We start from the raw sequence: 57,671 nt of genomic DNA, 5'->3' as shown, positions 1-57,671 counted from the left end.
GGGTTTACTGTTACAACAATAGCTGCTCTTGGGCTTTCGCCGCAGCTTTGGGTCTGGCTCACATAATATGTGGTATTACCTGCTGTTGTTGTGAGTGGAGTAGGCGCTGTTGCTGAACCTGTACCACCAGTTGGGCCGGTATACCACAGCAAGGCTGTGCCTGTTGCGGTCAGCGGAACTGCCGTAGCATTCAGGCAATAATTTACCGGAGTAGTTACAGTTGGTGCAGGCGTACCTGCAGTGATGGTAACGGTAATGGCTGTACGCGGACTTTCACAAGTGCCGGGAGTCTGGCTTACATAATAGAGGGTATTACCGATGGTGGTGGTAGATGGAGTGGGCGCTGTTGCAGAACCCGTTCCGCCTGTTGATCCTGTGTACCACAAAAGGTTGGTACCCGTTGCGGTCAGCGGTGCTGCTGTAGCATTGAGGCAATAACTTACCGGCGTGGTAGCTGTTGGTGCTGCAGGCAATGCGGTGATGTTTACCACGATGGCGGCTCTTGGGCCTTCGCAGCCTGCCGTCTGGCTCACATAATAAGTGGTGCTTCCAACTGTTCCTGTTGCAGGAGTCGGGGCTGTTGCAGACCCGGTTCCGCCTGTGGAGCTGGTGTACCAAAGCAACCCTGTTCCTGTGGCAGTCAGCGGGATAGCCGTTGCATTCTGGCAAATATTTACCGGTGTGGTCACTGTCGGAGCCGCTGTATTACAAGGTACGGCCGACATATAAATGTGGTATTCGCCTGGTTGTAAAGTGATCGATTGTGTTGTGGATGAAAGGTTGAAAGTTGTACTGGTAGTGCCGTTGATGGCTGTACCCGTACCATTGCTGATGTAATTTACCCAATCACCTGTGGATTGAAATGTAACAGATTTTGTTTGTGGCACCACATCCATATTGGCCACCACAGTCACTTTTCTTCCCGTTGCCGAAGGATCGGCTATCTGGAAAACTTTTACAAGTCCGCTGCCAAAATCATACGTGAAAGAAGTGTTGTTGAAGATTGCAGGATTATTCAACCGGAGATCGATGATGCTTTTGTAAGTATCATACAAATGCCTGCGGTTTGCATCATTCATATATTCCCAATGAGGGGGTTTGTTGGCCACATTCGATCCGCCGAATGTGAGCGGGATATCATATCCTCTTTCTTCAAACTGCCAGATCATTTTAGGGCCTGGTACAGTGAAGAAAACCGTTGCGGCAGCTTCTTCCCTTGCCAACGCGGTAGCGAGATTTTTTACATTGTAGGAGCCGCTTACGTTTCCGAACTGGAGATTTTTATACATCGTCCTTTCTTCATCGTGGCTTTCCATATAACCTACTGATGCAGGATTGTTATAAGCTCTCGATGGGCTGCTATATGCGATCGGTGAAATGTCTGAGTTGTCTGCAAAGCCCATCGTTACCTGGTTGTAACGGAAATTGTTATTTCCCCAAAGCATGAATCCATGGGCAGCATATTCCTGTTCTTCCTGGCTAGGTAATGTTCCCAAAAATTCGAGGATCATGTATGCATCCGGGTGAGCGGCGATGGTGGCGTCATAGTACCTGTTGAGATTTGCAACACGGGATGCATCGTAATTTTCTACTGTAGTTGTGTTGGTGGCGGTTTGTGTAAATCCTTTGGCAAGGTCCATCCTGTAACCATCAATTTTGTATTCGGTTATCCAGAAATCCAGCGCACGTTTTACAAGGTATTGCGTAGCGGTAGATGTATGGTTGAGGTCGTTGAAAACGCTGTAGGGATGCGGTGCCGAAATGTTCATCCATGGGTTGTTGGCAGCAGGCCTGTTGTTGGCAGCATCCCAATATAATTTCGCCTGCGGTGCACCGTTATCCAGTTGGTTGTATACCACATCAAGTAATACGGCTATACCATTGGCGTGGCATTTATCAACGAATTCTTTCAGCTTGTTTTTTGTACCGTAATATTTATCCGGCGCAAAATAATAAGTTGGGTTATACCCCCAGCTTTCATTGCCTGTAAATTCGTTCACCGGCATCAGCTCGATGGCATTGATACCAAGATTTTTGAAATACTGAAATGAATCTATCAGCGATTGATAACTATGTTCCGCAGTAAAATCCCTGATCAGCAATTCATAGATCATCAGGTTCTTTTTATCGGGCTTCGTGTACGTGGTCGTCTGCCAGGTATACTGTGGTTCTGCAGTCTGAAGTATACCCACCACATCTGTTGTAAGCCCGGTTGGATAAGGCTTCAGGTTAGGGTAGGTAACGGCGTTGATGAACTGGTCGTTGTTGGGGTCAAGTACTTTTTGTGTATATGGGTCTGCAATCCTTATGGTATTATCCACCAGGTATTGGAAGCCGTATTCCGTTCCCGGAGTAAGGCCTGTAACGGTTGCCCACCAATAATTTCCATCCGGTGTTTTATTCATCTGGCTGGTGCAGGATGCTGACCAGTTGTTGAAATCGCCGATGAGGGAAACGGTTGTTTTTCCAGGGGCAAATAAAACAAGTGTAGCAGATGTATTTCCGGAAAGATAATTTATACCCTCCTGAACACCTGCGGGCAATGCCGCTACGTTCACGGGATTTGCTACATTGAATACGGTCGAATCTTTTGCTGTATTGGAACCTGCCGTGCCCGTCACGATCATCTTTTGTTCGCAGGCCACCGTGATAGTCTGCTGAACGCCGATGGTATCTTTTGGAGGAACGGCAGTCGCTACCTGGGTACCGTTGAAATTCAAGGAAAGATTTGATGGCTGGGAAGCCGCGGCTTTGAACGCGATGGTAGAACCAACACTTGCTGTGATAGGCTCCAGCCATGGAACGAACCGTGGTTCCGACGGAGGAAGTATCATTTTGATGGCATATTGCCCGGCCGGGTAAACAGGTACATACATATCGCTGCCATCAGAATTTACCTGTTTTAAAGAACCATCTCCATTCCGGAAAATGATGGTGATCTTCTGGATCGTTTCGCCTACGGGTACTCCGAAAAATGTACGCGGGTTGGCAATTGTGTACGAATAAAGGTTCGCGCCGTCTACCGTAGCTTTTGCAGCGGCATCGGTGGAACCCCAGGTAAACCTGGTGTATTTCCAGTCTGTAGGGCCTGTGCTCAGGTTGGTGATAACCCCCACATGTACAAAAACGTTGTTGGAACTTCCGCCCTGGTAATTCAGCAATCCTTTGTTGCCTTTATTACAATCCACACTTATAGTAACAGAAGCGGCATCGGTTGGAAATTCTGGTGTGGTTACCAGCAGGCGTTGCGCATGAGCTACGAAGGATACTAGCACGCATGCGATAGCAATCGAAAGACTTTTCATCAGCAAGTTAATTTAATGTGTAAATCTAACACATTATTTTAATTGCGGGGTAATAAAATATCCACTTTTTAAAATACAGATTGCACGAATTTTCGCGAATTACACGAATTAGCGAAGGGTAAAGGAAAAAGCATATAATAATCCAATGAAAGGTAATATGAAAGACCTTATCTATATATTACCTGCCCTTTTATGGTCTATCTTAGCTGATTCGTGTAATTCGTTTCAATTCGTGTAATCATCACTTTTTCAATTCCAGTACATACATCTGCTTCGCCGGAATATTGAATTTCTTCCCTCTCAGTTCTCCGTTCAATACATCGATAGCGGTTCTGAAACCATCGGTTCTTTCAGCATATTTATTAAGATCGACTTCTTTTTCCTTTTCAGCGGTGTTCATTACACACATGACCGTCTGTTTGTCGTCGTACCTGAAGTATACGTACAGCCCATCATCCGGAGAATATTGCATCAGCTTTCCGGTTTGGATGGCCGATGAATTTTTTCTGAAGTTGGCGAGTGTGCGGATGTGATTGAAAATGCTGTTCTCTTTATTTGTCCTGCCGGCCGCCGTAAATTTATTGAGCTTGTCGTTTTTCCAGCCGCCCATGAAATCGGAGCGTACCAGCCCATCAGGATTGGTGAAACCGGTCATGAGGTTTTCCATACCATAATACATCTGTGGTACCCCGCGGAAAGTGAGCAACCAGGAGAGTGCTATTTTGTATTTGGTAGTGTCTTCGCCTACCACCGAATAAAATCTAGGCAGATCGTGGTTGTCTAAGAAAATCACCTGGCGCATCGGGTCCTTGTACACGAAATCCTGTGCAGCCACAGTGTAGAGCTTATTTACACCATCTGTCCAGCCAAACTTATCGTTTACCGTAGGGGTGATGCCATAGAACAACAACTGAAAATCGGTGGTTGCCTGCAGGTTGCTTTTGAAAGGGATGTTGTAATTATTCTGGCAGAAATAACTCTGGTTGGGCACGCCGTGTACCCATGTTTCCCCAAACAATGTGATGGATGGGTATTCATCATACAGTGCTTTGTTGCAGCGGTTCATAAAAGGCAGGTCGTTGTAAGGGTAGGTATCGATCCTCCATCCGTCCACACCAAATTCTTCTACGCTCCAGATAGCATTTTGTATGAGAAAGTTGGCTACGAAGGGATTGCGCTCGTTCATATCCGGCATTTCGTTGGTGAACCATCCGTCGCTCATTTGTTTTACCTGCGAAGGCGCCGCATGCGGATCAAACAGTACCTGGTCTTTATAAGTCGTCTGCGTAAACTTCGGCCATTCGTTCAACCAATCTTTCATTGGTTTGTCTACTACCGTAAAATGGTACAAGCCCACATGATTATACACCGCATCCTGCATGAGTTTCATACCCTTTGCATGCAATGCATCACTCAGTTTTTTATAAGCAGCGTTGCCGCCCAATCTTGGTTCTACTTTATAATGATCGGTGATCGCGTAGCCATGTTCTGTTCTTCTTGGCATATCATTTTCCAGCACTGGTGTCATCCATACAGTGGTCACGCCAAGATCCTGCAAATAATCCAGGTGATTGATCACGCCCTGTAAGTCGCCGCCATGGCGGTGATACATCGAATCCCTGTCGAGCGACTGATCTTTCATGCCGGCGACCCTGTCGTTGCTTTCGTCGCCATTGCTGAAGCGGTCGGGCATCAGCAGGTAAACCAGGTCGGCGGAAGTAACGCCTTGCGCAAATTTTTTGCCCGGGCCTTCGCGGCGTTTTTCCAGCGGCCAGTCGAGCGTGGTATTTTTTCCGCTGCCGCTGAAATTTATTTTCACGATCCCGGGTTTTGCCGCAGTCGAAATGGTTACATCCAATGCGTAATAATTAGGGTTTTCGAGCCTGTTTATTTTTGTAAGTGTAACGCCCGGGTAATTCAGCGTCACATTTTGTGCGTTGAATTTTTCGCCGCTGCCATGCACGAGTATCTGCACTTTATTCCATTTCATCCCGGTCCACCAGTTGGTAGGGTAGAGGGAGATGTTTTGTGCGAAAAGATTATTTGCAAGCAATGAAAGGATGGGCAGTAATAAATATTTTTTCATGAATATTTTTTTGGTCAGTTAAGTTGTTGTTACCGCTAAAGCGTGCTCTTTTTAAACCGGCCTTTCGTTTTCAATCTCGAGTTTTGCGGCCAGTAAAGCATCTTCTGCATTGTCTTTTTTCTCGTTGATAAATAAATAGCAGATGATGGCCGCGATGACCATCAATACACCACCGATCTGCACCGCCAGCAGTCGGTCGTTATTCAACACATTTCTCATTAGCCAGCCAAAACCAAGCGAGGCAATGATCTCAGGCAATACGATAAAGAAATTGAAAATGCCCATATAAATCCCAACCTTGTCTCTCGGCAATACTCCGCTCAGCATTGCATAAGGCATCGAAAGTATGCTCGACCAGGCTATGCCAATCCCGGTCATACACACATAAAGCATATACTTATCGTGTACGAATGCAACACTGATAAGGCCTGCAGCGCCACAAAGCAGACAAAGGGCATGTGTAAGCTTACGGCCAAGGTTATCAGCGATAGTAGGCAAAATGAAAGCGAATACGAAAGTGACCACACTATAATATGCCAGTGTAAGGCTGCCAAAATCTGCTCCTTCCGCATAAACCGGATCGCTGGCATCTTTTCCACCAAAAACGTTTACGGCCACGGCTGTAGAATAATAAAACCACATCAGGAAAAGTCCGGGCCAGGTAAAAAATTGTACCAACGAAATGATCTTCATTCGTTTTGGCATATTGGATAAAGCGTGAAATATTTCTTTTACACCACCACCAAAACCTTTATTGGATTCTTTTACTTTTTCTTTGAAACCTGTATCGGCAGGTGGATATTCTTTGGTAGTAAATACTGTGTAAAGAACTGCGGAAAGAAAGAAGAAAGCACCTAAATAAAAGGAGACCTTCACATTCTCAGGTATTTCTCCTGCTGCAGCGGTATTCGTAAAATGAAAAACATTTTTCATGAGCCAGGGCAGCGATGATGCCACGCTTCCCCCGAGGCCGATCATGAGGCTTTGCATCACAAACCCACGGTTCACCTGCGAATCCGGTAATTTATCGGTAACAAATGCCCTAAAGGGTTCCATGGCTATATTGCCGAATACATCCAATATCCAAAGCAATCCTGCTGCCATCCAGATGGTGCCGCTATGTGGCATAAATAACAATGCTATGGAACTCACTATGGCGCCGATCATAAAATATGGCCTGCGCCGTCCCCATTTTGGGTGCCATGTGCGATCGCTGAGGTAACCGATGATCGGCTGAACCAGCAGGCCTGTCAAAGGTGCCGCTAAAAAAAGAATAGGGATTTCATCAGGGTTAGCACCGAGATTTTCGTAGATGCGCCCCATGTTGGCCCTTTGCAGATCCCAGCCAAACTGGATCCCGAAGAAGCCTACGCTCATGTTGATGATCTGTGCAATGGAAAGTTTCGGTTTGTTACCAAACAGGTTTGTTGACATAGCAATCGTTTAAAGTAATTAGTTGTGTATTTTGTACACAATGCTAATGTACAATAAAATTCCGAATCCATAGTTTGCGTGGATAATTCTCTAATATATAGGAGCATTCCGCCTGATATGATACTGACTTCTTATGCGACAATTTTGCGAACGTTCATCACGTTCCTGTAGTTGTGATTTGCTTTCAAAACTTTTACTAACTTAGTTCTTACACAACTTATGGCCAGATAACCTTTTATAAGGCCGAGTTGTGATTTGCTTTCAAAACTTTTACTAACTTAGTTCTTACACAACCTTCTTTGGATGGTCAATCATTATGCTACGGTTGTGATTTGCTTTCAAAACTTTTACTAACTTAGTTCTTACACAACACCATCGGAATAGTTTGGAGCAGGGTTGATGTTGTGATTTGCTTTCAAAACTTTTACTAACTTAGTTCTTACACAACTTCGCTTCGTCTATTGAATGGCTCGACGAAGTTGTGATTTGCTTTCAAAACTTTTACTAACTTAGTTCTTACACAACATACCTGCCTTTTGAGCCGATCTTCACCGCGTTGTGATTTGCTTTCAAAACTTTTACTAACTTAGTTCTTACACAACGCGGGCACGGGATGAACTGTTGAAGGAACTGTTGTGATTTGCTTTCAAAACTTTTACTAACTTAGTTCTTACACAACGAATGACTTTTTTATAGTAACCATCTTCACGTTGTGATTTGCTTTCAAAACTTTTACTAACTTAGTTCTTACACAACACACGCCAGAAAGGTTGCTATTTAAATAATGTTGTGATTTGCTTTCAAAACTTTTACTAACTTAGTTCTTACACAACGAATGATCGAGGGCGCGACGACCGGCTTGGGTTGTGATTTGCTTTCAAAACTTTTACTAACTTAGTTCTTACACAACAAACCGGTTGCATATTGGGTAAGGCCTGTGTTGTGATTTGCTTTCAAAACTTTTACTAACTTAGTTCTTACACAACGATTCCAGGATACTTAACGTTAATGATCTCGTTGTGATTTGCTTTCAAAACTTTTACTAACTTAGTTCTTACACAACACATTCGAGTCGTTACCAACAACACCGGAGTTGTGATTTGCTTTCAAAACTTTTACTAACTTAGTTCTTACACAACGCTAACCAGGTACCAAAAAGGGTGTCGGGTGTTGTGATTTGCTTTCAAAACTTTTACTAACTTAGTTCTTACACAACAGAAGTACAGGGAGCGACTGGTACTTCAGGGTTGTGATTTGCTTTCAAAACTTTTACTAACTTAGTTCTTACACAACAATTAAATTATAAAGGTTCGATGGCAGCGTGTTGTGATTTGCTTTCAAAACTTTTACTAACTTAGTTCTTACACAACCTCACATCTTTAAGGACGGTGAGAAATGGTGTTGTGATTTGCTTTCAAAACTTTTACTAACTTAGTTCTTACACAACAGAAACCGCCCCTTTCACCACCCTGGTACTGTTGTGATTTGCTTTCAAAACTTTTACTAACTTAGTTCTTACACAACAATCCAACCATCATGAGTAGCTACTCAAACGTTGTGATTTGCTTTCAAAACTTTTACTAACTTAGTTCTTACACAACGAGCTGATATGGCAAAGAAGCTCGGCTATAGTTGTGATTTGCTTTCAAAACTTTTACTAACTTAGTTCTTACACAACACAGCAGTCCTTTGCGATGATGTTACCGCAGTTGTGATTTGCTTTCAAAACTTTTACTAACTTAGTTCTTACACAACTTAACTGACCTTCCGCACGATTCCGACCCCGTTGTGATTTGCTTTCAAAACTTTTACTAACTTAGTTCTTACACAACGCATCGAAAGCGGAAAAACAGGATGTTGTTGTTGTGATTTGCTTTCAAAACTTTTACTAACTTAGTTCTTACACAACGTTAACGGTAGCTGATTGAATTGCCATTTTGTTGTGATTTGCTTTCAAAACTTTTACTAACTTAGTTCTTACACAACTAATGCGTAAAGCCTGGTCCTGGTCTGTCAGTTGTGATTTGCTTTCAAAACTTTTACTAACTTAGTTCTTACACAACTTTGGCGGTGGCGGGGCTTCAGGTGAATGGGTTGTGATTTGCTTTCAAAACTTTTACTAACTTAGTTCTTACACAACACTGGCACCGGCTTTCTCAAAGTGAAAGATGTTGTGATTTGCTTTCAAAACTTTTACTAACTTAGTTCTTACACAACCCCTTCTTCCTGAACATAAGCGATGATCTGGTTGTGATTTGCTTTCAAAACTTTTACTAACTTAGTTCTTACACAACGCCATCCAGCGGGCGGCTATCAGTGCGGTAGTTGTGATTTGCTTTCAAAACTTTTACTAACTTAGTTCTTACACAACGTTCAGTTCGGCACGTACGTAGCAGCCGCTGTTGTGATTTGCTTTCAAAACTTTTACTAACTTAGTTCTTACACAACCCAAAGCGAATTATCTTGCGTTCTTATGCTGTTGTGATTTGCTTTCAAAACTTTTACTAACTTAGTTCTTACACAACACAGGCGAATGGCGATATTAACCCTTCGGCGTTGTGATTTGCTTTCAAAACTTTTACTAACTTAGTTCTTACACAACTCCGGTTGGCATTTTTCAAAAGAAGATCTAGTTGTGATTTGCTTTCAAAACTTTTACTAACTTAGTTCTTACACAACGTGATAAGTACCTGACCGCGTGGAAGATTGTTGTGATTTGCTTTCAAAACTTTTACTAACTTAGTTCTTACACAACACTATCCTGCGCGCCCTCCACGTCCATCGGTTGTGATTTGCTTTCAAAACTTTTACTAACTTAGTTCTTACACAACTGAACCCCTGGCAAGGACTGCCGCCTATCAGTTGTGATTTGCTTTCAAAACTTTTACTAACTTAGTTCTTACACAACATAGTAGGTGCAGGGTTCACAAGATCTGCAGTTGTGATTTGCTTTCAAAACTTTTACTAACTTAGTTCTTACACAACAGATGCTACAGGGAAGATATGGAAAGCGCCGTTGTGATTTGCTTTCAAAACTTTTACTAACTTAGTTCTTACACAACTTCTTCTTCTGCCATAACTATTCATTTTCTGTTGTGATTTGCTTTCAAAACTTTTACTAACTTAGTTCTTACACAACAAATTTTGTTATTTGTTTTGCTTTGATAGAGTTGTGATTTGCTTTCAAAACTTTTACTAACTTAGTTCTTACACAACTAATACCTCTTGCCGCTGCTGCCGCTACCTGTTGTGATTTGCTTTCAAAACTTTTACTAACTTAGTTCTTACACAACCCCTGTCCCCTGAAACGTCAACGCTCATATGTTGTGATTTGCTTTCAAAACTTTTACTAACTTAGTTCTTACACAACCGTGAAAAATTTCTCATGCCACGGAGTAGGTTGTGATTTGCTTTCAAAACTTTTACTAACTTAGTTCTTACACAACCCTGGGCGGTAAGCCCGCCGACGCCCTCTTGTTGTGATTTGCTTTCAAAACTTTTACTAACTTAGTTCTTACACAACCATAACAATCAACTTTGCCGCTGGTGCCCGTTGTGATTTGCTTTCAAAACTTTTACTAACTTAGTTCTTACACAACTGGTTAATTGCGTCGCTGGCATCGTACATCGTTGTGATTTGCTTTCAAAACTTTTACTAACTTAGTTCTTACACAACAGAAATCTTGCTGGCATTGGCAACATCCTGTTGTGATTTGCTTTCAAAACTTTTACTAACTTAGTTCTTACACAACGTTAAAGTTACTGTATTGGCGTCAGTTCTCGTTGTGATTTGCTTTCAAAACTTTTACTAACTTAGTTCTTACACAACCAGTGTCTTTTGTGCTGCCTATTACTATGGGTTGTGATTTGCTTTCAAAACTTTTACTAACTTAGTTCTTACACAACAGTTATATATATAACGCTTGCAAGCGTAAGTTGTGATTTGCTTTCAAAACTTTTACTAACTTAGTTCTTACACAACAAAAGCTATTTGCTTAATAATGCTATCCGTGTTGTGATTTGCTTTCAAAACTTTTACTAACTTAGTTCTTACACAACAATGATCGAGGGCGCGACGACCGGCTTGGAGTTGTGATTTGCTTTCAAAACTTTTACTAACTTAGTTCTTACACAACAAGATGAAACTTAAGGAATTTTTATTCGATGTTGTGATTTGCTTTCAAAACTTTTACTAACTTAGTTCTTACACAACATACTGATTTCTTAGCCATTCGCTTTTTGTGTTGTGATTTGCTTTCAAAACTTTTACTAACTTAGTTCTTACACAACCTATTTTACGAACGATGCTGGCACGGCCTTGTTGTGATTTGCTTTCAAAACTTTTACTAACTTAGTTCTTACACAACACCACCGGCGATTGCCATTTGAACCACGTAGTTGTGATTTGCTTTCAAAACTTTTACTAACTTAGTTCTTACACAACAACAACGGCGACAACAGCAACACCGGCGGTGTTGTGATTTGCTTTCAAAACTTTTACTAACTTAGTTCTTACACAACACGAATCGCTGAAAGTATTGCTGGTATTGATTCTAAGTTAGTTCACAGGATTAAAAAATGGGGGTTTCTCCCAGTTTTTTAATCCTGTTTTTATTATTTAAAACATTTCTAATTGCTGAATGGGGGCATTGGCCGACACTGTTTTATGCCCATGAAAGATCTCCATCATGCCAAATTGCTTGTCGGTAATGCACATGATACCTACATGCCCCTTCTCAGGAAGTATCTTTTTTACCCTTTTTATATGAACTTCAGCATTTTCACGGCTGGCACAATGACGCATGTAAATACTGAATTGAAACATATTGAAGCCGTCCTTCAGTATATTTTTACGGAAAAGCGCATAAATCTTACGCTCTTTTGCCGTTTCGGTCGGAAGATCGAAAAATACAAGTACCCACATAATTCTATATGCGTTTAGGCGGTTTTGCATTAAACCTTGTTAAGGAGTGTTCTATATAAATTCCGGATAAAGTATCTTTCGTTGTTTCCCTTCAAAGCATTTTGCCAGAGAAGCTGTCGTTTTTTGTACGGCTACCATCAGCGGGCTTTTCTCCTCATTGATCCTGACATCCATGGCAGGAACGCTCAACAGTTGTTTTTTCATGTCCGGAGTAAGTTCGAGGTATCGTCCATTCATGCGCACAATGTTCCAGACCACTTTGTCAACGAATGGCCTGTAAGGTTCCATGATATCATCGGCCAGGCAATAAGCATTGTATTGATTTTTATGAAAAATCCCCAATGTGGGCAACAAGCCACTTGATACCAGGCTCCTCGCTACTATTGCACGTAAGATAGCGTAGCCATAATTCAGTAAATTATTCGGAGGTTCTCCTTCAGGATCACGCCTGAACTCTGGAAATATCGGAAAGAAATTCTTCCAGTAATAGGCTGCGGCCATCGCTTCGTGATTATCCGCATCGCCGCTTTTTACCTCCACCGACCAGTTGCGTAAGTTCTTCGCCCCAATCTGTACGCTTTCAAGCATACATGCCTGGTTTTCTATTTTTGCGCTGATTGTTTGTTGCCATAACTGTTTCTTCAAGGGACGAGATGCTTCTAGTTGCGCCTGAAACTTTCTGCTTTGCAAGCTATTGCCATCCAGGTTCAGCAGCATACCGGTAGGGTGGTGCCGGTTGTCGCAGGTAATGAGGGCTACATTGTTTTCCAAAAGCTTTGCGATCAACGCCTGCGTGATGGTGAGTTGCTGATGATCCAGAATCAATACACCTATATCTTCTATGGGCAAAGTTTTTAGCTCGCCGGTATCTTCACTTTGAAAAACGAGTTGTTCGTCTTTTGTTTTGAGGTAAGCGGGATTGCCGAAGTATAGGGTACGTTTGATCATGTTAAAGCAGATTTAATATTTCCTATACGATCTACCTTTATCTTAATACAAAATTCTTTAATCATTAAATTATCAATTGACTTTTCCATTTTATTTAATGCTGAAAATTCAAACTTATTAACTATCGATGCAGCAATATCAAAACGAATAAAAAAACACTGGTTTCCTGATGAACTTACCATTTTGTAAATCCTTTTTTTCTGTTCTTTGTTTAGGCTTTCAAAATCTATTTTCACATTTTGTTCACTTTCTCCTGCTGATGGAACATACACTAAATCATTTGGGGACAGTTGCATTACTAGTTTATTGCCTGCCTCATTAATTTCAGGGACTGATAATAATCCTTGTTTTTGTCTCTCAATCGCAATATTTAAAGGGACAGTATCATAGTTTCTTTTTCCTTTTTCATCTGCGTAAATTGCAAAAAATAAATTAGTGCCTTTGGCCGCTTCTACAAATTTATCCTTCTTGTTTCCAGTATATCCTACATTAAATTTATTGCCTTTCGGTTCGTATGTTCTTGCCTTGTAAACAGGATAATGTGGTTTACCTCCATTTAATTCTTGTATAGATTTATTCATTTTGTCTAACCCATCCGAGTTAAAGGCCAATTCGGGGTGCTCTATAATTTTGTCATTTTTATTTTCATTAAATTTTTTAAGATGGTTTAGCATTATTGCCTGTATGCCGGTATCTGTAATGCTTTTAATTCTTATTGATGTAAAACTTTCATCAATATTCACTCTTGAAGCTACATTTTCCTTATCCCAATAAAATATTTCAACTTTGGATACATCTGAACCTAGCCACATGTTATTTATGTCTTTAAAGAACTTTAGCACTTTCTTTTTATCTTCCTCATGTTCCGTCAACTCTTTAATTTTTAATCGTAAACTTTTATCGACAATCATTTGCCAATTATTTACAGCTACCGATAGCAGAACAGTTTTCTTAAACCTAAGATTCACTAATCCTGATACTGTATCCTTATGCATTGGCTTTCTCACTGCCCAATTGTCTCCTTTTGTTTGTTTTATTAATTCTTTGATCAACACCCCTTCTGCATCTTTTTTCCAGGCTTGATAATAATTAATCGTTTTGTTAATTACTCTTAGATTTTGCTTAAAGCTTACCACAATCTCATTCAAGGTACTTTTTGCATCCTGCGTAAACGTATCCCAGGGTTTATTAAATACCCATTTGTAATTTTCCGTACTGCCAGAGTTGTATTTCTTAGTACATAGTTTGTGTTTCAGATCATAACGTTTTTTGTCTTTCTCTGCTTTTGTGGCTTTGCCTAAAGCGCTTTCATTATTGAGGTAATTAATATGGTTCCGGCTGGCACACGCAATGACAATAGCATCAAGCGCATGATGTCTATGGTCAATTCTTTTTTTACTAAATCCTTTTTGTAATTCGATAGGGACTTGAGTTTGAAAAACCTGCTTGCCTTCTTTATTAGTCCACTCGCCAAAGTTTTTACTGTTTGTCAATTGGTTTAGTCGCTCAAACCGGGGTGTTATCAATTCATTCCAAATATCATTTAATCCCCAGTCTTGTTTTAATATTGATGTTATTGCACCATTAGATGCTATTACTTTTTTTGATATGGCTTCCTGTTCGTCACGCTCTCTTACAATATTGCTCATGAGATTTTTAACTACTTTGCTTATATACCTGCTGTCATTTAATTGTCTTTGAATAAATGCTTCCGGTATCTCATCCATCAACAACTTTTTCATTTTACTCCTGCTTTTGCTGTAATGTTCCTTTATGAATTTTTCGTAAGCATCTACAGTAAGTATTTTAATACTCCTGCCATTGCTCAACTCAATTGTTTTACCGTAATTGCTTTTTATATATTCATAACCCAATAAATTAGCCTTATCTTTATTGACGGCTGTTTCACAAATAACTTTATTGCTTAGAGAATCGTCAAAATACCTTGATTGCGGTATAATATGTTCAATGTCATACTCTCTGGTAAATAACTTGTTTAAAGGAATAATTTCACCGGTATAGGGCGAACGATACTTTTGTTGAAGCCAAAGGATATATCTTTTTAGGTCGGAAGAAGATGGTTGAGGCTGTTTAGAAATTTTCAAAATATCGTCATCCACGGGCTCAGTACCGTTAAGTACCCCTTCTTCGTACAATTTCAATATTTCCTGTTGCATGGGTGAGTACGGGCGTACATTTTCTGCGTCACCTTCATTCAAAAGTTCCATCAACATAGCTTTCATGCGCAGGTTGGTGTTTTCATTTTCACTTATCTGGTTCGTCATTTGCCTGCGTTTGTCAGCAGGGTTCTTCATTTCCCGCCCAAGCTCAATATGGATCTCGTCAAAAAAATCTTCCTTGCCATTCCCATATTGTAACCATATTGATTTTACTACTTGCAGGGTTTCATTTATTACCTGCTCTACTATTGGATTTCTTAAACTATGCTGCTCCAGTTTTTCTATATCAGCCGGTATTTTCCACTTTTTTATTTCGCCATCTTCAGAGTGCCTGTCGTAAACTATGTAAGAGGCGAGCCATTGCGGCAATCCGCTAAAATCTTCAATTTTAGTAAGTTGTATAGATTTTTCTCTTACTCGGTCTCTAATGCTGTCGTCATATTCTCCCGACATTAATTTTTCAACTCGCTCTTTAGTTTGTCGGTGAAAATTCTTTTCATCCCAATATTTACCAATTCTTAATAACGGCAATATTTTTTTAATTGCTTTGCTAGAGTAAGCACCGTAATCTTTTTTGAAAGGTGGAAACTTTTTGAAATTTTCAACAAAGTCATCCCCTAAAGAATTTTTTTCTGCGAATGTCTTGAGGGCTTTCTCTATGTCAAATTTATCTTCTACAGAATACAGGATATGCCAAAGCGCTTCTTCTTTTTCTTTCGTTAAAAAGTCCGTTGGGATATTTTCACATTTTGCAAGTCGGGATTTTATTTGTGCTTTCGTTTCATTACAAGGGTATTTCTTCGTGTCATTTGTTTCATCATACACATAATTCCACCTGTAGTCACTTGCTTTTAATTTTAATGGTTTTGCCAAGTAGCTGATGAGTGCTTTGTTGTCAATTTCTTTTCTCTCATTTAGCCATTCAAATAAGTTTGCCCAATCTTCTTCGGTATTTAAAAATTGTGTTGTAACAATATTGTCAGTTTCTTTTTCAATAATTCTTAAATTTTGTAACCATTGCCAAAGCCGGTATTCCTGAAATAAAGGATGAGATGCTGCAATACATTTAAGAGGCTCTGTATATTTTATCCCATCTTTTATGTAAGTACGACTTTCAAATTTGCAATTGCTTATCAGCGATTTTTTACTTTTTAATGGCCGCTGATAAAAAATAATATCGTTCAGAAATAAATGAACAAAATCTTTAGTGCCAATACTATTGCGATGGCCTTCATTGTTTTCATACAATTCTTCCAGGCATAGTTGATATAAATTCTTGTCCTGTAATTCTATGTGATATTGCTGCTGTGTTTTTAAAATAATTTCCAGTTCTGCCTTGTAAAACTTTCTTTCAATTACTCTTACCAGTTTTCCTTTTACCTTTTGATTAGGCTTTTGAAGGAGTGTATCGTATATATATGTACCAACAGTTTTGTGGCTTTTGTCAATATCAAATTCGGTTTTCTTTTTTACTAATGTCCAATCATTTTCTGCAGGAGCACGAAAAGATCGTTTTTCTTTACCTTCTTTATCTGTCTTTATAGATCCATCATCGTTTATATCTGTAGTTACAATAAAATCTTTTGTTTTACCAATCCAATCTAAAAACACTTTACTGGTACGCCTGTATATCCAGGTATTTTCTAAATGTACATTGTACCAAACCTCGTCGCCTTTTTTATCATCAGTGGCTACTACATCAACAACTTTTAAAGAATAAAATTCAACTAATTTATTAGGAGTTTCTTCCTCATCTTCACCCCGCAACTGATAATAGCCTCTTTTTTGATTAAAATGCAACAACAGCCATGCTAACTCTTCCTTTTCTATTTTATCGGTAAGGGCTTTTTTACGCAAGTAATATATGGTCCAGTCATATGGTATAAGTTTATCATTTTCTAAAAGTTGTGGTTGATGAATAGAAAAATCTTTCACCATTTCATTAAATGAGTTTTTAAAAAGAAACTCTGATTTATTATTTTCTTTTTCAAAGCGGTACGGAAGTTTTGGTTCGGTTTCAGGAATAAATTGCCCTAATTTTTTTTCGAAATCAATTTGCGCAGCATAATGTTCGGGTAAGAAATTAAGTATATTTAGTACTCTGTGAAGCCTTTCTCTTCTAAGCAAATGCCTTTCTCTCAATCTTCTTATTCCACGGAAATTAGTTCTTTCGGCCGTTTGTGAAATGGAAATACCGCTGTCAAATTTTCCCAAAATGTCTTGGCTCATTGGAAGGATACGACTCCCCGCCGAAACAATTTTACCATAAGCGTTCTCGTCATCTTTTTCAATTAACGCCCAACCAATGCTATTCGTTCCCAGATCCAAGCCTAAAATATTTTTTTTCATAAAACATTATTTTAAATCTTTTAATTTATATCTTTAAAACTTGAAAGCAAATCACAATAAGGATTATTCCGTTGTGAAAACATTTAAAGCGGCGTAAGTCGCTTTCTTCTTTTATGATATTTGATTATTAATTTGTGAGATGTTTTCTTAGGCAGTATAGATTATTTAGGATTTTAAATATAAATAAAATTTACATACTATCCCCCCCCCCACACACACACTTAAAAACTCTTTCGCTTCGGCACTTTAAACGTATCTCATTCTCTAAATATCACCAAAACAAAAGGCGCAGAAAGATACCCCTTCTGCGCCTTTATAATTTACGGGTTTCCGTAGAAGCGTTTACTCCCAACCCCCTCCCAAACTCCTATACACATTCACCACCGCATTGAGCTGTTGTTTTTTCGTTTCAACCAGTTCGAGTTTTGAATCCAGCGCATCCCTTTGCGTCATCAGCACTTCAAGGTAGTCGGCCCTCGCATTGCGGAAGAGATCGTTGGAAATCTCGATGGAACGATTGAGTGCATCTACCTGTTTTGCTTTCAACGCATAACTTTTGTCGAGGTTGTCGATCCTGGAAAGTTGTGTGGAAACTTCCATGAATGCATTGAGGATGCTCTTTTCATAATTATACATCGATTGCAATTGCCGTGCATTAGCGGAATAAAATTCAGCTTTGATCGCATTGCGATTGATGAGCGGCCCGGCAAGATCGCCTGCAACAGAATACAACAAAGATTCCGGAAGCTTGTATAAATACGAAGGCTTGAAAGCCTGTAAGCCTATAGCCGCCGATATCCCCAGCGATGGATAAAATTCGGCGCGGGCTACTTTTACATCCAGTCTGGCCGCGGTAAGATCCAGTTCTGCCTGCCGGATATCGGCACGATTAGCCAGCAACTGCGAGGGGATGCCTGCACTGATAGTGGCGGGGATCAGCGAAGCGAAATTGTTTTTTTCTCTTGCCACCGGTTGCGGAAATCGTCCCAATAAAAAATTGATATTATTTTCGCTCTCTTTTATTTGCTGCAAAATATCGAATTCGAGGCTCTGCGATTTTAGCACTTCCGCCTGAAATTTCTGCACAGCGAGTTCAGTTACCCGTGATGCTTCTTTCTGGATCTTTACAATCTCCAGCGCATTCTTTTGCAGCGAAATATTCTGTTGCACAATTTCCAGCTGGTTGTCGAGCGCAAGCAATTCGTAATACGAATTGGCGATCTCCGCTACCAGGTTGGTGACCATGAAATTTTTACCTTCCACGGTAGAGAGATAACGCGTGACTGCTGCCTGTTTGGCTGTGCGCAATTTCTTCCAGATATCTACTTCCCAGTTTGCATACAGGGAAGCGGTGATGTCTGTAAGCGGGTCGGGTACTGCTTTCCCGGGGGCTATATCTGTAGAGGCATCCCCGGCTCCCTGGCTGGTATAACGGCCCACTTTTTCCACCCCGGTACCTATGCGGGCTCCCACTGTTGGCGATAAAGGCGCCTGTTTGAGCCTGATCTCATTTTTAGCGATCTCTATTTCCTGCATGGTAATGCTGAGCTCCTGGTTGTGCGCAAGGGCCGAATCGATCAATGTTACAAGGTTTGGATCAGTGAAAAATTCTTTCCACTTTACCAGGTTAGTTTGCGTGGTATCGTTTCCGTTAGTAAAGGATACGGGCACCGTTTTGTTTTCTGTCTGCTGTACCGATTTCGGAACCGAGCAACTTGCTATTGCGAAACAGATGGCCGATATACCGGCATATATTTTAGCTTTCATCATGATTGTCTAATTTTTCGTAATTGTTTTCAACAGCTTCAGATAGAGGATTTTTTTCTTCATCTTTTACCAGGATCTTTTTCTCTGATATTTTTGCGAACAGGAAATACAGTCCCGGTATGATGATCACACCGAATACGGTACCGAAGATCATCCCGCCCGCTGCTGCCGTACCGATGGTGCGGTTGCCCACAGCGCCCGGCCCCGTTGCAAATACAAGCGGTATCAATCCGGCGATGAAGGCAAAGGAAGTCATCAGGATCGGACGGAACCTGGCAGTGGCGCCATCAATCGCCGATCTCAAAACGGAGTGGCCGGAACGATGCCCCTGCACTGCAAATTCTACGATCAGCACCGCATTCTTCCCCAGCAACCCGATCAGCATTACCATCGCCACCTGCGCATAGATATTATTTTCGAGGCCCAATAATTTCAACAACACGAATGCGCCAAATACACCTGCAGGCAAGGAAAGGATCACCGCAAGCGGAAGCAGGAAGCTTTCGTATTGCGCTGCCAGCAAGAGATACACGAATCCCAGGCAAATGAGGAAGATCCAGATGGCTTCGTTTCCGCGGGCAACTTCATCGGCAGAGATACCTGCCCAGTCGATGCCGAAACCTCTCGGCAAACTTTTCTTCGCAACTTCGGTTACGGCATTGATAGCTGCGCCGCTGCTGTATCCCGGGCCGGTTGCACCGCTGATCTCAGAAGCGTTGTAAAGGTTGTGACGGGTTATTTCCGAAAGGCCATATACTTTTTCCATGGTCATGAAGGCGGAAAAAGGGACCATTTCATCGCGGTCATTTTTTACATACAACTTCAGGATATCTTCCGGCAATGCACGGTATTCAGGCGACGCCTGTACCATCACTTTGTATTGACGGTCGTATTTGATGAAGCTGGTTTCGTAGTTACTTCCCACTAATGTGGAAAGTGTGTTCATCGCATTGTCGATCGTTACGCCTTTTTGCTGCGCAATGTCATTGTCGATGTGCAGCATGTATTGAGGAAAGCTGGCGCTGTAAAAAGTGAATACAGAAGATAGTTCGGGGCGCTTGCTCAGTTCCGCCACAAAATTTCTGCTCACCGTTTCCATCTTTTTATAATCGCCCGACCCGGCTTTATCCAGCAGGCGCAATTCGAAACCGCCCGCTGCACCATAACCCGGCACCGCCGGTGGCTGGAAGAATTCGATGGTAGCGCCGGTGATCTCTTTGGATTTTTCTTCCAGCTCTTTCATGATCTCCTGCACCGAATGCTTGCGCTTTTCCCAGGATTTAAGATTCACAAGACAGGTACCGGAATTAGAACCTGTTCCTTCTGTGAGAATTTCATATCCGGCCAGGGAAGACACGGAAGAAACACCGTCGATGCCTTCAGCGATCTTCTGTAATTTTTCGGCTACCTGGTTGGTCCGCTCCAGCGAAGACCCGGGCGGGGTCTGTATCACCGCATAAAACATACCCTGGTCTTCATTGGGAATGAAACCAGACGGTACGCTTCCGCTAATGAAATACGTGCCCACGCAGAATGCGATGAGCATACCGAATGTGATCACACGCCTGTTCACGATCAGTTTCAATAATTTCTGGTACCTGCCCGTAAGCCTGTTGAACCAGTTATTAAAACCATCAAGCCCGCGATTCAGCATATTTTTCTTCCTGGCTTTGCCATGATTGTTTTTCAACATGATGGCGCAAAGCGCAGGCGTCAACGTAAGCGCCACCACACCCGAAAGAATGATGGAAGTAGCCATGGTGATGGAGAACTGACGATAGAAAATACCCACCGGCCCCGACATGAATGCCACCGGTATGAATACGGCGGCCATCACAAAAGTGATCGCGATAATAGCCCCGCTGATCTCGTGCATCGCTTCTTCGGTGGCGGCCAGCGGCGACAGATGTTTGGTTTCCATCTTTGCATGCACGGCCTCTATCACTACAATGGCATTATCTACCACGATACCGATCGCCAGTACCAATGCAAACAAGGTGATGAGGTTGAGTGTGATGCCGAAGAACTGCATGAAGATGAATGTTCCTACCAGCGATACCGGCACCGCTATTGCCGGAATGAGCGTGGAGCGCCAGTCTCCGAGGAATATGAATACCACGATACCCACAAGGATAAATGCTTCCACCAACGTATGGATCACTTTTTCGATGGAGGCATCGAGGAACTTCGACACGTCGTAGCTTATTTCATAATCCACCCCTTTTGGAAATGAATTCGCTTTGATCTCTTCGAGTTTCGCTTTCACATCTTTGATAACCTGTGTAGCGTTACTTCCATAAGATTGCTTGAGCACGATAGCGGCAGATGATTTCCCATTGAGGTTGGAATAAATATCGTACATCGAACTGCCGAATTCCACATTGGCCACATCTTTCAGGCGAAGTATCTCGCCGTCTTTATTGGAACGCAACACGATATTTTCATAACCTTCCTTATCGCTGTACCTGCCGGGATATTTCAATACATATTCAAAAGCCTCCGATCGTTTACCGGAACTTTCGCCCGTTTTACCCGGAGATGCTTCGAGGCTTTGCTCGTCGAGCGCTTTCATCACTTCATCGGCAGATATCTTGTAAGCCAGCATACGATCAGGTTTGAGCCAGATACGCATGGCGTATTCACGGTTGCCGAGGATGTCGGCAAAACCAACACCATTCACCCTTTTCAACTCAGAGAGGATATTGATATCCGCAAAATTGAACAGGAATTTCTGATCCATTTTAGGATCGTTGCTGAAGAGGTTGATGTAAAGCAGCATGCTCGATTCTTCACGCGTGATCTTTACACCTTCGCGAACCACGATGGGGGGAAGCTTGTTTACCACCGAAGCCACGCGGTTTTGCACCTGCACCGCAGCCACGTTGGGATCTGTACCCAGGTTGAATACCACCTGTATCGAAGCTTCGCCGTCGTTACCGGCATCGGAAGCCATGTATTTCATTCCGGGAATACCGTTGATGGCCCGTTCGAGCGGGATCAATACGGCTTTGGTCATCAGCTCGCCATTGGCGCCTGGATATTCTGCCGTTACATTCACTTTTGGTGGTGAGATGGACGGAAATTGTGTGACGGGTAAACCCGTCATGGCCAATGCTCCCATAAAAACGATGATGAGCGATATGACGATCGACAGCACGGGCCTGTGTATAAATTTATTAAACATGAAAACTTTTTTTGGATGAAGATTATTCTGCTTTCAACCGCAGATTGGAAACTATCTCACGTGGCGCTACAAAAACCGGGACGATCTTGCTGTCGTCCTTCACATTCTGAACGCCTTCCACCATGATCTGGTCGTTTTCGGTAAGTCCGCTGTTTACTACATACAGGTCGGGCATTTCGCCGGTAATGGTGATATTTCTTGATTTCACCGTGCCATTTTTGTCTACCACAAAAACATAGATCTTATCCTGTATCTCGTAAGTTGCTTTTTGCGGTATCACCAGGGCATTGCTTAAAGGAACTTTCATTTGTACTTTACCGGTTTCGCCATGTTTAAGCAGGCCGTCGGGGTTGGGGAATTTCGCCCTGAAGGCGATGTTGCCGGTTTCGCTGTTGAATTCGCTTTCGATGGTTTCTACCACACCTTTATAGGGGAGCGGCTGATTATTTGCCAGCAACAGGGTGGCTTCGGTATTGTTATGATCTTTCAGGTGTGCTTTGTAATCCAGGTATTCCGGTTCGGAAACATTGAAATAAGCAAACACCTGCCGGTTGTCGGACAGGGTGGTGAGCAATTCGCTTTCATCCACCAGGCTGCCCTGTTTGAGAGGAAGCCGGTCGATGGTACCATCAAAAGGCGCCCTGATCTCAGTGAACGACAGATGCACTTTTGCCAGCGTCACTTCGGCATTCGCTTCATCGAGCTTGGCTTGTGCCATGGCGAGTTCGTTTTTGGAAACTACATTTTTATCGGCCAGTATGCGGGTGTTTGATAATTCGATCGATGCTTCTTTCGCTTGCGCCTGCGCTTTCATCAGATCGGCTTCGTATATTTTGGGCATGATGCGGAACAGGAGTTGCCCGGCTTTTACATACTGCCCTTCGTCTACATAAATATTTTCGAGAAAGCCTTTTTCCTGGGCACGGATCTCGATGTTGCGTACGGATTTTACCTGCGAAACATATTCTTTGGTAAACGAGGTATCCACTTTAAGCGGCGAAGTGACGGTATATTTTCCTGTTTCTTCTTTTTCTTCTTTTTTTGTCTTACAGCTGGTATAGCACACGATGGCGCCCAGCCCTATAAACAAGAGAGTTTTGTTCATGTTGTCAGATGAGTATTTAGTAAATGGAATTAGCGGGTAAAGCGGTGCTACGGGCAGGTTGCATGCCATGTTGCATCAGGTTGATAACAAACCTCCTATTAAAGTGTAGACCGTGAAGCGGAGGATCAAATCCTTAAAACCCGCTGCAGGATGAAGATGCGGGTGCTTTGCGGAAAATCGTTTCTGCTGGTCGCCAAAAGCGGGCAGGAGAGTGCGAATTTATCGCGGGAGATCAAAAAGTGAGAGAACGGGGTGAATCGACGGCCGGAAGAAAGGTCTTCATGGCTTTCATCCGGGTCATCTTCTTCTGTAAACGAAAAACAATCGGGTTGCTCTGCTACCGGATTGGTGGTGAAAACAGCATGCTCAGCGGCCGCGATGAAATCGGAAGTATAGTATTGTAAAATTGTTTCCTGTGAAAAAACAGCAGAAGCCGCCTGTGCAGCGGGGGCGGCATGCCCCGATCCGCTTAACAGGAAAGAGAATAAAAATAAAACAAGTGTAACTGCTGGCTTCATTGAAGGCGTAAAAATAATATGTTTAATAGGAAAGTAAAAAATTTGGAAGGGCTAATATGATGTTAAATCGTGATCTCCCGGCACAGTTTATTTTACACGCCCGCAATTTTAATCAGTTTATTTACATCCAGTATAATAATTTTCCTGCCCTTTGTTTCGAGTATGCTGGCTTCCTTAAACTCTGTAAGTAATCTTACTACATTTTCTCTTCCGGTTCCTACAAGGCTGGCCAAATCGTCGCGGCTCATATTTATTTCTACGGGATTACCTGCCTCAAAATTTACTTTGTATTTTTCCCTCAGTACGATCAGTTGAAGCGCTAATCTTTCCCTCACCGATTTTTGTGCAAACATGCTAAGGCTGTTGGCCAATACAGCAAACTCATGGCTCAATGTTTTTAAGAGTCGTTTGCTTAGTACTAATGATTGCTGTAAAGTGACTAAAAAGTCTTCCCGGGGTATGAATACAATACGGCTTTCTTCCAATGCGGCGCCGGAATCCGGGTAACGGTCTTCGGATAGTATGGCATGGTAACCTAATAATTCGCCCTTGTTGGCAACATAAATAATATGTTCCTTACCGTCACTGTCTAACTTATATTTTTTTACTTTTCCTTCGCTTATATAAAAAATGCCTGCCGGGTATGCAGCTTCCCTGAAAATTATCTCTCCTTTTTTATATACCTGCTCAGTTTTGTTCGCAGTTAATAAAGCTAAGTCTCCGGCAGGTAAATCGGTAAAAACCGATTCACTTTTAAAATTCCATTTGTCGATTGGAAAGATGCCTTTAATACTCATGGATGCAAATTTACTTTTTTTAAAATTGATAAAAATCACTTTTTGATGTGAAAAGGTTTACCACAATGGGTATCATGGTAAGGTAACTTTGCATTATGAATATTATACAAACAAACAAAAAAGACCAGTATTATACAGAAGACCATGAATGGATCGAGTTTCAGGGAGCAGTTGCTTATATCGGCATCTGCAAATTTAAGCTTACAGGCTTTAAGCAAATACAAAGTATTAATTTTAATGACGCTGCGGGTTTCAAAAAACAAGGGGATGTTATTGCCACTATTGCCTACAACGAATATACAATTGAAGCCCACATGCCTGTAGATGGAAAAATATTAAATGTTAATGATAAATTATTAACCGGCAACCTGGATATTTTACTTGATTGTTCGGAAAGCAGCGCATGGCTGGCTTTGATTGTTCCATCCGAACCGCATGAAAGAAAAGATTTACGGCTTCCCACGCAGTATCAAATGAATGGAAAAAGTAAATATGCCAAATAATAATCTTTGAAATTTTAATAATAAAAAATGCCAACACTGGAAAGGAAAAAATATTCAGAAAAATGGTTTAGCTCCGATGGACAATTTAACCGGCTTTACCCTAATTACATACAATTACTATCTCAAAGGCATTGGACGCCATTGGTAGTGGCAAGAAAAGCAGCCGGTTTTTTAGCGGCGGAAGACGGGGTAAAGGTGTTGGATATTGGAAGTGGTGTGGGTAAATTTTGCCTGTCTGCGGCATATCATAAACCCAATGCCCGGTTTTATGGTGTAGAACAAAGGGAGCGATTAATAGAACATGCGGAAGCAGCGAAGGAAATACTCCAGCTCGATAACCTGTATTTTATTAATGGAAATTTCACTCAATTAGATTTCAGGCAGTACGACCATTTTTATTTTTTTAATTCTTTTTACGAAAATTTAACCGGCACTGACAAAATTGATAGCAGTATCGATTATTCCAGGGAACTATATAATTATTATAACAGGTATTTGTATAAGCAATTAGACCAAAAACCATCAGGTACCAGGCTGGCAACGTTTCATAGCCTTGAAGATGAAGTACCTCCGGGGTATCATGTGGTAGGTGTTGAAATGGAAGGGCTTTTGAAATTCTGGATAAAAGTTTAAATTAAATGGCCGGATGATCTGAAGAAACATGAGGCGATAGGAACAACAGGCGAATGCAGCATCCGGCTTTGTAAGGGCATTAATCACTATACTTTACCGGAATATCCGGATAGATGCAACTGATCTATAAAAATAATACAGTGGAGGATTGGGCGCAATCGGGAAAGGGTCTTTAAAAGATCCTGTTTTATGCAGCATCTTTTCTGTTGGCTGGTTATTTGTAAGGTGCGTTTATAAACCATTAAAAAAATATTATGTCATTATCATTAGACGATTACCGCACAAAGCTTATTAATAAAATTTTGTTTGCCAGTTCGCAGGAAGAAGTAAAGGGGTTTATTGATACCGCTATTAAAGCCTTTGGCCAGCATAAAGTGAGTGTACATATAATTGTCAGGTTTTTAGATAAGATAAGCAGTGAACTGGACCTGTTTAATCCCATGGACAAAGATGCGCAACAGTGGAGCAATATTAAAGTGGCAAGAATTCATTTTTTTCGTATCAAAAGAAGTCTGGAGAGCCTGGCGTTATGAGTATGTAGAAACCGGGCTTAGGGTAGTAACTCTGCTAACTTTTTTTTCAGATTTTGGCCACGTAAGTTTTTAGCTATAATTATTCCCTTGTCATTGATAAGATAGTTTGTTGGATATTCGATAATACCGTAAATCAATGCCGCCACATTTTTATCACCCTTCAGGTCGCTGACGTTTTCCCAGGGTAACCTGTCATCCTTGATTGCTTTAAGCCACTGGTTCTTGTTATTATCAGCCGAAACACCTAAGATTTCAAAGCCTTTACTTTTATAAACATTATAGATTGCTACCAGATTGGGATTTTCTTCCCTACATGGGCTACACCAGGATCCCCAAAATTCTACTAAAATATATTTTGCTTTGATACCTGAGAGCCTGACCAACTTGCCGTTGACATTGGATTGTTCAAAATCAACAAATTGTCCGCCAATCTTTATTTCCTTGTTTAGAGAAATAAAATCTTGTATATTTTTACCATAACTGGTGTTCTTCATTTCAGGGCTTAGGTTGTTATAAAGCAACGCGGCTTTATCTTTACCCCAGGTAGAGGTATATACATCCAGGAGGTATACACTTATTAATGAATTTGGGTGATTCATAACATAATTCATATCTAACTCCTGATCTGTCTTTCTCGCGGCATCCAGTCTTTTTTTCAGTTCTTTTTTACCTGCGTCAGCTTTCGTGATTGTTATAAGATGGGTCAAACTGTCTTGTAATTTGCCGTTAGGCTCTTTTATCTTCGACCAGGTATTCTCTTCATCTTGTGTTTTAGAGCCGGTAATGAACGCTTTTTTAAATTCTCCGTTCTTTAATTCCAGATGAGTATTTTGTTCTGCCCAAAAAAATATGTAGTTTTTATATTGAGTGGTGTAAATGATCATGTGGCTAATTTTGTCATTGGTGTTTCCAACCAAGTGGAACCTGTTAGCAGTCACCTTTGCTGAATCCAAAATCGTTTCTGAGGAGGAGGTTCTTAGATATAACAAGGTTCCATCCTCAATACCTTTCGTTGTACCTGTGATATTGAATGTCTGCGCCATAGCCAGGGCTGAAGAAAGTAAAAAAATAAACAGGAGGTTTAGCTTTTTTAAGTTGGTCATATTTTTAATATTTTAACCAAATTTACCAGATGCATTTCGTGATTTTTTAGAAATCAGACCAGCATCGTTAATAATTCGGCGGAGTAAAAAAATGCAACTTTAGTCGAAATAAAATTCTCTTTAGTCGAAAAGAATAATCAGTCAAATCAAGATTGCCAAATAATTTCTACCTTGTTGTTATGGGAGTAGGCTTCAATTTTAAGATTTCTAAATACCATAAAGTAGAAGTTCTTTTCTTTTTGGTTTATTTCTATGGTATTGGATTGCTTTCTAGTTTTGAATATAATTTTTGGGAAAAAGATTATGTCGGAATTTCAGTCAGGGAAGTAGAATTTGCACTGGTTTATGGAACCTGTGAAATAATTGCATTTTTCATTTTTTACAAAGCATTACAGTATTGCCTCAGGAAGAATAAACTCTGGTCGTTTATAGTCCTTATTGTTTTGTTTCTTACAGGGTATTATTTTTATAATAAAGCTTGTTACCTGTTGATTTCGCACCTGGATTTTCTTTCATACAAAATAAGAAGTGATGCACTTACGTGGTATCATGCGAAAAGATTGGGGTACACTGTTCATTATATGATGATACATCTTTTTGGCGTTGCTTTTTTAGCCTATTTTATCAATTCTGCCAGACAGAATGAACAGTTGCGGGCACTTAAGGAACAACAATTAATTTCTGAACTGACTTATCTAAAAGCGCAGATACAACCTCATTTCTTTTTTAATACCTTGAATAACATTTATAGTTTAGCATTGCTGAAAGCTGAAGAAACAGCGCCATTGGTCGCCAGGCTCGCTGAAATGATGCGGTATATTTTATACAAAGCGGATGAAAGATTGGTCCTTTTAAAAGATGAGGTCGCATTCATCCGGAATTATGTCGAAATTGAAAACATCCGATACCGTTCTGCCATAAATATTAAATTTGACGTGCAGGGAATTGATGAAAAAAGTCAAATAAGTCCATTGTTGCTGTTACCATTTATTGAAAACGCATTTAAACATGGTGTGCAGGAGGAGGAAAAAGAAGGCTATGTGAATATCATAATTTGTAAAGTTGAACAGGAATTAATATTGGAAGTTAAAAACAGTATTGCTAAAACCAGGGGGAGTAATGGCGGCATAGGGTTGGAAAACGTTAAGAAAAGGCTGGAAATTTTGTATCATACAAAGTATAAGTTAGAAATGCATAACGACGGCGAATTTTATCATGTAAGTTTAACATTGCAAATGAAATGATCAATTGTTTAATTGTAGATGATGAGCCTTTGGCCCAGGCTGTTTTAGAGAGTTACCTGGAACGCACCGAAAATTTGTGCCTGATCAAAAAATGCAGCACCGCTTTCGAAGCTTTTGAAGCGTTGCACCATGAGCAGATAGATTTGATATTTTTGGACGTCAAAATGCCGGCCTTAAATGGGATCGACTTTTTAAAATCTCTTAAAAATCCGCCGGCGGTGATCTTCACTACGGCTTTTTCTGAATATGCTGTGGCAAGTTATGACCTGGAGGCTGTTGATTATCTGCTTAAACCAATTACAAAAGAGCGTTTTGATAAAAGCCTGGCAAAGCTTTTTAAACTCCAGCCCGTACCTGTTATTGAAATACGGGATTATACCTATTTTAAAGTGTCAGGGAAGTTACTGAAAGTAGCTCATCAGGATATTTTATATGCACGATCTGTCAAGGATTACATTTTGTTGCATACCATAACAGAACGGCATATGATACATATGACCATGAAAAGTCTCAATGAAATTTTACCTGTAGAACATTTCCTAAGAATACATCGATCATATCTGGTTAATAAAAACAAAATTGGCAGCATCAATAAATCCCGGCTACAGATCAGAAATGACGCTCTCCCTATCGGAAAACTCTATAAGATAAATTTGAGTTTAATTAACGGGGTGGGCTAGAGTGGCAGTTACAGCCTGGGTATAAATTAATTGGAGGTAATACTGATGTTAGCTGTTCGTGTTGATCTTCTTCACACTTGCCCTGAGGAAGAGCTAATTCTATCTATATCATGAAAACCCTCTAACTCGCTGATAGTTGAAATAAAAAGGACAAATCAGTCCTGAAACCGATTTGTCCTCGCTGGTTGGGTTACTAGGATTCGAACCTAGACAAACAGAATCAAAATCTGTTGTGCTACCTTTACACCATAACCCAGTTTTGCCCAAGTATTGTTTTGGGAGTGCAAAAATAGGGTTTCAGCAAAAAGATGCCAAATAAAATGAATAATTAATAATGAATAATTAATAATTCACTCAAAAACTGAAACTTAACGATTATCCGCTAAGACTTTCTCGTGAAAAAATTATTAATTATCAATTATTCATTATTAATTAAGAAGCGCTTTCCCGGTCCTTCAATTCCTTTATTTTTTCCAAAGCCCCCGCCACCACATCACACATGATGGTATATAACGCCCCTTGCTGCGGATGCGCATAAATATATTCCAATGCCTCATTTTCATTGGCGATGGTCATGGTAGGCACATCGGGATTTACATTGTTGATGCCTTCTTTTAAAAGATTGATGATCTCGTCGGCAGTTCGGCCACGGAGGTTCTTATCGCACCGGATGATGATCTCGTCGAAATATTGCGCCGAAATTTCTCCCAGCTCGCGGATATCTTCATCCCGCCTGTCGCCGGTTCCGCTTATTACGCCGATCTTTTTCTTGTAATCCAGTTTGCTCACAAAATCCCCCAGCAATTTCAAGCCATGTGGATTGTGTGCAAAATCGGCCAGGAAATCGAAATTCTTGAAGTGGAAAAAATTCAACCGGCCCGGAGTAAGGGTAGAAGAAGGCACGAACGATGACAATGCCGAACGGATGTCTTCTATCGTAATGTCGCGATACAGGTAGGAGGCTAACACAGCCGGAAGGCAATTGGCGATGTTGTGCAGCGCTTTTCCTTCGTAAGTGAGGGGAATATCTTTCACATGCATCACCCTGATCTTCCAGGTGCCTTTTAGTATGCTGATATAACCATTCTCAAAAACCGCCGCCAGTCCGCCTTTGGCGCAATGTTTCGTCACACGTGGATTGTTCTCATCCATGCTGAACAAAGCGATATTACATTTCAAACCATCCTGCATACCAAACACCAGGTTGTCATCGGCGTTCAATACAGCATAGCCATGCCTGGAAACCGTTTCCGGAACCACCGCTTTTACTTTCGCCATCTGCTCCAGCGTATTGATGCCGCCCAGCCCCATATGATCGGCTGCCACGTTGGTCACAATGGCTACATCGCAGTTCTGGAAAGCAAGTCCGCTTTTCAATATGCCGCCGCGGGCACATTCAAGTACGGCAAAATCAACAGTCGGATCCTTCAACACAAATTGAGAACTGATCGGGCCGGTGCAATCACCTTTCATCATCAGCTGGTTTTGTATATAAACGCCGTCGCTGGTGGTATAACCCACTTTTTTGCCGGCGCTTTTTGCAATATGGGCCGTAAGCCTTGTGGTGGTGGTTTTACCATTGGTGCCGGTAATGGCTATGATAGGGATGGTGCCGATACTTCCCTTCGGGAAAAGCATGTCCACAACGGGTTCTGCCACGTTTCTCGCCAAACCTTCGGAGGGGTCGATGTGCATGCGGAAACCGGGTGCGGCATTCACTTCCAGGATGGCGCCACCGTTTTCGGAAACAGGTGTATGCAGATCTGTCGCCATGATATCGATACCGCAGATATCCAGTCCGATGATCTTCGCGATGCGTTCGCACATGAAAATATTGGCCGGATGAACCTCATCCGTAACATCCGTGCTGGTACCGCCGGTCGAAAGGTTGGCGGTGGGTTTCAGCAAGACAAGTTCGCCTTTGGCCGGAACGGTTTCCAATGTATAATTCACTTCGTCCAGCATTTTTTGCGTAAACTGGTCGATGGTGATCTGTGTCAAAACTTTCTCATGTCCGTAACCGCGACGAGGATCTTTGTTGGTCTCATCGATGAGGTATTGGATCGTATTTACGCCATCACCCACAACCGAAGCAGGTGTGCGGAGGGCGGCACACACGAATTTGTAATTGATGACCAGTATCCTGAAATCAAAACCGGTGATAAATTTTTCCACGATCACGCTGCGGCCATAATGTTGTGCCGCTTCAAGGGCTGTAAGGGCTTGCTCCCAGGTGGTGATGTTGGTAGTATTTCCTTTGCCGTGATTGCCATCAATGGGTTTTATCACGAGTGGGTACCCATATTTTTCAATAGCATCTTTTAATCCTTCTTCGTTGCGCACGACCGTACCGCTTGGAACCGGTATTTCCGCGGCTTCCAGCAGGCTTTTGGTTTCTTCTTTATCACAGGCGATGTCTACGGCGATGTTACCGGTAGTGCTGGCGATGGTAGCACGAACCCTTTTCTGGTGGATACCATAGCCAAGTTGTACCAATGATCTTTTATTGAGACGGATGTAAGGAATGCCCCTTTTTGCCGCTTCGTCTACGATTGAACCGGTGCTTGGGCCGAGCCTTGTTTCCTCGCGTATTTCGCGAAGGTTCATGATATCTTCTTCAAGATCATATTCAACGCCTTCGGTCAGCGCTTCGCAAATTCGTACCGCGGCTTTGGCGGCGTAAACACCGGCATCTTCTTCGGTGTAGCTGATGCACACATAATATTCACCTTCAACGCCGGTACCCCGGGTGCGGCCAAAGCCGGTATCCATGCCTGCAAGGGTTTGCAGCTCCAGAGCAATGTGCTCTACCACATGCCCCATCCAGGTACCTTCATCCACACGCATGAAAAATCCGCCGGGAACACCTTCACTGCACCGGTGCTCGTACATGGTGGGGAACATTTTTTCCAGCCGCTGCCTGAAACCTTCTATCGTATTGGTGGGTCTTTGTTCCATTTCCTGCAGGTCAAGCTTCATCTGTATCAGCTTCGGCCTGCGCACGCTCCAGTAATTCGGGCCCCTGAGGACTTTGATTTCTACAATTTTCATAAATAAGACAGTATTTGGTGGAAAAAGACGAAAATTAAAAATAAGGAATAAAAAATAAGAAATAAAGAAGTAGTGGACTTTTGATCGATCTGGTTCTGCTATTGATGTACCAAGGTTGGCCTTTCACTTCCTTATTCCTTATTTCCCTGTTTCTTATTTCTTATTTTTACGAAGGCTTCAAATTTTTAAACCCTCCACCCATGAGCAATCGCCGTTCCTTCATCAACAAACTCGGTGTGCTTTCAGCAGCAGCTATCACTTCCAATATATTTCAACCGGCCTGGAGTGCTGATATTTTGCGGGCGCTGGACAAAGCGGATGGCAAAATTGCTTTCGAGCTGGCTGGTGATGAAGCATTCTGGCAAACGGTACAGCAGGCTTACAATACCCCATCCAGTTTTATCAACTTCAATAACGGAGGGGTGTCTCCCGCGCCAAGAACGGTAGCTGAGGCCATGAAACTGAATTACGACCAAAGCAACCAGGCGCCGAGTTATTTTATGTGGAGGATACTGGATGCGGGCCGTGAGCCGCTGCGGAGGAGGCTGGCAGGCCTTGCAGGTTGCGACAGGGAAGAACTCGCTTTGCAACGCAATGCGTCGGAAGCTTTGGAAACAGTGATCTTCGGGCTCGACCTCAAAGCCGGTGATGAAGTGGTGCTTTGCAAAAAAGATTATCCCCACATGATGAATTCGTGGAAACAAAGGGAGAAAAGAGAAGGAATAAAACTGGTGTGGGTAGATATTGCCTTTCCGGTTGAAGACGAAGCTGCAATCGTAAAAAAATATACAGATGCTTTTACTGCCAGGACCAAAGTGGTGCATATCACACATCTTATCAACTGGATCGGGCAGAAAATGCCTGTTCGTAAGATTGCCGACGAAGCAAAAAAACGCCATCTCGAAGTGATTGTGGATGGGGCGCATTCTTTCGCACATTTCGATTTTAAGATAGCCGACCTCAACTGCGATTATTTCGGCACCAGCCTTCATAAATGGCTGGGAGCGCCCATCGGCACGGGTTTTCTTTATGTAAAAAAAGAAAAGATCCAAAAGCTGTGGCCGCTTTTCGGCAGCCCTGATACGCAGGAAAATGATATCCGGAAATTTGAAAACCTGGGCACCCGTCCGTTTTACATCGAACAGGCAATAGACGATGCCATTGATTTTCACGAAATGATCGGCATCAGCCGGAAGGAGGAGCGCCTCCTCTATCTCAAGAATTACTGGATGGAAAAGGTCAAAGATATTCCAAAAGTAAAATTACATACCTCTTTCAAGAAGGAGTTTGGCGGAGCCATCGGGCTGGTAAGTGTGGAAGGTAAAAAACCGGGTGAACTGGAAAGTTATCTCATACAAAATTACCGGATACACTGCGTGTCGGTGGTATACGAAGACATCAGTGGGGTACGCATCACACCGAATGTATATATAAGCCTTCCGCAACTGGATATGCTGGTGGAGGGGATAACCAGCTTTGCCAGTAAATAATCTTTGAACCACCGAGTAACATAAGATTATACTTACACTCTGTGTGTCCTCTGTTTCCCCTGTGGTTCAAAAGAACCCGCCGCAGGTGGAGTTCGCACAAATTAACAATAGTTGATAACTAATAATCATCTATAAAACACGATTTCCCCTAATTTTGCGTTACTAACCAAAACGGTTTAAATGCAATTTGCAAAAGGAAAGTTACTGGCCATCGGCGGAGCGGAAGATAAAGGAACGGATCTTGAATCGGGGCAGATAAAACGCAATAATCTTAATTTTTTTGAGTTGGGTATCCTCCGCCGCATCGTGGAAGAAACAGGTGGCGTAGATACACGCATCGAAGTGATCACCACGGCGAGCATGATCCCCTACGAAGTAGGCGACAATTACCTCAATGCATTCGGAAAGATCGGCTGTACGGATATAGGGTTGATGCATATCCGCAACCGGGCAGATGCGATGAACCCTGAATACCTCGAACGCATCAAAAACTGCGGAGCCGTGATGTTCAGCGGTGGCAACCAGCTCAGGCTGACCAGTACATTTGGCGGTACACAATTTCTCAATATCATTTTGCAGCGATTCAACGACGAGCCGGATTTCCTGGTGGCAGGTACTTCAGCCGGCGCAATGGCTATGAGCAATACCATGATCTATGAAGGAAATGCGGCAAAAGCGCATCTGAAGGGCGAAGTGAAGATCACCACCGGCCTGGGTTTCATGGATGATGTGATCTTTGATTCTCATTTCGAAAAACGTGGGCGTTTCGGAAGGCTGGCGCAATCAGTAGCTTCCAACCCCCAATGCATCGGCGTTGGGCTGGGCGAAGATACCGGCATGCTGATAAAAGATGGCAACACCATGGAAGCCATCGGCAGCGGGCTGGTGATCATTGTAGATGGCCATGATATCGGGCATAGCAACATTGCAGATATACCGGATGGCTGCCCTATCAGCATTGAAAATTTAAAAGTACATTTCTGCGAAAAAGGAAACGGCTATAGAGTGATTGAAAGGCAATTCGTGGCGGAGGTAGAAGAGGGGGCAGTGGTGAAGAAGCAGGTACATGTGGAATAATTAATAATTAATAATTAATAATTAGAATGTGGGAGCGTGCCTTTGCGTGCCCCGCCAAATGGCAGGGGGCGCGTTCTTTTTTTGCCGTACGGCAGAAAATAAAAATGCAGTTTATAAAATAGTACAACTTTTATAAACTGCATTTTTATTTTTACGAAGTAAAAATTAATCAGCGAAATCCATTCATCCCTTTGAAATCAGCGTTTAATCTCTTCGCTTCGCTCACATTCGTAATTCTTAATTTTTAATTCGTAATTGTTATAAGGTAATTGTTCTTTTTCCCTTTTTGCACCAGCAAAAATTTGCCATACAAAAGCAACGAGTTATCTACCACAAAGGCGGGGTTGTCCTTCTTTTCCCGATTGATGCTTACACCGCCATTCTGTATCATTTTTCTTGCTTCGCCTTTACTGGCAAAAATACCGGCTTCGGCCAGGAGTGTAGTGATATCGATACCTGCAGCGATTTTTTCTTTCTCCACATCCAGCTTGGCAATGCCTTCAATATTGTTGAGGTCTTCTTCGGTAAAACTATCGATCGATGCATTTTGCGCAGCAAATAATTTCTCCGTAGTAGCAATTGCTTTATCATATTCTTCCTGTCCGTGAACGAATATCGTGAGCTCTTTTGCCAGCGTTTTCTGCAGCAACCTTTCCGCTGCATTGGCGCTGTGTTTTTCTATGATGCCGTCAATCGTTTCTTTGGTAAGGAACGTGAATATTTTTATCCATCCGGCAGCATCTTCATCAGAAGCATTCAGCCAGAACTGGTAAAACTGGTAAGGCGTTGTTTTGGTAGCATCGAGCCAGATATTGCCGCCTTCGGATTTTCCGAATTTTGTGCCATCCGCTTTTTTGATCAGCGGACAGGTGAAGGCGAATGCTTCGCCGCTGTCTTTGCGACGGATCAGTTCGGTACCGGTCACGATGTTGCCCCATTGATCGCTGCCGCCCATCTGGAGCTTGCAGTTCTTGTTTTTGTACAACCAGTAAAAATCATATCCCTGCACCAGCTGGTAGGTGAATTCGGTGAAAGACATGCCGCTTTCACTTTCCAGGCGTTTTTTCACACTGTCTTTCGCCATCATATAATTGACGGTGATGTGTTTTCCCGCTTCGCGGATAAAATCCAGGAAACTTATGTTTTTGAACCAATCGAAATTATTCACCATTACCGCGGCATTCGGTTTGGCCGGATCAAAATCGAGGAATTTTTCCAACTGTGCATGTATGCCCTGCACATTTTTTTGCAGGCTTTCTTCGCTCAGCATTTTTCGCTCTTCACTTTTGCCGGTGGGGTCGCCAATGATACCCGTAGCGCCGCCTACAAGGGCATAAGGCTTGTGCCCGGCTTTCTGCAGGTGCACCAGCAACAATATCGGTACCAGGCTGCCTATGTGAAGGCTGTCGGCAGTAGGGTCAAATCCTATATAAGCGCTGGTCATTTCCTTGTTCAACTGTTCTTCAGTGCCAGGCATGATATCCTGGATCATCCCTCTCCAGCGTAATTCTTCAATAAAAGCGTTCATCAGTAAAAAGTTATGGTTTGAAATTCAGGATTGCAAAAATCAGCAGAAATTCTAAGAAAACAGTTTAAAAGGTTCAAAATGTTCAAAATGTTTAAGAGGTTTAAAAGTTGGGTAGCATATTAACTTTTGAACCTCTTGAACATTTAAACTTCTTGAACTTTTGAACTTTTAAACCTCTTGAACCTTTTGAACCCGGCGTTGAAAAGCAACCTTTTTTCAGTTTAATGTATCCTATATACAGAGTAATCCCCAAATTGGGTTTTAGAAGCCTAAAATCCTTAAATTTGGCTGCTTTTCGCGTATCTGATACTGAAAAACAACACAATTTGTTTAGTAAAAATACGTTTAAGGGAGACACGTGAGTTAATCCAAGTCAATTACCAATCACTCTTAACATGAAACAAAGCTTCATTGCTTTCACCTTACTGACACTGCTTTTTTCCACCAAAGGGTATTCACAGTTCAGGAAATATTCGAATGAATTCCTGAATATCGGCGCGGGCGCACGCGGGCTTGCCATGGGAAATGCACAGGTAGCATCGGTAAAAGATGCCACTGCCGGCTACTGGAACCCTGCCGGGCTGGTTGGTGTAAAAGACAACCCTAACGCCACTATCATGCATGCGGAGTATTTTGCAGGCATCGCCAAATACGATTACGCTTCGCTGGCTATTCCGGTGCAGGACAATAAACGCACGATCGGTTTTTCGCTGTTGCGTTTTGCCGTGGATGATATCCCCAATACCTTGTTCCTGGTAGAACCGGATGGCAGCATCAACTATAATAATATCCAGACGTTCTCTTCCGCAGATTATGCGTTCCTGTTTTCGTTTGCACAAAACCTGAAACAAACTGAAGAGCTGAATATCAGTTTTGGCGCCAATGCCAAAGTGATCTACCGCAAAGTGGGCAAGTTTGCTACCGCCTGGGGTTTTGGCCTGGATGCGGGTGTGCAGATGAGCGGCAAAAAATGGCACCTGGGTGTTATGGCCCGCGATGTGAGCACTACGTTCAATGCATGGTCGTTCAAATTTACAGAGAAAGAAAAAGAAGTTTTATACCTTACCAAAAACGATATCCCGGTAAAATCTACCGAGATGACTGCGCCGAGACTGGTGATAGGTGGAGGGTACAATTTCCGGGTAGGCAAATCGGTGAACCTGCTGGCTGAAGCCAATGTAGACGTTACGTTTGACGGTAAAAGAAATACCGTGCTGAGCAGCAATACCGTGAGTGCCGATCCGCACCTTGGGCTTGAAGCATCCATCAGGGATGTATTTTTCGTACGTGGTGGTATCACCAATTTTCAACGTGCCCTGGCAGATGAAGATACCACCAACCAGAAAAGGGTATGGATCTATCAGCCGAGCATCGGTGCAGGTTTCAGGATAAAGAACGTGCAGCTTGATTATGCATTTTCCAACCTTGCCAACCAATCCAATCCGTTGTTCACGCATGTGATATCACTGACCATAAATTTCCGCAAGAAAGAAGAAAACTAACATCCTAATACAGCTCACAATGATGAAAAAGATACTTATCCCGTTTTTATTGATGCTTGCTTTTTCGGCAAAAGCGCAATTGAACAACAGCTGGATAGATTATAATAAAACCTATTACAAATTCAAGGTATCGAAAGATACCCTTTGTCGTATTCCGCAGTCGGTATTGCAATCACTCAACCTGGGCGCTGTGAATGCCGATCATTTCCAGCTCTGGCGCAATGGCGAGCAGGTGCGTCTATACACTTCCGTTAGTGGTGCGCCGCTTGGTGCTTCCGACTTCATCGAATTCTGGGGGCAGCTGAATGATGGGAAACCGGACAAACGTCTGTACCGCGACCAGTCATTTCAACTTACGGACAAATACAGTCTTGAAACTGATACATCCACTTATTTTCTTACAGTAAATACGGCCACACCCAATCTGCGTTACACCAATGCCGTCAACACTTCGCCAAGCAACATAACGGCGGATCCATATTTCATGCGTAATATAGATACCTATTATAAGGATCAGATAAACCGTGGTTTCGCCTACCCGATCGGTGAATATGTATACTCTTCGGCATACGATGTGGGCGAAGGCTGGTCTTCCGGCAATATAGCCCCTTTCTATGACCTGGCTTTGTTTCTCGGTGGATTGAACGTGTACCAGGCAGGCCCGGCCAACAGCGTTTCCATTCGTTTGAGCGCTTCCGGTAACGCACCCAACGAACGTTCTGTAAGGGTTCGCCTTTTCAACGATTCGGTTGCGGGTATCACCATGCCACATTTTACCGACCGGAAAATAGAGGTCAACAACCTCCCATTATCCCTGCTGGCCAGCCCGGATTTTGTACCGGTCAGCATCGGCAGTACTTTTTTCGAGATCAATCCGCAGGACAGGTTTGTGGTGCATAGCTTCGGACTCACTTACCCGGCAAGGTTCAAATTCAACGGACAGAAAAATTTCGCTTTCGAACTGGCTGCGGCGCCGGGAGGCAATAATCTCTCTATAGAAGATTTTAATTATGGCTCCATAGCTCCGATTCTTTATGACCTTAATAATGGCAGAAGGTACCTGGGAGATATCACTTCCACACCGGGAAGGGTGCGTTTTGTGCTTCCTCCTTCAACCGATGCCAACCGTAAGTTTATCCTGGTAAACCAGGATCCGGGCTCATTGTACAGCATTCCGGCTTCGGCGGTGGTCGCCAAAAATTTTGTCAACTACAGCAACCCTGCGCTGCAGGCGGATTACATCATCATCAGCCATCCGGCTTTGTATAATGATGGTAGCGGTAATAATTATGTAGACCAGTTCAGGCAATACAGGAGCTCAGCCAATGGCGGCAGTTACAATGCCAAAATATATAACATCGAAGAATTGGTGGATCAGTTCGGGTATGGTATCAAAAAACACCCATCTTCCGTACGTGATTTTCTAATCTGGGCCAACCAGAATTTTGCGGTGAAACCTAAATATGTATTCATCATAGGACGTGGTATGAATTACATCGATCAGCGTACTTCGGAATCAAATCCGATCGCCGATAAGATCGACCTGGTGCCTGCCTTTGGGTGGCCTGCTTCAGATATCCTGCTGGCTTCCTTGCCAGGCACTGTAATGCCGATCATTCCGATAGGAAGGCTTGCCGCGATAAACGGCCAGGAAGTGAATGCTTATCTCCAGAAAGTAATACAATACGAAGAGGCCCAAAGGACAAACAGTGCCAGCATAGCCGATAAGGCATGGATGAAAAACGTGCTGCATGTGGTAGGTGGTAAGGATAGTGAGGAAAATGCGATGTTCAGGGGATATATGAGCCATTACCAGAGGATCGTGGAAGACAGTCTCTTTGGCGGTCGTGTAGAGACTTTTTCTAAAACAAGTACCGGGGCTACGCAGGAAGCCAACAGTTTAAGGATACAACAGCTCTTCAACGAGGGGCTGGGTGTGATCGGTTATTTCGGGCATTCCTCTGCGAACACATTTGAGTTCAATCTCAGCGAGCCGAACATTTACAGCAATGCCGGCAAATATCCGTTCTTCAATGTGAGCGGTTGTAGCGCGGGTAACTTTTATATTTTCGATCCGGCCCGTCTTACCGGAAACCTTACCTTATCAGAAAAATACATTCTTGCAAACCAACGCGGCAGTATCGGGTTCCTGGCAGACACGCATTTTGGTGTGCCTCCTTACCTGGATGTGTACAATACCAATCTTTATACAGAATTCAGCCGTAACATGTATGGTAATACGATAGGTAACCAGATGCAGAAAGTGATCACCGATGTTGGTGGTATGAACCCGAACCTTGAATATTTCATCCGTGTACATGCTGAAGAAATTTCCCTGCATGGCGATCCGGCGATCAGGATCAACTACTTCCCGCTGGCAGATTATGTGATGGAAGATCAGCTGGTGAAGATCAGCCCGAGCATCATTTCAGTAGCAGATAATAATTTCAATGTATCTGTAAAAATGCAGAATAAAGGCAGGGTAGTGAACGATTCCATCTGGGTATCTGTCAAAAGGAAATTGCCGAACGATAGTATCAAGGTATTACTTGATTCACTTATCCCTTCTATAAAATATATCGACTCCTTTAACCTGATTGTGCCGATCAATCCCGCTACAGATAAGGGGTTGAACCAATTGATGGTTTCATTGGATTATACCAACAGGGTGTCGGAATCGTACGAGACGAATAATACGCTTACCAAAGATTTTTATGTATTTGAAGATGAGTTGCGCCCGGCTTACCCTACCAACTACGCCATCGTACACAACCAGAATATCACGTATGTTGCCAGCTCGGCCAACGCTTTGAGCGCCCAGCGCCAGTATGTGATGGAAGTGGATACTACAGAACAATTTAATTCGGCATTCAAAAAAACATACAATTCCAACGGTTCGGGCGGTGTGGTTCAATTTACACCGGGCAACATCACTTTCACTGACAGCACAGTGTATTACTGGCGGGTGGCGATGGTTCCGCTTAACAATGGTGCATATATCTGGAACAGTTTCTCTTTCATTTATATCCCTAACAGTTCCGAAGGGGTGAATCAATCACATTACTACCAACATCAGAAAAGCACGTTCCAGGATATGTCCCTCGGCGACGACCGGAATTTCAAATTCGATTTTGAAAATACGGCGCTGAATATTTCTACCGGTAACTATCCGCCAAACGATTACGAATCGGTGCATATTTCCCTGGGTATTTACACCCTTGCCAACTGGGGCAATGATTTTAATACGCTGCAGTTTGTTGTATTGGATAATGTGACCGGCTCGGTTATGAAAAATCTGCCGGTAGGTTCAAGTGGTTCCTATGGAAGTAACTATCCGGGCGGTGGCAGGGACAATCAGTTTGAATTTCCTTTCAATACCCTGGCGCAAAGGAATACTGTAAGGGACTTCCTGCGTAATAATGTGCCTAACTCAGCGCATGTAGTGATGTACAATCTTCTGTTCAATAGTTCTGTAAATGCGTGGGCCGAAGATTGGAAGGCCGATGAAAATGTCAATGGCGCCGGTAATACCCTTTATCACACATTGAAAGGATATGGCTTTACGATGATCGATTCATTCCATCGCAACATACCATTCATTTTCAAATTCAATAAAGACAATTCATCTCCTTCTTACCAGCAGGTAGGGGAAAATGCCGGAGATGTGATCACGGCTGGTGTGCCGCTTACGCTCACAAGGTCAAACGGCTCGATGGTATCCCCGGTTTTTGGTCCGGCCAAATCATGGAAAGAATTCCATTGGAGAGGTTATTCGATGGAAACAAATACCAAAGATTCAGTTCGTTTCAATGTGATCGGTATCAACAATGCCGGCACCGAGACCACCTTGTATTCTGTCGATTCTACTACGAAAGACCTGGACATTTCGGCAATCGATGCAGTGCAGTATCCTTTCATCAAACTGAGGATGGAGAATTACGACAGCGCAAAAGGAACACCATACCAGCTACGCTACTGGAGGTTGAATTACCTGCCTGTTCCGGAAGGGGCGATGGCTCCCAATGTTGCGTACGCAATGACGGATAGTGTGGAACAAGGTGAAACGATCAATTTTTCTGTCGCATTCAAAAATATCAGTTCCGTGGCGTTCGATAGCCTGCTGAAAGTGAGGGTGACAGTTACAGATCGCAACAACGCTGATCATGTGGAAAACCTGGTGCCGCGAAAAGCACTGGCAGCCGGTGATACGCTGATGATACATTACGCTATTAACACCAGCAATTATCCTGGCAATAATACACTCGCGATTGATGTGAACCCGGATAATGCACAGCGTGAGCAGTATCATTACAATAATGTACTGTATAAGAATTTCTTTGTGAAGGAAGATAAATTCAATCCTTTACTGGATGTTACGTTTGATGCGGTGCATATCCTGAATAAAGATATCGTAGCAGCCAAACCGAACGTCCTGATAAAGCTCAAGGATGAAAGCAGGTTCCTGGCGCTGAAAGATACCGCCCTGCTGAAAGTGCAGGTGAAATTCCCGGATGACAACCAGACCATACGTACTTATCATTTTGATAATGATACCATGCGTTTCATTCCTGCCAACCTCAGCGCCGGTGAAAATACCGCCAGCATTGAATTCAAGCCATATTTCCCTGAAGATGGGGAATACGAACTGATCGTTTCGGGTAAGGATGTGAATGGCAACACAGCAGGTGAACTGAAGTATAATGTGGCATTCAGCGTGATCAACAAACCGATGATCTCCAATATGCTCAATTATCCGAATCCGTTCACTACTTCTACAGCATTCGTATTTACGGTAACGGGTATGGAAGTGCCGCAGAATATCCGCATCCAGATACTCACCATCACCGGTAAAGTAGTGAGGGAGATCACCAAGGATGAACTGGGCCCGATCCATATCGGCCGCAACATCACCGAATACAAATGGGATGGAACGGATATGTACGGACAAAAACTGGCGAATGGCGTTTATCTCTACAGGGTACTTACCAACCTCAATGGCAAGTCGCTGGATAAATACAAGGCCAATGGTGATAATACGGATAAATTCTTTAATAAAGGGTACGGTAAAATGTACCTGATGCGTTAAAATTTCTCTTATCGAAATAGAGAGCCCCGCTTTGGCGGGGCTTTTTTTTTACCTTTGCATCAAAAAAAATCAGGCATGGCTAAAATTGCGATCAATATAGCAACCGGGAGTTTGCAGCAGGAAGAGATCATTGTGGGGATAGACCTCGGCACTACCAACAGCCTGGTAGCTATCATTCATCCCGAAACCAAACAGGCGGTGGCTTTGAAGGAACACGACAGCAGTTCGATGGTTCCTTCCGTTATTTATTTCGACGGGCAATCCAATGTTACCGTTGGGGATGAAGCAAAGAAAAAACTGATCAGTTCACCTGAGCGTACCATATTTTCTGCCAAAAGGCTGATGGGAAAAAGTTATAATGATATCCGGAACAGATCGGCTGCTTTCTCCTACAAGATCATCGACGACAATGCCGAAAGCCTGGTGAAAGTGCAGGTAGGCGATAAATTTTACTCCCCGGTAGATCTTTCTTCTTACATTTTGAAAGAACTGAAACACCGTGCGGAGCATATACTGAAAACCCCGGTAAATAAAGCGGTGATAACAGTACCTGCTTATTTCAACGATGCACAGCGGCAGGCGACCCGGGATGCGGGTAAACTTGCGGGGCTGGATGTATTGCGTATCATCAACGAGCCTACTGCCGCCAGCCTGGCTTATGGCATCGGTATCAGCAGGGAAGAAAATAAAGTGATTGCGGTATACGATCTCGGTGGCGGCACGTTCGATATTTCCATTTTGAGGATCGCCGGTGGCATATTTGAAGTATTATCTACCAATGGGGATACTTATCTCGGAGGTGATGATATCGACCAGGCCATCGTTGAGCATTGGAAGAAGGAGCTGGGTATTAGCACTGAAAAAATTGCTGCGGAACCATCTTTGAACCAGGCTTTGCGCCTTGCAGCTGAAAGTGCCAAAAAGCAGCTATCCGTTACCGATAGTTATGAAACAACGCTTGAGGATTACGAACTGAAAATTTCGCTGGCGCAATTCAATACGCTCATACAACCGCTGATAGATACCACCATTCGCTCCTGCAAAAGTGCGTTGAAAGATGCTGATCTTAAAGCATCTGAAATTGAAGCGGTAGTAATGGTAGGGGGCAGTACGAGAGTACCGCTGGTGAAAAAAGCAGTGGGTGAATTTTTCGGTCGTGAAGTAAACGATACCGTGAACCCTGATGAAGTGGTAGCGCTTGGCGCAGCCATACAGGCCGATATCCTGGCCGGGAATAATAAAGAATTTTTACTGATCGACATCACGCCGCTCAGCCTCGGTATTGAAACCGCCGGTGGATTGATGGATGTACTGATACCGAGAAATACGAAGATCCCTGCTAAAGCGTCCCGCCAATATACTACACAGGTGGATGCTCAATCGGGCATGCGTATCAGTGTATTCCAGGGCGAACGCGACCTGGTGGAACATAACCGCAAACTTGCCGAATTCAATCTTTCGGGCATACCGGGAATGCCTGCAGGCCTGCCGAAAGTGGAAGTGGGTTTCCTGATAAACGCGGATGGTATACTGACCGTTTCTGCCAGGGAACTCAGGAGTGGCGTGGCGCAAAGCATTGAAGTGAAGCCTCAGTACGGGCTCACGGATAGCGATGTGGAAAAAATGCTGCTCGAATCGATCACACATGCGAAAGATGATATTGCCGCAAGGGCGCTGGCCGAAGCCAAAACAGAAGGGGAGCAACTGTTAAAAACAACCGAACGTTTCCTGCAAAAGAATGCGGAATTGCTTACAAAAGATGAGCTGCTGCAGACCGCTTCCGCCATGCAGGCATTGCAACTGTCCATCACCATGAATGATAAAGACCTTATACAAAAGAAGACCGAAGAACTGAATGAGATTTCCCGCCCTTATGCAGAGCGTATCATGGATGAGGCCGTTGCAGGAGCAATGAAAGGAAAAAATGTATGATCTGCGATCTATGATGTATGATCTGAGTTCGTTAGATTTGAATTTCATTATTAAACAATAACTTTCAACCCGGAAAATCTAAGGTTTTAGATCACACATCTCAGATCATAGATCATAGATCGTCCATCATACATCATACATCATACATCATACATCATACATCATACATCATACATACAAGAAAGGGCTACCAACAACTACGATCTCTTGCGCATCATAGCTGCAGTCTGTATCGCATTCACCCATTCCTTCAACCTGATCGCAAAAAATACAGCCGAGCCATTGATGGTGATTTCGGGACAGCGCTACGATTTTTCCTTTATCGGCCTTTGCATCTTTTTTTCCATCAGCGGTTACCTTATCACCAGAAGCGCCTGTACTTCCACATCTTTTATTAATTATTGCTGGAAAAGATTTTTAAGGATACAACCCTTGCTGATCATCGTAACCCTCATTTCCATTTTCATCATCGGACCGTTATTTACCAGGCTGGCTATGGGAGAATATTTTGGGAATATCTCCACCTGGACTTACCTCCGAAATATTTTTCCCGCAACGGGGGTGCAGTTTCCATTGCCCGGTGTCTTCGCTGGTAACACGGATAGTGGCGTCAATGGCTCTTTGTGGACATTGGTAATAGAAGAGCGTTTATACCTGCTCGTTAGCATCCTTTTTTTTCTGAAGGGAAATAAAAAACGGATCTTCATTTCGGGGATATTGCTGCTAAACCTGCTGTATATCCTGCACAGTACAATCTTTCAGCATGGCCTCTTTGCTTATTTTGAAACTCCGGAAGCTTTTTTCGCCTTTTTATTTTTGAATGCGGGAATGTTGTTCCTGCTCGATATAAAATTTTCCCAACCGGCAATAAAGAGATTGCTGGTAGTAATTCCGGTGCTGGCAGTTTCACTGATATTTACCCCGCTGTTTTTCCTTCAGGTATGGGCAGTTCCGCTGTTCATTATCGGCATAGCGAATATCCGTGGCATTACCAATCGTGCCGGCCAGTGGGGCGACTTTACTTATGGGATTTACATTTTCGCCTTCCCGGTGCAGCAGGTGTTGATTGCTGTGGGCGCAGATAAAGCGAACCCTTATTGGTTATTTGCAGAAACGATGCTCATCGTGTTACCGCTGGCCATACTCAGCTGGCATCTGGTAGAGAAGAAATTCTTGAAAATGAAAAAGCTGGTGGGGTAGGATAGAGCTGCTGGTTTCGGGTGAAGGGTTGCGGGATGTTTTATCATTAGCGGGGAAAGTTGTTCCTGTAACGTTCTTACTTCTTGATTTTTAATTCTTCAATTCTATTGACGTATTTCCCGATCATATCAAATTCAATATTCACCAGGTCAGCTTCTTTTAGCGAACTCATATTGGTGTGATGATAAGTGTAAGGGATGATAGCCACCGTAAAATTCTTTTCGGTCACATTGAAGATCGTCAGGCTGATGCCGTTGATGCTCATCGACCCTTTTTCTATGAATAGCGGAGCAAATTTAGGATCGGTTTCAAAAGTATATTCCCAGCTGCCTTCTTTATCCTGTACACGGATACATTTTGCCACAGCATCCACATGCCCCTGCACGATATGTCCGTCTATGCGGCCATTTAGCTGCATACAGCGCTCGATATTGATGATGGTCCCGGTTTTCCAGTCACCGAGATTGGTCTTTTGAATGGTTTCATCAATCGCAGTAACGGTATGGCTGTCTTCCGTAACAGATTCTACCGTAAGGCAAACTCCGTTGTGGCTGATGCTCTGATCTATCTTAAAAGTGGGCGAAAATGGCGATTGAATGGTGAATGTATAATTCGTTCCTTTTTGCTGAATATCAGTGATAATGCCGGTTGTTTCGATGATTCCTGTAAACATGCTGCAAATTTCGGAATTTTATGATGAATATTTCTTTTTTTCAATAAAACGCTTATCTTTGCGGCCCTGTTTGAGAGTTCAGACAGAATTTATTCACCAAAGGAGGTATATACAAAAATGCTAATAATCGATTCAAAAGACTGCGAAAACATAGACAAGGCGCTCAAGAAATACAAAAAGAAGTTCGAAAAGAGCCGTGTACTGTTGCACCTTAGGGAAAGACAGGCTTTCATGAAGCCATCTGTAAGGCGTCGTACTGAAGTGCTGAAAGCTGTTTACAAACAGCAGTTGGCTTCTGGCAAACTGGAAAAATAATTTTTCTGCCCCGGCGCAAGCCAGGTCATAAGTATATGGTTTACATATAAATGTAATCGTGTACGATAAAATATCAAACTGATAACCGGTTATCACTAACTTTGGTTATCAGTTTTTTTATGCTCCCAAGTCACCAATTACATATCCGGGCTTTTCTCGATTACCTGAAATTTCAGAAAAGGTATAGTCAGCACACGCTTATTTCGTACGAAAACGACCTGAATTCTTTTTTCGGCTTTTTGAAGGATTATGGAGAAATGGAACTTTCTGAGATCAAACCTACGATCATCCGCAGCTGGCTCGCAACGTTGAAGTCGGAGCAAGATATGTCGTCCAAGAGCCTCAACCGCAAAATTTCTTCCCTCAAATCTTTTTTCAAATACCAGCTTCGTCAGCAGCAGGTCACGGTGAGCCCCATGACCACCATCATTTCTCCGAAAGTAGGGAAGAAGCTACCTCAATTTGTAGACAAAAAGGGAACCGATGCCCTGTTCACGCAGGTGGAGTTTCCGGATAACTGGCAGGGGCGCACAGACAGGTTGTTGCTTTTGCTGCTGTACAATACGGGGATACGTAAAGCCGAGCTGATCGGGCTTACGGATCAGCATGTGGATGCGCATACTTCCACTATAAAAGTATTGGGCAAAGGCAGTAAGGAACGGATCATCCCGGTAAGCCCGGCGTTGCTGGCGGAAATGGTGCGGTACCGCGAAGATAAAAAAGCGCTGGAAACTGTGGAAGGGCATGTTTTTTTTGTAAATGCAAAAGGAAAAAAACTGGATCCCCGGTATGTATATTCTGCGGCAAAAAAATACCTTTCGCTGGTGACCACGATCGATAAGCGCAGTCCTCACATTTTACGGCATAGTTTTGCCACGCACCTCACTGATAACGGAGCTGATCTCAATGCGGTAAAGGAATTGCTGGGCCACAGCAGCCTTGCGGCCACGCAGATATACACGCATAATTCCATCGAAAAACTGAAAGATGTACACAAAAAAGCACATCCCAAAGCCTGATTATTCCATGGAAATTTTTTGTGGCTTTCCATGAAATTTTTTTTTGAAAACTACGTTTCATTAAGTAACTTCATATTGCTTTAAGGACGTGTTCTACTGTCAATTTGAAATGATAAGCCTATGCGGTAATTGCTACACTATTTTATTTATTGTTTCACCATATAAAAATTGAAAGTTATGAACGTAAACATTCAAACGGTGCATTTTGATGCCGACTCGAAGCTGTTGTCTTACATTGAAAAGAAAGTAGCAAAGCTGACACAGTTTCACGATAGGATAACGCATGTGGACATATATCTCAAGCTTGATAACATCGTACACACGATAAAGGATAAGGTAGCGGAAATAAAAGTGATGATCCCGAGGCATGAGTTTTTTGTAAAGCAATCTTCCAAATCATTTGAAGAAAGTTTTGATGAGGCGATGGATGCGGTGATCAACCAGATAAAACGAAAGAAAGAAAGACTTGCAGCCTGATAAAATCATAAACTTGCCACAAAAAAAGCCCCGGAATCCCGGGGCTTTTTTTGCCGGTTATCCACGTCAAAAAAAAATCATCAAAAAAATCTCAACAAAATTTTTCTATTAATCATTTTCTCTTACCTTTGCCTTCCGAAAAAAAAGGGGAGCAGTTTTGTACCTGATTTGATCGGGAGTTCTTTTACAGGTTCCAGAGGTTCAAAAGTTTAAATGTTCAAAAGGTTCTTTCACTTTTTAAACATTTGGAACGTTTTAAACCTTTTGAACATATACGCCGAAATAGCTCAGTTGGTAGAGCAACTGATTTGTAATCAGTAGGTCGCTGGTTCGACTCCAGTTTTCGGCTCAGGGTGAATATTCCGGTTTTACCGGAATATTCTATGTTTTAAGGTTTGGGCAGATGGCCGAGTGGTTAAAGGCGACAGACTGTAAATCTGTTCTCTCCGGAGTACGTAGGTTCGAAACCTACTCTGCCCACAATACGATATATACATTTGAAGATAGGCGAAAGTGTATATCGTAGAACAGTTCTTTTATAATTTGCATATTTGCAAATTGATTAGCGGAAGTAGCTCATTTGGTAGAGCGGTAGCCTTCCAAGCTTCAGGTGGCCGGTTCGAGCCCGGTCTTCCGCTCATTGAAAAGTTGTCAGTTGACAGGTGTAAGTTACCGGTAATGGTATACTGACATCTGACAACTAACTTCTGACAACTCTATCAAGCCGTCGTAGCTCAGGGGTAGAGCGCTTCCTTGGTAGGGAAGAGGTCGTGAGTTCGATTCTCACTGATGGCTCTCTTTTAAATTGAAAGAGGCAGAACGGAAAGGAGGTGAAAAGAAACATACAAAGTGCGAAAGCACAACGAATAAAAGTCGGCGGTTACAGACTTTAAATGCGGCCAATTTTCAAAACAAACACTAAAATTTAAACAATGGCAAAAGAATCATTCAAGAGGGATAAGCCCCATCTTAACGTTGGTACTATCGGTCACGTGGATCATGGTAAAACAACACTTACAGCCGCTATAACCGATGTTTTGTCAAAAAGAGGTTTAGCGCAGAAAAAGAATTATGATGATATCGATGGTGCTCCTGAAGAAAAAGAAAGGGGTATCACAATCAATACAGCTCACGTTGAGTATGCTACTGATACTCGCCACTACGCTCACGTAGATTGTCCTGGTCACGCCGATTATGTTAAGAACATGATCACTGGTGCTGCTCAGATGGATGGCGCTATCCTGGTAGTTGCTGCAACTGATGGTCCGATGCCACAGACTAAAGAGCACATCCTTCTGGCTCGCCAGGTAGGTGTACCTCAGATCGTGGTATTCATGAACAAGGTAGATCTTGTTGATGATCCGGAATTATTGGAACTGGTTGAAATGGAAATCCGTGAATTGCTTAGCTCTTACGGTTTCGATGGTGATAACACACCGATCATCCAGGGTTCTGCAACCGGCGCTTTGGCTGGTGACGAAAAATGGGTTGGTAAAATAACTGAACTGATGGACGCTGTAGATAGCTACATTCCATTACCTCCAAGGTTAGTTGATCTTCCGTTCCTGATGAGTGTTGAGGACGTATTCTCAATCACTGGTCGTGGTACTGTAGCAACTGGTCGTATCGAAAGGGGCCGTATCAAAGTTGGTGAACCAATCGAAATCGTTGGTTTGATGGAAAAACCATTGTCATCAGTTTGTACAGGTGTTGAAATGTTCAAGAAATTGCTTGACGAAGGTGAAGCAGGTGATAACGCAGGTCTTCTGTTGCGTGGTATTGAAAAGACTCAGATCCGTCGTGGTATGGTTCTTTGCAAACCAGGTTCTATCACTCCGCACACTGAATTTAAAGGTGAAGTTTACGTATTGAGCAAAGAAGAAGGTGGACGTCATACTCCGTTCTTCAACAAATACCGTCCTCAGTTCTACTTCCGTACTACGGACGTAACTGGTGAAGTTACTTTGAATGCAGGTACTGAAATGGTTATGCCTGGTGATAACACAAACTTACACGTTACTTTGATCCAGCCAATCGCGATGGAAAAAGGTCTTAAGTTTGCGATCCGCGAAGGTGGCCGTACAGTAGGTGCAGGTCAGGTGACTGAAATCATCAAATAAGCTTTAGCAATAGCTTTTAGCTGTTAGCCTTGAGGCTTTGTATTGGATAATTATTTATCTTTACAATATTAACTAAAAGCTGTTCCGATTGTCTCGGAATAGCTTTTAGCTTTTTTACGGGCATGGTGCAACGGTAGCATACGGGTCTCCAAAACCTTTGATCTGGGTTCGAATCCTAGTGCCCGTGCGAATAAAGTTCAAGGTTTGAAAAAGTTCAAAACGTTTAAAAGGTATATGTCTTTCAAACGTTTTGAACCTCTTGAACCTCTTGAACTTTTTAAACATTTAAAGTATGAACAAATTCAGCGTTTTTGTAAAGGAATCTTACCGCGAAATGGTAGAGAAAGTGAGCTGGCCTACATGGGAGCAGCTACAGCAATCTACAATGATCGTTTTGGGCGCTACTATCTTCATCACTGCTATAGTAGCATTGATGGATTTCATCGCCAGCGGTTCAATTAAATTTATTTACTCTTTATTCAAAGGATAATGGAACCGACTACAACACCAATTACAGCAGCAGTAGAAAAAGACAGCCGGTGGTATGTTCTGAGGGTAGTAAGTGGTAAAGAACGTAAAGTAAAAGAATACCTGGATAAGGATATCGTACGCAATGGCTGGGATAAAGTTGTAAAGCAGATATTCCTGCCGGTAGAAAAAGTTTACAAAGTACTCAACGGGAAAAAGGTAATGCGTGAGCGTAACTTCTACCCTGGTTATATCATGATGGAAGTGGCTGATGGAAAGTTGACAGATGACATCATCCAGCACGTAAGCAATATCAGCAACGTGATGCACTTTCTCACCGACGGAAAAGGATCTAAAGGGAATATCATTTCATTGCGCAAAGCCGAGGTAAACAAAATGCTTGGTAAAGTGGATGAAATGAGTGAAGTAGGCGGTATCACGATGAACGAACCATTCATCATCGGCGAAACCATCAAGATCATCGACGGGCCTTTCAACGATTTCAATGGCGTGATCGAAGAAGTGAGCGACGAAAAGAAAAAGCTGAAAGTACAGGTGAAGATCTTCGGAAGGGCTACACCGGTAGAATTAAGCTATATGCAGGTAGAAAAGATCATCTAAGGATTTATTCAAAATATTCAAACCTCATCTTCGGATGGGGTTTTTTTATGCGGGATGTTTTGGGTAGTCAACTCCGGGTAGTCAACCTTCGGTAGTCAACTCCGGGTAGTCAACCTTCGGTAGTCAACCTTCGGTAGTCAACCCGCGGTAGTCAACCGGTTGCCATCCCGCACAAATTTCCTAACATTGTACATTATTCATTGCTCATGCGCCCAAGAATACTTTTTATATTAAAATACTGGCTCTGCTGGATAATTCTTTTTGAAGTCGCCAGGCTGTTTTTCTATCTCTGCAACCCTGGCCTTACCAAAACGGTTCCCATTTCAGATATCTTCAGAAGCCTTTGGTACGGTGCCAGCATGGATATGTCCATGGCTGCGTACATAACGCTTCCTGCCGGACTTTTCGTTCTGGCGGGTATCTTCCTTTCTTTTTTTCAAAAACCAACGATATACAAAATCTACACAGGCATCGTATTATTTTTTGTGCTGCTGCTCATTGGTACGGATATCAACATATACAAAGCATGGGGCTACCGTATTGATGCCAGCCCGCTCAAGTACCTCAGTAACCCGAAAGAAGCCTGGGCATCGGTTTCCAACCTGCCGTTGATATGGATATTGCTCGGGTTTCTGGCCGCATTTCTTTCTACCTTGTTTTTCTTCAACAAATTTATCAGGAGGGATTTAAGCAAGATGAAAATCGCCAGTCCCCAATGGCTGCAGGCACTCGTGCTGCTGTTGCTGCTGGCAACTTTCATCATACCCATCCGTGGAGGATTTCAACTGGCTCCGCTCAATCAGAGTACCGTATATTTTTCTTCCAGTAATTTCGTCAACCAGGCATCCATCAATGCTCCGTGGAATTTCATGCATTCGCTTTCACACAACACGGAATCCAAAAGCAATCCATTTCTGTATGTTGCACCCAAAGATGCAGAGGCCATTCGCGATAGCCTTTTTGCTTCCGGCGCACAAACAGATTCTATCCTGCAAATAAAATCCGGCATAAAAACGAATGTGATCTTCATCGTATGGGAAAGTTTTACCGAAAAAGCCACACACCTCCGGCAGGGAGGAATTGACATAACCCCACGGTTCAACGAGTTGAAAAGAGAAGGGATCTATTTTTCCAATCTGTACGCCTCCGGCGATCGCACGGATAAAGGAATCGTGGCAGTATTGAGTGGTTACCCTGCACAACCAACTACCTCCATCGTGAAGATACCGGTAAAAGCATCCAAACTGCCAATGCTCAGCAAGGAACTGGCAGCCAACGGGTATAATACCTCTTTCTATTATGGTGGCGAGCTCGAGTTTGCCAATATGAAAGCTTACCTGCTTGGGGGCAATTTTAAAAAATATACCTCCAAAGATGATTTTGATGAAAAGGATCAGAATTCAAAATGGGGAGCGCATGATGGGGTGGTGATGCAAAAAGTAATAGATGGATTGAACAAAGAAACATCCCCGTTTTTCTGCACCTGGCTTACGCTCAGCAGCCATGAACCATTTGAAACCCCGCTCGCCCCGGTGATAAAAGGCAGCGATGATGTCTCCCTGTTTTTAAATTCATTGCATTACACCGACCAGGTGGTATATGATTTTATAAAGCAGGCGCAAAAGCAGCCGTGGTGGGCAAATACACTGCTTGTCATCACCGCCGATCATGGCCACAGATTGCCACATACCGGAAAAAAAATAGACGATTTCAAAATACCTGTCCTTTTCCTCGGAGGTGCGCTACGCGAAACGGGTATCACTAAAACCAATACCGCTTCACAGGTAGATATCGCCGCAACCATACTGACACAACTCGGGCTGCCTTCCAAAAAATTTGTGTGGAGCCGGAATATGCTGGACAAACAAGCTCCGCAATGGGCCTATTTCTGTTTCAACAATGGGTATGGTTTTGTGCAGCCTGGTAATTATTTCATCTTCGACAACATAGGGAAAAAAGCGATCGAAACTTCAGGCATATTATCTTCAACAGATACGGCTAAAGGCAAAACAATCCAGCAATTGAGTTTCGGTGATTATCTCAGTAAATGATGATGATAATGGATAATGATATAATGGATAATATTATCCATTATATCATTATCCATTATATTTTAAAAAAATCAGTATCCATCCGTCTGCTCAATACTTCCATTCGCCAGTATTTCCGTTTGCGGAACCGGCCATACCCATTCGCGGGCATCAGGGGCAAGAGTGCAGAAGCCAGTACAGTTGGTGGTTCTGTTAATGGTTCGGTTCGTGCGTTTCAGATCAAACCAACGCTGATTTTCGCACACCAGTTCTTTTCTTCTTTCCGTAAAGATCGCGTTCAGCAATGCAGTACCTGTTTCGCTACCTGCTATGAATCCGCTGATACGGGTTGAGCGCAATGTGTTCAGATCCGCCAATGCCAACACATCCTGTCCTTTCCTGGTATAGGCTTCTGCACGGATGAGGTACATTTCGCCGGTGCGCAAAACTTTAAAGTCGGTGATACCGTCCGGTTTGCTCAACGCAGCCTGCTTTGCAAGATATTTGGTCAATACCAGCCTTGTGCCGATTGTCCTGAAATAAGAAGCAAAACGCACATCATTTGTCTGATCGTAAAGGCTGATGAGGTTAGTAGTTGGCCTGTAGGAAGCACGGTTACCAACAGGGTAATACACGTTGTCTCCTACACCCGAATTAAGCGGAGTAAATTTTACAGACCAGATTACTTCCGATGTATTGGCATCCTGCCAAATCAGCGGGAAGTTAGTGCGGTTGGCCAAAGGCCTTGCCGTAATAGCGAGGCTGGAATATTTGATAGCACTATCGCTTTCGCCGGCATAATTGTAAATGCGGGCCAGAGTAGCATTCACACCAAGTTCATCGATATATCCACGGGCTGTTGCGGCCGTGCTGGTAGGGGATTGTATATCGTTGTCCATATCCTGCATCAGCGCTTTTGCATCCCAGAGATTTTTGATGATAGAATCGTAGGTTACTTTCACGGTAGGCCTTGAAGGCTTTTGTTCGATATCAAAAGTGGAAACAAACGGAATGCCTTTCAGTGTGGAGTTCCGCTCGCTGCCTTCGCCCCAATACCGCAGGATGTCGACGTGCACGTATGAGAGAAAAGGAGACTTTTTAAATTTTTTCTTATGTTTTAATTAAAAATGCGAACAAATTCTAATGTAATCTTATAAATAGGGGATACTATTCAAAATAGACTTCACCGTAGGTTTTTCAGTCTATTTCCCGGAAGTTCGCATTTCCACCGTAGGCATTACCCTGTCGTTATTAATTTAAATTTTGATTTGTCAGAATCAAAAAATTATGTACTTTTGCCGCCCAAATTAGTTCTTTAGGAATTTGTTCCGTTAATGCGGAATTTGGAAGTCCTGGTAATTGCCCGGACGTTATCACCAAAAACATTTTAAAAAATGGCAAAAGAAATCACCGGCTATGTAAAGCTCCAGTGTAAAGGAGGACAAGCCAATCCAGCGCCGCCGATCGGTCCGGCTTTGGGTTCAAAGGGTATCAACATCATGGAGTTTTGCAAGCAGTTCAATGCACGCACCCAGGATAAACCCGGAAAAGTATTACCAGTGTTGATCACTGTGTATGCAGACAAATCATTCGACTTCATCATCAAAACACCTCCTGCTGCTGTACAGCTGATGGATGCTGCAAAGATCCAGAGCGGAAGTAAAGAACCAAACCGCGTAAAAGTTGGTAAGGTTACCTGGGCTCAGGTAGAAGAGATCGCTAAAGATAAAATGGCTGATCTGAACGCCTTTACATTAAACAGCGCTATGAGCATGATCGCCGGTACTGCACGCAGTATGGGTTTAACAGTGGATGGTAAAGCTCCATGGGAAAATAACTAATCGTCAACCTCAATAAACTTTTCTACAATGATTACTAAAAAAAGAAAAATAGCAAACGCTAAGGTTGACGCTAACAAGGCTTACACGCTGAGAGAGGCTTCTGCATTAGTGAAAGAAATAAATACTACAAAATTTGACAGTTCTGTTGACCTGCACGTAAAATTAGGAGTAGATCCTAAGAAAGCGGATCAGGCTATCCGTGGAACTGTATCCCTGCCACACGGTACCGGTAAAACCAAGAAAGTTCTGGTTTTGTGTACTCCTGATAAAGAAGCCGAAGCTACTGCAGCGGGTGCTGATTTCGTGGGCCTGGATGAATATATCACCAAGATCGAAGGTGGCTGGACAGATATTGATGTTATCGTAGCTACTCCTTCTGTAATGCCTAAGATCGGTAAACTAGGTAAAGTGTTAGGTCCCCGTAACCTGATGCCAAACCCTAAGACCGGTACCGTAACAAATGATGTTGCCGGTGCGGTAAACGATCTGAAAGGTGGTAAGATCGCTTTCAAAGTGGATAAAGTGGGTATCATCCACGCTTCTATCGGCCGCGTGAGCTTCGCTCCTGAAAAGCTGGTAGAGAATTCACAGGAATTCATCAACGCCATCATCAAATTGAAACCTGCTACTTCCAAAGGTCTTTACCTGCGTGGTGTAAGCATGGCTAGCTCAATGAGCCCTGGCATTATGGTTGACACAAAATCTGTTCAAAACTAATTCATCGCTCACGCGAAGGATTGACAAAAAATATTTGTTATGACAAAACAAGAAAAAAATGACGTGATAGAATTGCTGAAAGGCAAATTCTCTCAGTATAATAATTTCTACATTACCGATACCGAAAGCCTTACTGTGGCCCAGGTAGGTAAATTGCGCAGCCATTGCTTCAGCAAACAGGTAGAAATGAAAGTGGCTAAGAACACTTTGATCAAAAAAGCATTGGAAAGCATCGATGCAGAAAAATATGCAGGCGTCTACGATTCTCTGCATAAAGTAACTGCTTTGTTGTTCAGCGAAAACCCGAAAGATCCTGCAATGATCCTCACTGGTTTCCGTAAAGAAAACAACAACGAAAAACCTGTACTGAAAGCAGCATTCATCAATGGCGATATATTCGTTGGCGACAACCAGCTGAAAGCACTTACCCAGATCAAGACCAAGAATGAATTGATCGGTGAAGTGATCGGCTTGTTGCAATCTCCGATCCAGCGTGTATTGGGCGCTTTGCAAAACAGGGAAAATGCGGTGGCTCCTGAAGAAGCAGCACCGGCAGCTGAAGCAGCTCCGGCTACTGAAGCACCAGCAGCAGAAGCTCCGGCAACTGATGCACCTGCAGCAGCAGCGGATGACGCAGCTCCTGAAGCACAAGCATAATTTTTATAAATTATAACACCTGCGCCGGATGGTACCATAAAGGCAGTAAACAAATTTTTTTAAACTCCGCCGGAGTGTAAACAATGAAGGCGGGAAAAATGTAAACAAAATGGCAGACGTAAAAGCATTAGCAGAAAGCCTGGTTAACCTGACTGTAAAAGACGTACAGGAACTGGCTGAATTTTTGAAAACTGAATACGGTATCGAACCAGCTGCAGCAGCAGTGGTAGTTAGCGGTGGTGGCGATGGCCCTGCAGCAGCAGAAGAAAAAACTTCTTTCGATGTTATCCTGAAATCAGGTGGTGCAAACAAACTTGCGGTTGTTAAGATCGTAAAAGAATTGACTGGCCTTGGCTTGAAAGAAGCGAAAGACTTAGTTGATGGTGCTCCAAAACCAGTTAAAGAAGGTGTTGATAAAGCAACAGCTGAAGAATTGAAAACTAAATTGACTGAAGCTGGTGCTGAAGTTGAAGTAGCTTAATTCTAAGTTCAATAATGTTGAAAGCCCTCCGAGTGATCGGAGGGCTTTTCGTTTAATGATAAATAACAAATATCAAGGAAGGAATAAGAAGCC

At 42.8% G+C, this 57,671-nt stretch carries 38 protein-coding genes, 6 tRNA genes and 1 CRISPR repeat array (1 of these 45 running past the window's edge); of the genes, 27 read left to right on the top strand and 17 right to left on the bottom strand.

Features of this window, described 5'->3' with window-relative positions; translation table 11 throughout:
* The 11 genes from EGI32_RS16540 to EGI32_RS16490 form a co-directional block, all read right to left on the bottom strand.
* On the bottom strand, positions 1–3,305 hold the 5' portion of the coding sequence (locus EGI32_RS16540; RefSeq protein ID WP_255156464.1) for an alpha-amylase family glycosyl hydrolase. 1,264 nt of this gene lie to the left of the window's left edge; the window shows 3,305 of its 4,569 coding nt (coding positions 1–3,305); the start codon lies at positions 3,303–3,305; its stop codon lies off the left edge, out of view.
* Between the two features lie 241 nt (positions 3,306–3,546).
* Positions 3,547–5,391, bottom strand: coding sequence for a glycoside hydrolase family 13 protein (locus tag EGI32_RS16535; protein WP_255156463.1), 1,845 nt, complete (start codon positions 5,389–5,391; stop codon positions 3,547–3,549).
* A 51-nt stretch (positions 5,392–5,442) separates the two neighbouring features.
* Positions 5,443–6,825 (bottom strand): MFS transporter, encoded by a 1,383-nt coding sequence (locus EGI32_RS16530; protein ID WP_255156462.1) that lies wholly within the window; start codon positions 6,823–6,825, stop codon positions 5,443–5,445.
* 170 nt (positions 6,826–6,995) lie between these two features.
* A CRISPR array of direct repeats spans positions 6,996–9,427; the repeat unit is 47 nt; unit sequence GTTGTGATTTGCTTTCAAAACTTTTACTAACTTAGTTCTTACACAAC.
* Between the two features lie 2,016 nt (positions 9,428–11,443).
* Entirely contained in the window at positions 11,444–11,749 is a 306-nt protein-coding gene (gene cas2, locus EGI32_RS16525; protein ID WP_255156461.1) for a CRISPR-associated endonuclease Cas2, read from the bottom strand.
* 51 nt (positions 11,750–11,800) lie between these two features.
* Positions 11,801–12,697 (bottom strand): type II CRISPR-associated endonuclease Cas1, encoded by an 897-nt coding sequence (gene cas1, locus EGI32_RS16520; RefSeq protein ID WP_255156460.1) that lies wholly within the window; start codon positions 12,695–12,697, stop codon positions 11,801–11,803.
* A complete protein-coding gene (gene cas9, locus EGI32_RS16515; protein ID WP_255156459.1) occupies positions 12,694–17,226 on the bottom strand; it encodes a type II CRISPR RNA-guided endonuclease Cas9 in 4,533 nt (1,510 codons plus the stop codon). The genes cas1 and cas9 overlap by 4 nt, the downstream gene beginning before the upstream one ends.
* A 342-nt stretch (positions 17,227–17,568) precedes the next feature.
* Positions 17,569–18,996: a TolC family protein gene (locus EGI32_RS16510; protein WP_255156458.1), complete on the bottom strand. Its 1,428-nt coding sequence runs from the start codon at positions 18,994–18,996 to the stop codon at positions 17,569–17,571.
* Positions 18,983–22,177, bottom strand: coding sequence for an efflux RND transporter permease subunit (locus EGI32_RS16505; RefSeq protein WP_255156457.1), 3,195 nt, complete (start codon positions 22,175–22,177; stop codon positions 18,983–18,985). Before EGI32_RS16505 ends, EGI32_RS16510 begins: the two co-directional genes overlap by 14 nt.
* 22 nt (positions 22,178–22,199) lie before the next feature.
* Positions 22,200–23,282, bottom strand: coding sequence for an efflux RND transporter periplasmic adaptor subunit (locus tag EGI32_RS16500; protein WP_255156456.1), 1,083 nt, complete (start codon positions 23,280–23,282; stop codon positions 22,200–22,202).
* A 125-nt stretch (positions 23,283–23,407) separates the two neighbouring features.
* Positions 23,408–23,800: a hypothetical protein gene (locus EGI32_RS16495; protein WP_255156455.1), complete on the bottom strand. Its 393-nt coding sequence runs from the start codon at positions 23,798–23,800 to the stop codon at positions 23,408–23,410.
* Positions 23,801–23,892: 92 nt separating this feature from the next.
* Positions 23,893–24,597, bottom strand: a complete 705-nt coding sequence (locus EGI32_RS16490; RefSeq protein ID WP_255156454.1) for a Crp/Fnr family transcriptional regulator — start codon at positions 24,595–24,597, stop codon at positions 23,893–23,895.
* A 95-nt stretch (positions 24,598–24,692) separates the two neighbouring features.
* On the opposite strand from EGI32_RS16490, the gene EGI32_RS16485 reads away from it, so the two are divergent.
* From EGI32_RS16485 to EGI32_RS16475, 3 genes are all read left to right on the top strand, one after another.
* A complete protein-coding gene (locus tag EGI32_RS16485) occupies positions 24,693–25,100 on the top strand; it encodes a hypothetical protein (RefSeq protein WP_255156453.1) in 408 nt (135 codons plus the stop codon).
* A 27-nt stretch (positions 25,101–25,127) separates the two neighbouring features.
* A complete protein-coding gene (locus EGI32_RS16480) occupies positions 25,128–25,733 on the top strand; it encodes a class I SAM-dependent methyltransferase (RefSeq protein ID WP_255156452.1) in 606 nt (201 codons plus the stop codon).
* A 254-nt stretch (positions 25,734–25,987) separates the two neighbouring features.
* Positions 25,988–26,266, top strand: a complete 279-nt coding sequence (locus EGI32_RS16475; protein WP_255156451.1) for a hypothetical protein — start codon at positions 25,988–25,990, stop codon at positions 26,264–26,266.
* 17 nt (positions 26,267–26,283) lie between these two features.
* Here the strand turns inward: EGI32_RS16475 and EGI32_RS16470 are convergent, their stop codons facing one another.
* Positions 26,284–27,369 (bottom strand): AhpC/TSA family protein, encoded by a 1,086-nt coding sequence (locus EGI32_RS16470; protein WP_255156450.1) that lies wholly within the window; start codon positions 27,367–27,369, stop codon positions 26,284–26,286.
* 179 nt (positions 27,370–27,548) lie between these two features.
* Here EGI32_RS16470 and EGI32_RS16465 point away from each other — a divergent pair, with 179 nt between their 5' ends.
* Complete coding sequence (locus EGI32_RS16465; protein ID WP_255156449.1) at positions 27,549–28,613, top strand: sensor histidine kinase; 1,065 nt, start codon at positions 27,549–27,551, stop codon at positions 28,611–28,613.
* A complete protein-coding gene (locus tag EGI32_RS16460) occupies positions 28,610–29,293 on the top strand; it encodes a LytTR family DNA-binding domain-containing protein (protein WP_255156448.1) in 684 nt (227 codons plus the stop codon). Before EGI32_RS16465 ends, EGI32_RS16460 begins: the two co-directional genes overlap by 4 nt.
* A 182-nt stretch (positions 29,294–29,475) precedes the next feature.
* On the opposite strand, the gene EGI32_RS16455 is transcribed toward EGI32_RS16460, so the two are convergent.
* A tRNA-Gln gene (locus EGI32_RS16455) sits at positions 29,476–29,549 on the bottom strand.
* Between the two features lie 176 nt (positions 29,550–29,725).
* Positions 29,726–32,344, bottom strand: a complete 2,619-nt coding sequence (cphA, locus tag EGI32_RS16450; RefSeq protein WP_255156447.1) for a cyanophycin synthetase — start codon at positions 32,342–32,344, stop codon at positions 29,726–29,728.
* Positions 32,345–32,544: 200 nt separating this feature from the next.
* On the opposite strand from cphA, the gene EGI32_RS16445 reads away from it, so the two are divergent.
* Both EGI32_RS16445 and EGI32_RS16440 read left to right on the top strand, forming a co-directional pair.
* A complete protein-coding gene (locus EGI32_RS16445; protein WP_255156446.1) occupies positions 32,545–33,834 on the top strand; it encodes an aminotransferase class V-fold PLP-dependent enzyme in 1,290 nt (429 codons plus the stop codon).
* A gap of 180 nt (positions 33,835–34,014) precedes the next feature.
* Entirely contained in the window at positions 34,015–34,911 is an 897-nt protein-coding gene (locus tag EGI32_RS16440) for a cyanophycinase (RefSeq protein ID WP_255156445.1), read from the top strand.
* A 244-nt stretch (positions 34,912–35,155) separates the two neighbouring features.
* Here the strand turns inward: EGI32_RS16440 and tyrS are convergent, their stop codons facing one another.
* Complete coding sequence (tyrS, locus tag EGI32_RS16435; RefSeq protein WP_255156444.1) at positions 35,156–36,439, bottom strand: tyrosine--tRNA ligase; 1,284 nt, start codon at positions 36,437–36,439, stop codon at positions 35,156–35,158.
* A gap of 395 nt (positions 36,440–36,834) precedes the next feature.
* Between tyrS and EGI32_RS16430 the strand changes: the two genes are divergently transcribed.
* From EGI32_RS16430 to EGI32_RS16415, 4 genes are all read left to right on the top strand, one after another.
* Positions 36,835–37,941, top strand: a complete 1,107-nt coding sequence (locus EGI32_RS16430) for a PorV/PorQ family protein (RefSeq protein ID WP_255156443.1) — start codon at positions 36,835–36,837, stop codon at positions 37,939–37,941.
* A 19-nt stretch (positions 37,942–37,960) separates the two neighbouring features.
* A complete protein-coding gene (locus tag EGI32_RS16425; RefSeq protein ID WP_255156442.1) occupies positions 37,961–43,027 on the top strand; it encodes a C25 family cysteine peptidase in 5,067 nt (1,688 codons plus the stop codon).
* Positions 43,028–43,102: 75 nt separating this feature from the next.
* Complete coding sequence (gene hscA, locus EGI32_RS16420; protein WP_255156441.1) at positions 43,103–44,959, top strand: Fe-S protein assembly chaperone HscA; 1,857 nt, start codon at positions 43,103–43,105, stop codon at positions 44,957–44,959.
* Between the two features lie 207 nt (positions 44,960–45,166).
* Positions 45,167–46,159: an acyltransferase gene (locus tag EGI32_RS16415; RefSeq protein WP_255156440.1), complete on the top strand. Its 993-nt coding sequence runs from the start codon at positions 45,167–45,169 to the stop codon at positions 46,157–46,159.
* Between the two features lie 76 nt (positions 46,160–46,235).
* Here EGI32_RS16415 and EGI32_RS16410 read toward each other — a convergent pair whose 3' ends face one another.
* Positions 46,236–46,832: a riboflavin synthase gene (locus tag EGI32_RS16410; RefSeq protein WP_255156439.1), complete on the bottom strand. Its 597-nt coding sequence runs from the start codon at positions 46,830–46,832 to the stop codon at positions 46,236–46,238.
* Between the two features lie 117 nt (positions 46,833–46,949).
* On the opposite strand from EGI32_RS16410, the gene rpsU reads away from it, so the two are divergent.
* From rpsU to EGI32_RS16350, 12 genes are all read left to right on the top strand, one after another.
* Positions 46,950–47,147 carry a 30S ribosomal protein S21 gene (rpsU, locus tag EGI32_RS16405; protein WP_255156438.1) on the top strand — a complete coding sequence of 66 codons (198 nt, stop codon included), beginning with the start codon at positions 46,950–46,952 and terminating at the stop codon, positions 47,145–47,147.
* 119 nt (positions 47,148–47,266) lie between these two features.
* Positions 47,267–48,166 (top strand): tyrosine-type recombinase/integrase, encoded by a 900-nt coding sequence (locus tag EGI32_RS16400; protein WP_255156437.1) that lies wholly within the window; start codon positions 47,267–47,269, stop codon positions 48,164–48,166.
* A 177-nt stretch (positions 48,167–48,343) separates the two neighbouring features.
* Positions 48,344–48,643 carry an HPF/RaiA family ribosome-associated protein gene (locus tag EGI32_RS16395; protein WP_255156436.1) on the top strand — a complete coding sequence of 100 codons (300 nt, stop codon included), beginning with the start codon at positions 48,344–48,346 and terminating at the stop codon, positions 48,641–48,643.
* A gap of 276 nt (positions 48,644–48,919) precedes the next feature.
* Positions 48,920–48,992, top strand: a tRNA-Thr gene (locus tag EGI32_RS16390).
* Between the two features lie 48 nt (positions 48,993–49,040).
* A tRNA-Tyr gene (locus EGI32_RS16385) sits at positions 49,041–49,123 on the top strand.
* An 85-nt stretch (positions 49,124–49,208) separates the two neighbouring features.
* Positions 49,209–49,281: transfer RNA gene (locus EGI32_RS16380), tRNA-Gly, on the top strand.
* A gap of 85 nt (positions 49,282–49,366) precedes the next feature.
* A tRNA-Thr gene (locus EGI32_RS16375) sits at positions 49,367–49,438 on the top strand.
* A 137-nt stretch (positions 49,439–49,575) separates the two neighbouring features.
* Complete coding sequence (gene tuf / locus EGI32_RS16370; RefSeq protein ID WP_255156435.1) at positions 49,576–50,763, top strand: elongation factor Tu; 1,188 nt, start codon at positions 49,576–49,578, stop codon at positions 50,761–50,763.
* 116 nt (positions 50,764–50,879) lie between these two features.
* Positions 50,880–50,950 (top strand) — tRNA-Trp (locus EGI32_RS16365).
* Between the two features lie 105 nt (positions 50,951–51,055).
* On the top strand, positions 51,056–51,253 hold the full coding sequence (gene secE / locus EGI32_RS16360; protein WP_255156434.1) for a preprotein translocase subunit SecE: 198 nt from the start codon (positions 51,056–51,058) through the stop codon (positions 51,251–51,253).
* A complete protein-coding gene (nusG, locus tag EGI32_RS16355) occupies positions 51,253–51,852 on the top strand; it encodes a transcription termination/antitermination protein NusG (protein WP_255156433.1) in 600 nt (199 codons plus the stop codon). The genes secE and nusG overlap by 1 nt, the downstream gene beginning before the upstream one ends.
* Positions 51,853–52,058: 206 nt before the next feature.
* Positions 52,059–53,903, top strand: a complete 1,845-nt coding sequence (locus tag EGI32_RS16350) for an LTA synthase family protein (RefSeq protein WP_255156432.1) — start codon at positions 52,059–52,061, stop codon at positions 53,901–53,903.
* A 71-nt stretch (positions 53,904–53,974) separates the two neighbouring features.
* Here the strand turns inward: EGI32_RS16350 and EGI32_RS16345 are convergent, their stop codons facing one another.
* Entirely contained in the window at positions 53,975–54,958 is a 984-nt protein-coding gene (locus tag EGI32_RS16345; protein ID WP_255156431.1) for a RagB/SusD family nutrient uptake outer membrane protein, read from the bottom strand.
* Positions 54,959–55,276: 318 nt separating this feature from the next.
* Between EGI32_RS16345 and rplK the strand changes: the two genes are divergently transcribed.
* From rplK to rplL, 4 genes are all read left to right on the top strand, one after another.
* Positions 55,277–55,723: a 50S ribosomal protein L11 gene (gene rplK / locus EGI32_RS16340; RefSeq protein ID WP_255156430.1), complete on the top strand. Its 447-nt coding sequence runs from the start codon at positions 55,277–55,279 to the stop codon at positions 55,721–55,723.
* Positions 55,724–55,750: 27 nt separating this feature from the next.
* Entirely contained in the window at positions 55,751–56,440 is a 690-nt protein-coding gene (gene rplA / locus EGI32_RS16335) for a 50S ribosomal protein L1 (RefSeq protein ID WP_255156429.1), read from the top strand.
* A 39-nt stretch (positions 56,441–56,479) separates the two neighbouring features.
* Positions 56,480–57,097 (top strand): 50S ribosomal protein L10, encoded by a 618-nt coding sequence (gene rplJ / locus EGI32_RS16330; RefSeq protein WP_255156428.1) that lies wholly within the window; start codon positions 56,480–56,482, stop codon positions 57,095–57,097.
* Positions 57,098–57,206: 109 nt separating this feature from the next.
* Positions 57,207–57,578 (top strand): 50S ribosomal protein L7/L12, encoded by a 372-nt coding sequence (gene rplL / locus EGI32_RS16325; RefSeq protein WP_255154630.1) that lies wholly within the window; start codon positions 57,207–57,209, stop codon positions 57,576–57,578.
* Positions 57,579–57,671: the final 93 nt, after the last annotated feature.

The organism is Ferruginibacter sp. HRS2-29 (assembly GCF_024343615.1).
Classification (GTDB): domain Bacteria; phylum Bacteroidota; class Bacteroidia; order Chitinophagales; family Chitinophagaceae; genus Ferruginibacter.
The sequence above is the reverse complement of the archived record's forward strand: the minus strand, read 5'-3'. Positions and strand labels throughout refer to the sequence as shown.

What these genes read in the sequence shown, in the direction of transcription:
- EGI32_RS16475 (WP_255156451.1), top strand. Translation starts at nt 25,988, where the DNA reads ATGTCATTATCATTAGACGATTACCGCACAAAGCTTATTAATAAAATT.
- cas2 (WP_255156461.1), bottom strand. Translation starts at nt 11,749, where the DNA reads ATGTGGGTACTTGTATTTTTCGATCTTCCGACCGAAACGGCAAAAGAG.
- EGI32_RS16395 (WP_255156436.1), top strand. Translation starts at nt 48,344, where the DNA reads ATGAACGTAAACATTCAAACGGTGCATTTTGATGCCGACTCGAAGCTG.
- EGI32_RS16510 (WP_255156458.1), bottom strand. Translation starts at nt 18,996, where the DNA reads ATGATGAAAGCTAAAATATATGCCGGTATATCGGCCATCTGTTTCGCA.
- EGI32_RS16500 (WP_255156456.1), bottom strand. Translation starts at nt 23,282, where the DNA reads ATGAACAAAACTCTCTTGTTTATAGGGCTGGGCGCCATCGTGTGCTAT.
- rplK (WP_255156430.1), top strand. Translation starts at nt 55,277, where the DNA reads ATGGCAAAAGAAATCACCGGCTATGTAAAGCTCCAGTGTAAAGGAGGA.
- EGI32_RS16465 (WP_255156449.1), top strand. Translation starts at nt 27,549, where the DNA reads ATGGGAGTAGGCTTCAATTTTAAGATTTCTAAATACCATAAAGTAGAA.
- cas9 (WP_255156459.1), bottom strand. Translation starts at nt 17,226, where the DNA reads ATGAAAAAAAATATTTTAGGCTTGGATCTGGGAACGAATAGCATTGGT.
- EGI32_RS16445 (WP_255156446.1), top strand. Translation starts at nt 32,545, where the DNA reads ATGAGCAATCGCCGTTCCTTCATCAACAAACTCGGTGTGCTTTCAGCA.
- EGI32_RS16535 (WP_255156463.1), bottom strand. Translation starts at nt 5,391, where the DNA reads ATGAAAAAATATTTATTACTGCCCATCCTTTCATTGCTTGCAAATAAT.
- nusG (WP_255156433.1), top strand. Translation starts at nt 51,253, where the DNA reads ATGGAACCGACTACAACACCAATTACAGCAGCAGTAGAAAAAGACAGC.
- tyrS (WP_255156444.1), bottom strand. Translation starts at nt 36,439, where the DNA reads ATGAACGCTTTTATTGAAGAATTACGCTGGAGAGGGATGATCCAGGAT.
- EGI32_RS16430 (WP_255156443.1), top strand. Translation starts at nt 36,835, where the DNA reads ATGAAACAAAGCTTCATTGCTTTCACCTTACTGACACTGCTTTTTTCC.
- tuf (WP_255156435.1), top strand. Translation starts at nt 49,576, where the DNA reads ATGGCAAAAGAATCATTCAAGAGGGATAAGCCCCATCTTAACGTTGGT.
- cas1 (WP_255156460.1), bottom strand. Translation starts at nt 12,697, where the DNA reads ATGATCAAACGTACCCTATACTTCGGCAATCCCGCTTACCTCAAAACA.
- EGI32_RS16425 (WP_255156442.1), top strand. Translation starts at nt 37,961, where the DNA reads ATGATGAAAAAGATACTTATCCCGTTTTTATTGATGCTTGCTTTTTCG.
- rplL (WP_255154630.1), top strand. Translation starts at nt 57,207, where the DNA reads ATGGCAGACGTAAAAGCATTAGCAGAAAGCCTGGTTAACCTGACTGTA.
- rplJ (WP_255156428.1), top strand. Translation starts at nt 56,480, where the DNA reads ATGACAAAACAAGAAAAAAATGACGTGATAGAATTGCTGAAAGGCAAA.
- EGI32_RS16460 (WP_255156448.1), top strand. Translation starts at nt 28,610, where the DNA reads ATGATCAATTGTTTAATTGTAGATGATGAGCCTTTGGCCCAGGCTGTT.
- EGI32_RS16490 (WP_255156454.1), bottom strand. Translation starts at nt 24,597, where the DNA reads ATGAGTATTAAAGGCATCTTTCCAATCGACAAATGGAATTTTAAAAGT.
- rplA (WP_255156429.1), top strand. Translation starts at nt 55,751, where the DNA reads ATGATTACTAAAAAAAGAAAAATAGCAAACGCTAAGGTTGACGCTAAC.
- EGI32_RS16495 (WP_255156455.1), bottom strand. Translation starts at nt 23,800, where the DNA reads ATGAAGCCAGCAGTTACACTTGTTTTATTTTTATTCTCTTTCCTGTTA.
- EGI32_RS16410 (WP_255156439.1), bottom strand. Translation starts at nt 46,832, where the DNA reads ATGTTTACAGGAATCATCGAAACAACCGGCATTATCACTGATATTCAG.
- EGI32_RS16400 (WP_255156437.1), top strand. Translation starts at nt 47,267, where the DNA reads ATGCTCCCAAGTCACCAATTACATATCCGGGCTTTTCTCGATTACCTG.
- EGI32_RS16470 (WP_255156450.1), bottom strand. Translation starts at nt 27,369, where the DNA reads ATGACCAACTTAAAAAAGCTAAACCTCCTGTTTATTTTTTTACTTTCT.
- rpsU (WP_255156438.1), top strand. Translation starts at nt 46,950, where the DNA reads ATGCTAATAATCGATTCAAAAGACTGCGAAAACATAGACAAGGCGCTC.
- cphA (WP_255156447.1), bottom strand. Translation starts at nt 32,344, where the DNA reads ATGAAAATTGTAGAAATCAAAGTCCTCAGGGGCCCGAATTACTGGAGC.
- secE (WP_255156434.1), top strand. Translation starts at nt 51,056, where the DNA reads ATGAACAAATTCAGCGTTTTTGTAAAGGAATCTTACCGCGAAATGGTA.
- hscA (WP_255156441.1), top strand. Translation starts at nt 43,103, where the DNA reads ATGGCTAAAATTGCGATCAATATAGCAACCGGGAGTTTGCAGCAGGAA.
- EGI32_RS16485 (WP_255156453.1), top strand. Translation starts at nt 24,693, where the DNA reads ATGAATATTATACAAACAAACAAAAAAGACCAGTATTATACAGAAGAC.
- EGI32_RS16505 (WP_255156457.1), bottom strand. Translation starts at nt 22,177, where the DNA reads ATGTTTAATAAATTTATACACAGGCCCGTGCTGTCGATCGTCATATCG.
- EGI32_RS16530 (WP_255156462.1), bottom strand. Translation starts at nt 6,825, where the DNA reads ATGTCAACAAACCTGTTTGGTAACAAACCGAAACTTTCCATTGCACAG.
- EGI32_RS16440 (WP_255156445.1), top strand. Translation starts at nt 34,015, where the DNA reads ATGCAATTTGCAAAAGGAAAGTTACTGGCCATCGGCGGAGCGGAAGAT.
- EGI32_RS16350 (WP_255156432.1), top strand. Translation starts at nt 52,059, where the DNA reads ATGCGCCCAAGAATACTTTTTATATTAAAATACTGGCTCTGCTGGATA.
- EGI32_RS16480 (WP_255156452.1), top strand. Translation starts at nt 25,128, where the DNA reads ATGCCAACACTGGAAAGGAAAAAATATTCAGAAAAATGGTTTAGCTCC.